Genomic DNA, 57,671 nt, shown 5'->3' with positions numbered 1-57,671 from the left:
CGTAATCCCAACTCAATACGCGCAAGCCGATTACACCAAACTATACATGCGTTTGAATCTACCACTACAGTGGCATCGGGTAAGGCTTCCGAACCTTCACGAAATCGTTTTACCATGCGGGTAAGTTCTTTACGCTTACGTCTATTCCGACGTTGTATGTAATAAACTCCCTCATATACATGTTCCCAAAAGCCTGGCACTTTTGGCGGGGTCATTTTTTTACTATGCCAAATCCACCGATTAAATCGGTACATGTGCCATGAGTAAAACCCTAATAACCAAGTGGAACCAAATGCAACAGCGATAGCCAATGCATCAAAGTACACTCCGATTAAAATCACGATTACGTAAAACCCACCGATTCTAAGTAAATTTTTCAACCATGAAAATGGATAGTACATGTATCAATGGATCCTTTGTTGAACGTTTTATTCAACCGATTCGCTGTATAACGATTATACTTTTGCAGAAAAGCGATAACCAGCACCGCGAACGGTTTGAATCATGTCATCATGGGAAAATTTAGAAATTGCTTTACGCAATCTGCGTATGTGAACATCAACCGTTCGATCTTCCACATAAACATTAGTTCCCCAAACATTATCTAACAACTGTTCTCGGCTATAGACTCTCTCAACGTGTGTCATGAAAAAATGTAGCAGCTTAAATTCAGTAGGCCCCATATCCAAAGGTTCCTCTTCTGCCGTTACCCGATGAGAAACAGGATCCAAAACCAGACCGTTTATTGCGATAGGCTCTTCTGCGGAAGTTGGTGTTACCCTGCGCATCACAGCTTTGATTCGCGCAACCAGTTCTTTGGGTGAAAAGGGTTTGGTGATGTAATCATCAGCGCCAGAATCTAAACCGCGCACTTTATCTTCTTCTTCACCACGAGCGGTCAACATAATAATAGGAATATCGCGAGTAAACTCGTGTTGTTTTAGTTTTTTCGCCAACTGTACCCCGCTGCCACCTGGCAACATCCAATCAAGTAAAATTAAATCAGGATAAGGTTCTTTGACTAAATCCAATGCAACTTGATAGTCTTCCGCTTGTTGGGTTTCAAAACCGGACTGTTCTAACACAAAATCAAGCATTTCTCTGATAGGTGCTTCGTCCTCTACCAGCAAAATTTTTCTGGCCATTACTTTTTTCCTGCTCATGATAAAGGCGCCATTATTAGTTTAGGTTGTGACACTTTTATTAAACTTATCATATAAATGTCAAATTTCGGTCATGTTAGGGAAAAGAAAGCTCTGAAAACCATGGTTTAGGGTTAATTATATTTGAATTTTATCTTTCTGTTACAGGTAAACATTTGACCCAGTTAAGAAAGTGTTATTTTTTATGGGAAATCCACATTAACGAAAAACTATTATTCACAGCTTCTTGTTAATTAGACGTTTTACGCATATTCTTTACCTTCTTAAATGGTATAATTACTAGATTCTTAAAGGTTCGTGAATGGCTAGAGTCAAAACGGGTTTGTCTAAAAAGTTGTTGACACGCGTGCTGTCCGTTTACTTCGTACTGACGCTAGTCGTCACTGTGGGGCAAATTCTTACAGAATATTTAAATGCCAAGAATCATATTCAAAGCGAACTGCAAACACTCAAAAATACCTTTAGCGTAAGTTTAACGCGGGCAATTTGGGAGCTCAATTATATCCAAGCTGACGACTTAGCTAACGGCTTGATGGCCCTTCCCATTGTAGAAGGGGTGCAAATTCGAGATGAAAATGGCGCATTTATTGCCAACACAGGGCGTACTTCTAAGTTGCCCGCAGAAATGATCACTTCAGGCATCATGCTCGACCATCCAGGAGGCACCTTCGGTTATTCTTTCCCGCTTATTTTCGAGTTCTCTGGACGAAGATCACACGTCGGTGATGTTACCTTGTACTCAAGCGCTAGTATTATATTTGGTCGCATCGAAGTTGGCGTATTTTTCTTAATTGGAAATGCCATCATTAAAACTGCGTTTTTAGTTTTTCTATTTTTAAATGCCTTCCGTCAAATGCTTACGGATCCCCTGGAAGAATTAACCCAGCAAATTAGTGAATTCGATGTTAATCGCCCAGAATCATCTAAATTGCACCTTCATATCGAAGATGACAATGAATTGAAACTGTTGCAGGTATCATATAACGAATTAATTGATGACTTAATTGACTACAAACAAAAGCTTAGAGCCACTCGAAACGACCTCACAGAAGCTAACCGTAGACTCGATGATCAAAACATTATGCTGGAACAAGAAGTAGCTAAGAAAACCGCTTCCTTAAGTAAAATAATGTTGGATCTAGAACAGCAGAAAGATGAATTAATTGTTAATCAACGAGAGTTACGACAAGAAAACGAAAATCGTCAATATATTGAAGATGAATTGCGAAAACGTAATACAGAATTGGCAGATTCAATGGAAACGGTGAAAATCGCCAAAGACCAGTTAATCGAATCTGAGCGCATGGCGTCACTCGGTGGCTTGGTCGCTGGCATTGCTCATGATGTCAATACCCCCATCGGCGTAGGGGTTACCGCTGCCAGCTTTTTACAAGAGCGGATCAAGAATCTACAAACAGCATATGAAGAAAAAACCTTAACCGGTAAAACAATGAGCACATTTTTATCAGAAGCAAACCAAACTACTGAATTATTAATGGGTAACTTGAATCGCGCTTCTGACCTGATCTCTAGTTTCAAGCAAGTCGCCGTTGATCAAACCAGTGAAGCCATTCGTGATGTTGATCTTAAACTTTATATTCATGAAGTCATTCAATCATTGGCACCAAATTTCAAAAAGACATCCCACTCAATTAGCGTTAATTGCCCCGAGAAGTTAGTCGTAAAATGCGCTCCAGGAGCCATTGCTCAAATTTTTACCAATATGATTATGAATTCCTTAATCCATGGCTTAGATGAAAAAGAAAACGGTAAAATAACCATTGACGTTTGCCAACAAAATGACGAAGTGGTGATTAAATATGCCGACGACGGTAAAGGCTTATCTGAAGAAAACTTAGATCGCCATTTTGATGCATTTTACACAACTAAGCGTGGGAAAGGTGGAAGTGGTTTAGGCACTCACATAATGTATAACTTAGTGACGCAAGCGTTAGATGGCAGAATTACCGCTCAAAGTGCCGAAGGTGAAGGCTTGAGCTATGAAATTAGATTTCCTTTGCAATCTTAATATGTTTCGTACACTTCACAGCTACCGCTGGTGAAGGTTTCAAAAGAAACCTCTAATCACGCTAGTTAGTAGCCAAATACACTCACAGATAATCGATTATTGTGCAAGACGCATTGCCCATAAACATGTTAGTCTTCGCGCCTTTCCTTGTATTTTTCTAAAACTAAATAATCCATGTGGTTTTAGAGTTAAATACCAAATAAAAACTGACTAAAGTAGAGAATATGTGGTTTAAAAATCTAAAACTCTTTGCCATTACGCAAACACTAGACTGGCAAGAAGATGACGTTGAGCAAAAGCTAGCAGAATTTAAATTTCGCCCTTGCAATAGCCAAGAGTTATCCACTATGGGTTTCTCATCTCCTTTTGAATCTGGCAGTACTTTACTGCACAGTGCCCAAGGCCGAATTTGGATTACCCTTAAAAAACAAGAGCGTATCCTACCCGCTGTAGTCGTGAATGCGGAACTTGCGGAAAAAGTGGCTCAAATTGAAACGGAAACCGGTTCAGCGGTTGGTAAAAAAGCCAAGCAAGACTTAAAAGAAGAAATTATTCGTCGATTATTACCCCAAGCCTTTACCAAAAATAGTTTTACCCATGGCTTCATTTCCATTAAAGATAATTTGGTTGTGGTAGATGCATCCGCTGACGGTAAAGCCGAAGTGTTTCTAGCGATGATCCGTAAGGCCATGACATCACTGCCGGTAGTGCCCTTGTCTCGTACAAGCATCCAAGGCGAGTTAACAAACTGGATAAAAGATTCTGCAGCACCAAGTGATGTGGTGTTGTTGGAAGAAGCTGAACTTCGAGGTCAAGGGGAAGAAGACAGCATTGTTCGGGTTAAAAACCAGCCGCTTTTAGAAGATGAAATTCTCAATCACATTGAAGCGGGTAAATTTGTCCATAAACTAGCCATAGAGTGGGATGAAAGTCTCACAGCAATGTTAGAAGAAGATTTATCGGTTAAACGTCTTAAATTTACCGATGTGGTTAAAGAGCAAAACGATGATATCCCTAAAGAAGATAAGCTAGCACGTGTCGATGCTGACTTTACGTTGATGTCTGGCGAAATCGTGCGCTTTTCCCAATGGTTAATAAAAACCTTCGATTTAGATCAAGATTAATCCGCGATTGAATTTTTTAGCCCTCAAATAAAAATGCTGTATTAGGGATATTCTCTAATACAGCATTGTTTTAATAGTGACTAAAATGTTGGGTTATTATGCGAAGACAGATTTTGCACTGGCTCTAGCATCAATAAATTCAGGACTGTCTAATATGCTTAAATCTTCAATTATTTTCTTCTCTAAACATATTTTCAACACTGCATCTTTTTGACTATCAAATACCCCACTGAGTGCAGCACCGAGCCTTACAAAATCAATTAAACTAATATCTTGTTCTTGATAACTCATATCTCGCCACTTTTCAGCAATGTTGACAAATTGCTCGTCAAAATCCCACTGGCGCATAATTTTGCCACCAATATGGCCTGATAATTTGATAATAGAAGTATTTAAAAATGTGGGATTAGCAAACACTTCTTCATGACGCTCTGCTTCCGTTAAAATAGGTAATACACCTATATTATAAACCAAACACGCAAGGGTTAATGTATCTAAACTCAAATAGCGCTTTTTACTTTTCTCGGTAAACTGCAGTGCCGCAACCGAATAAGAAAGACTTTCAATGGTTTGTGCCCACATTTTAGCAATGTAATTTTTGACCAATTCGTTTTTCGAAACAAAAAGCTGCTCCATTGCCAAAGCCGTTGAAATATTTTTGATTTGGCTAAGACCAATTCGGGTTACAGCTTGTGATACCGATGTTACCTTGACTGCTCTGCCTAGATAAGCACTATTTGAAATTTTAATGATGCGAGCACTTAACGAGGGATCTTGTGCAATGATATCGCCCATTGAGTTTAGATTTATGTTCGGATCATCTGCAGTGCGTCTGACTTTCAGCGCTATTGCGGGAAGTGTTGGTAAAACAATCGTATCATTCTTAATTTTCTCAACCAGAATGGTTAACAACGCGTTTTCTGTGGACATGTTTCTTCCTATTTAATTGAGCGATGACCTACTCGACATTGAAAATGAAGGCAGCCGTATCAATATTTAGTTTGATGAGTATATTCATCTCCATGGAATTGATAAACTTAAGGTAATTTAAGGTCTAGTTCTTAATATAGCAGTTAATTCGTTACCTAAATTAATAAGATAATTTAAACTGCACTTTTCAATATATAGACTATAAACTACGCATAGCACTTTAAATTTGCAATTCAATTATTTATGCATTCAATAAAAAAAACAAATTAGGATGAGCAATGATTAGAAAAAATCTCCTCGCGTTAACCCTTTCTGCGCTGTTTTTAACCGCCTGTTCAGATTCTTCGAAGCAGACACAAGTAACAAGTCCGCAAGCTCCCGCTAAAGTAGAAAAAATAGAGTTGGTTGCTGATGCAGAAGAACGCCTAGACATATATTTTCCAGTGACTTTAACAGCAGATTTATCTGCTTATAGTGAAAACCAGAAAAACATGCTGTCCCTTCTCATTGATGCATCGAAGATTATGGACGATCTGTTTTGGATGCAGGCATTTAGTCAACCTAAACAAGCATTTTTAGACGCATTGGACGATCCAAAAGTACGTCAATTTGCAGAAATTAATTATGGACCTTGGGATAGATTGAACGGTGATAAGCCTTTCTTAACCCAAACCCAAGCAAAACCCTTAGGAGCCCAATTTTACCCCGAAGACATGAGTAAGGAGGAATATTTAGCCAGTGACATAAAACGCAAAGATAATCTTTACTCTATGGTTTCCCGTGATGAGAAGGGAAAATTAATAGCGGTGCCCTACTCGGAATATTTTGCGGATGAATTGCAGGCAGCTGCTGATTTACTCCTAGAAGCTTCAAAATTAGCGGAGAATCCAGCATTTGGAAATTATTTAACAATGCGAGCTGAGGCTTTAATAACGGATAATTATCAACCTTCTGATTTCGCTTGGATGCAAATGAAGGATAACCCCATTGAATTGGTGATAGGACCCATTGAAACTTATGAGGACCAATTGTTTGGATACCGTGCAGCTTTTGAAGCTTATGTTTTACTAAAAGATCTCAGTTGGAGCGAACGTTTAGCTAAATACGCGGCTTATTTGCCTGAACTGCAACATGGTCTGCCTGTAGCTGATGAATATAAAGCAGAAATGCCAGGCAGCAACGCTGATCTTAATGCTTATGACGTTATCTACTATGCAGGCCATTCAAACGCCGGAAGTAAAACTATAGCCATTAATTTACCCAATGATGAAGAAGTGCAACTCAAAAATGGGACGCGCAGACTACAGCTCAAAAACGCAATGCAGGCAAAGTTTGAGCACATTTTGGTTCCTATATCTGACTTGTTAATCACCCCAGAGCAGCGCAAACATATCACCTTTAACGCTTTTTTTGCGAATACCATGTTTCATGAGGTAGCCCACGGCTTAGGGATTAAAAATACCCTTGATGGAGAAGGAACTGTCAGAGGTGCATTAAAAGAGCATGCCTCAGCCTTAGAAGAGGGCAAAGCTGATATTCTAGGTTTATATATGGTTGAACAACTTCTCAAAAAAGGCGCTATCAGCGAAGGACAACTGGAAGACTACTATGTGACGTTTATGGCCGGTATTTTCCGTTCTGTGCGCTTTGGTGCATCCAGTGCTCATGGTAAAGCCAATATGATTCGATTTAATTTTTTCCAGGAAATGGGCGCTTTTAGTCGAGATGAGAATGGTCTCTACCAAGTCAATATGGAAAAGATGGGCGAGGCAATAGCAGCATTATCTGAAGTCATTCTAACCTTGCAAGGAGATGGTGATTATCAAGGTGTTAGTCAATTAGTAGCCGACAAAGGCATTATCAAAGACGTGCTTGCTGAAGATTTACAAAAACTCACGGATGCCAATATTCCCGTAGATATTACGTTTAAACAAGGCAAAGAAGTGCTTAGACTTTAGTCTAAAAAAATAGATCAACGCTTTGTAAGTGTTCACAACACCTACAAAGCGTGATTAAATAAGTTCAAGTCGCAAGGCTAGTATTGAATTAGTAAAGTAGTAAAGTAGTGAGAACAATCGATTAGCTAGAATGATTCGCCACATCATGGGCCTTTAGGCCTTTTAAGAATATGAGGCACTCCAATTAAACCGAACTTAGCACTTCAGGAAAAACATCGACAGGATGCTGCCGATATTTTGTACTCTAATGGCTAAGTCTTGTTGCCTCCTCTCTTCTTGTGTTCGGTTTTAGCAATTCAGAAATTGATACCTTTAAAACCTATTGGTGGATATCAATGATGGTGCTACTACTAGTGCGAATGGCGGATAGCTATTTTTGGCTCAGAAAAAACAAGTCTACTAAGAGCAATGGCAAACAATCTATTTTACGGTTCTCAGTCGGTACCATAGCAACGGCAAGCATGTGGTGTATTTATTGTCTTGTCCTGTTTCCCTACATAGATACTATTGAGCTGGCGTTTAACATCATTATAGTTTCAGCCATGGCCGGGGGTGCGAGCACTGTCTTGGCCGGTAATAAAATTACCGCAATGTTGTATTGTGGAATTTTATTAATTCCATTTTCAATCGCATTATTGTTAGCCCCAGAGTTCCACGAATATATATTAGGGTTACTGGGGATGTCGTTTGGTTGCGTTATGTTAATTACAGCAAACAAATCTGCTAACTTTACAGCTTTAGCAATACGTTTGAAGAATGAAAATGCAGTTTTAGTTGAAGATATGGAAGCGGAAGTTACGGCTAGAACAAGGCAAATATACGAACTTTCCAATATTGACCCCCTTACAGGCCTGTTTAATCGAAATGCCTTTCTAACTCATCTGCGCAACAATATTGAAGACAGCCAAAATGCAAACGAAGCCTTGGCTTTACTGTTTATTGATTTAGATGGCTTTAAAAAAATCAACGATACCATTGGTCATGAAACAGGCGATATGGTTTTGAAACAGACCGCAGATAGATTAAAAGAAATTTACCAAAACCATCAACTTATATGTCGTTGGGGGGGAGATGAATTTTTAGTCGCGGTAGAAAACGCGAGTCAAGATAAAGCAATTATACTTGCGGACAGCTTAATAAAGCGTATTTCTGAACCTTATATCTTCTCTCACAATCGTTTATCAATTAGTGCCACTATTGGTATTGCTATGTTTCCTGAACATGCCACGCAAGAAAATGTCCTTATCCAACTTGCCGATACTGCAATGTACTATCAAAAAAAAGCATTTCCCTCTACGGCAGGGGTTTTTTCCGCCCATCTTGGTAAACAACTCGCTCGAGAACAACGCTTAAAAGACGGATTAAGCGAAGCCATTGAAAATCAGCAACTTAGACTGGTTTTTCAACCTATAGTGGATAGTGAAACCTTTCAGCCAGTTGCTTTTGAAGCTTTATTAAGGTGGCAACTTGTTAACGAAAATATTCCTCCTTACGAGTTTATTTCTATCGCCGAACAATATGGCCAAATTCGAAAGATTGGCGCCTGGGTGCTCAATCAAGCATGCATAGCCGCAAAATCGTGGCAATCTCAAATGCCCTTGTCCGTCGCTGTGAATGTCAGCGTTATTCAATTGCAAGATGATGACTTCATTGACATTGTAGAGCAAGCCTTAGTCGACTCGGGCCTAGCTGCACAGTATCTGCATATCGAAATTACAGAATCGGTGTTTGCCGCAGACAAAGAAACCTTATTGGATAAGATATCTTGCCTTCAACAGCGGGGAATTAAAGTTTCTATTGATGATTTCGGCACAGAATATTCTTCATTATCAGTGATCCAAGAATTATCTGCTAACAAAGTTAAAATTGATAAAGCTTTTGTGGACAGTTTAGATAGTAGTGGTATGCCAATTGTTAATGCGGTACTGCATATTGCTAAAGCCTTTGGTTACGATGTAGTCGCCGAAGGCGTTGAAACTTTACAGCAAGCAGAAACCTTAAGAAAAGCAGGTATTAATCACCTCCAAGGGTTTTATTTTGCTAAACCCTTGGAGTCATCCCTTCTAAAACAATACTTGAAGGGGCGAGCTTTACCACTAATAGATTAAGGAAGTGGCTGTTTGAGGGTGTCTTGATACGGTGGCCATCCCATTGGTTTGCCGGCTAAAACATGTAAATGAATATGATAAACAGTTTGCCCGCCATCCATATTACAATTCATCACAGCGCGATAGCCATTTTCTGCAAAGCCTTGTTCTTTGGCTATTTGAGCCGCAGCAATGTAAAGTTGCCCAACGATTTCCGCATCTTCTGCTTGAATATCATTAATAGTCGCAATGGCTTTTTTAGGAATCACAAGAAAGTGCACAGGAGCTTGGGGGTTAATATCCTTGAATGCTAATACCTGATCATTTTCGAAAATGATCTCAGCGGGGATCTCCCGATTGATTATTTTTGTAAAGATAGTTTCAGACACAATGACACTCCAACATAATTAGCTTTAAACAATCAGTTTTAAAAATAGAAAACCACGATTTACCAAAAAACGAAACCAAGTAAAACAGCACCTAGCACTAACCGATATATGACAAATGGCAGCATGCCAATTTTGGATATCCAAGAAAGAAACAAAAAGATACAAGCATAAGCGCTGATGAATGACAGGCCGATACCATAGAAAAGTGCTTCCCACTCAACGGCGGTGTCAGCTTGCAACAGATCTAAAGTGGCTAACAATCCAGCCCCTAATATAACAGGTATGGACAATAAGAAAGAAAACCGTGCGGCACTCTCTCGATTCATACCCAACATTAATCCAGCGGTCATAGTAATACCTGAGCGGGATGTGCCAGGTATGAGTGCAATTGCTTGGGCTAGGCCAATAAAAAGCGCATTTTTCCATGTTAACTGATAAATATTTTTAGTTAGCTTGCCGGTAACATCGGCATACCATAGTAACAAGCCAAAGACGATGGTCGTAAAGGCGATGACTAACGCTGAGCGAGCGTACTCTTCTATCAAGTCTTTGGCGACAAAACCAATTACTACGGCTGGAATAGTGGCTAAAATAACCCACCAGGCTAACTTACTGTCATCGCTTTGCTGTTTACTGAAGCCAGACTGCAACCAAGCTACCATCATGCGGACAATATCAGCGCGAAAATAGATCATAACAGCAAGCAAGCTGCCAACATGAACCGCTACATCAAAGGCTAATCCCTGATTTTGCCAACCCAGTAATTCAGAAGGAAGTATTAAATGGGCTGAGCTTGATATAGGCAAAAATTCAGTTATGCCTTGAATAATGGCTAACACAATAATTTCGAACAAAGTCATAATGTCGCAGGTCTCCAGTTAAATTCAATCGTCCATAATTTCTGTTGGCTTTGATCGTAATCTTCCAACATTGCGGCAATACTTCTTTGGTGAACGGGATGTATTACATTTCCAGCAATTTCACTCAGAGGCAGTAAAACAAAGGCATTATAATCAATTTCATGGCGAGGTAGTACAACTCCATCTTCGGTTACAACATCATCAAACAAGAGTAAATCGAGATCCAATGTTCTAGGAGCGAATTTTTTTTCGCCTCTTATCCGACCATTTTGGTTTTCTATGGATTTGAGGATCTCACACACTTGTTGCACAGATTTTGTGGTTTTAGCCCCCACAACCAAATTGTAAAAATGTGAGCCGCTAAATCCAACAGCCTCGCTTTCATACACATTCGATAAGGTTAATTCGCCAAACTCGGCAAATAATCCATCCAGCCCAGCGCGAGTATATTTGTCTCGTTCAACGTTACTACCAATACTAATATAAATTTGATGCAACATTAGTTAAGGATTTTCCCGAAAAAGTTCAACTGTCACTGCGTTGGCATTGGGCAATATGTTGGGTTTAGACAGCGATATTTTAGCGCTTTTAACGCCGCTATAACTCAAAAGATGTTGAATGATATGATTGGCTAATGCTTCTAATAGTTGAAATTTACTATTAAACGCAATTTCTTCCACGGCAAAGGCTAAAGCAGCATAGTCGATAGTATCTTTGACATCATCTGAGGTTCCAGCGGTGCGCAAATCCAACGATAATTCAATATCAATTAATAGTGGTTGTTTTGCCTCTCTTTCCCAATCGTAAACCCCAATTAGTGATTTGACTTGTAAGCCTTGTATAATAATTTTGTCCATGACAGATCCGCGCTGTTATAATATCTATATGCGGTAAAGTGACGACTTATGTGAGAAGCTAACACAAGATCACATTTACCCGGTTACTGGTTCGAGAGTTTAACGTGTTAGGAAGACCAAGTATATGACAGCACTAACAATATTGATGATCGCTTCTGCCTATTTGGCCGGTTCTATATCCAGTGCAATGCTTGTCAGTAATTTATTTTATTTACCTAACCCCCGTCTACATGGTTCTAGAAATCCGGGTGCTACCAATATATTGCGATTGGGTGGCAGGTTACCTGCCGTATTAGTACTCTTGTTCGATGTGTTAAAAGGTACCATACCTGTTTGGTTTAGTTATTACCTAGGGTTTTCACCTCTGTTGCTTGGATTTGTCGCAATAGCAGCATGTTTAGGGCATATATTTCCGTTATTTTTTAGTTTTAAGGGGGGAAAGGCGGTAGCCACCGCATTTGGTGCCATGTTACCCATAGGCGTGGAATTGGCAGGGGCATTAATTGCTTGTTGGGGGTTAGTCGTATTCGCCACTGGTTATTCTTCATTAGCAGCCATATCCGCAGTCGCTTTATCTCCAGTTATTACTTACTTCGTTAAACCCGAGTATACCTTGCCCGTAAGCATGTTAGCTGTGCTGATAATCTTGCGCCACAAAGCGAACCTTTTGCGGTTAGTGCGTGGTCAGGAAAGTAAGATATGGGAAAAAGGTAAAGGCCGAGGATTTAAAAAGCCATCTAAATAAAGATGGCTATTTACGAGCTTAAATCAGATTAATTAACGATATTATTTTTTTCGACAAACTCTAATCAACCCTATCCCCACCAAAATGAGCATTATTGTAGGCACATTGGGCACACCAATGGGTTCATCGGATGTGGCTAAAAAGGCAAAGGCATTCAATGCAAAAATACCATTATCATTTAAAGGGTCAAATTGCGCCTGAGTAGTGAACATATCTATATCCGCTACCACAATAAGCGAACCTGAGCCTGCTGCATATTGTCCAGCTCCCCAGGCAGCAGCGATAACTTGGTTTTCAGTATTCATTCCAATAATACTGCCATTGGCATTGAGTACATCCGCAGTTGACAAGAAACCTTCTTCTCCACCACCTTGGGTTACATTGTTAGCAACACCAAAGGGTCCATCAAATAAGGGCTCAATGCCATTTACTGGGGTGATAGCCGTCTGCCCTACCGTAGGAATGCCCAACAAAGCACCAATACCGTCGCGCCCAGAGCTATCCTGCATCAACCAGAGATCTCCACCGTTCAAAAAGAAATCGACCACATCAGCATGATAAGCGCTTGATTCTGATACATTCCACCACGGAGCGATAAAACCATCCACCCCAGCTAGCCCTGCAGCATCAGGTATGATATCCATTGTAGTAATAGATTCATTAACCACTCCTCCAGCACCAAAAAATAAAGGATTCTCTAAAGCATTTCGAAAATCGGTTATAAAACTGCCACCGTCCCAAGAGTACCCAGAGTTTGATGTTTGTAATGATGAATTTGGTCCCCCTACCAAATAGGCTTGGGCTGAAAACATTGGTAGCAACGTGCAAAAACAAATTAGAATATTTTTTAAAGTAAATTTACGCATAAACTTTTCCTTGTTTAAAAAAAGCCTCAATTCTAAGCAATTTCACCAGAATCAAGGTGTTCATTTTTTATACAGCATGAAGCGTGCCAGCGTAATAAAATCAAGTAGTTAAAAAACTGCTGTTTATAAATTGTAAATTTACTTGACACTTAATGTAAAAAGAGCCATCAAATTCAAAGCGTTTTTGAACATCGCGCTTTTAAAATATTTCTGTTTTAAGGGGATCTTGGATTATATGGCAGGCAAAGTATCAAGGGACCATCGCGGTTTGGCTTTACTATTTAAAGACTCAACCTGCCCCGCTTTAAGTCGTTGCAAACCAGCATAGGCAATCATGGCACCATTGTCAGTGCAAAATTCTAAGCGTGGGTAATACACCTTTCCATTTATTTTTTTCATCATTGTCTCTAACTGAGTTCTTAGCATTGAATTGGCACTAACACCGCCAGCGATGACCAAGCGTTTCAATCCAGTTTGTTTCAGTGCGCGTCGACATTTGATGGCCAATGTATCGACTACCGCCTCTTGGAATGCATAAGCAATATCGGCTTTTGTTTGCTCATTTAAGGTTTCGCTGCGAATTGTATTGGCGGCGGCGGTTTTTAACCCGCTAAAGCTAAAATCCAACCCGGGTTTTGAGGTCATGGGCCGTGGGAATTCAAATCGGCCAGGTGTGCCAGCCTCAGCTAGTTTGGCTAACAAAGGGCCACCAGGGTAATCAAGACCCATCATTTTTGCGGTTTTATCAAAGGCTTCCCCTGCGGCATCATCCACTGACTCACCCAGTACTTGGTACTGACCAATACCTTCTACCTTCACCATCATTGTATGCCCGCCGGACACTAATAAAGCAATAAAAGGAAATTCAGGTTTAGGATCGTCAAGCATAGGCGCTAACAAATGACCTTCCATATGATGAACGCCTACAGCAGGCACCCCCCAAGCAAAAGCTAAACTTCTGCCAACCGACGCCCCAACTAATAAAGCCCCGATCAGACCAGGGCCTTGAGTATAAGCTATACCATCAATCTGATTAGCGTGGGTATTGGCATCAGACATGGCTTTTTTGATCAATGGAACAATTTTCCGTACATGATCTCTTGAGGCTAATTCAGGTACTACCCCACCGTAATCAGCATGTAATTTAACTTGGCTATATAATTCGTGGGAAAGCAGTCCGTGCTGATCATCTAAAATCGCCACGCCAGTTTCGTCACAGGAAGTTTCGATTCCTAAAATTCGCATATTCAATTATACTCTGCTTGAAAATTCCTCGAAGTTTACCTTTGCACCTTCAAAGACGCTAGGGTTCTGCTAATTTAAACCACAAAAAGCAAAAAACTTGGGGCAAAACTAAAATAATCTTCAATCTTCCCTTTACAAGCGCCCTGCGAATGATTAAAATTCCGCACCATTTTTGACCGCACCGGCTATTTTTTGGGCTGGTAACCAGATTTAATATTTTGAGGTGAGATTTTAATGCCAATCGTTAAAGTAAGAGAGAACGAACCATTTGACGTAGCACTGCGTCGTTTCAAGCGTTCATGTGAAAAAGCAGGTGTTCTTTCAGAAGTTCGTCGTCGCGAATTCTTTGAAAAGCCGACTTGGGAACGTAAGCGTAAGAAAGCAGCTGCTAAAAAGCGTCATTTGAAAAAGTTAGCTCGCGAAAACGCTCGTCGCATCAAGTTATACTAATATCTCGCTTCTGTTGCTTGGTTTTGGATGTTTATTATTTTAATAACAGCCAATCCCAAGCCCCAAGCTGTCTAAATAGTTTTACGTTTTAGAGTTTTCAGATGACCCTTCTTGAACAACTAAATCAAGCAATGAAAGATGCTATGCGTGCCAAAGATAAACTTCGTCTTGGTACTATTCGTATGGCACTTGCAGCAGTAAAGCAGCGTGAAGTAGACGAGAGAATTGAGTTAACTGATACTGATGTAATTGTACTGCTAACAAAGATGGTCAAGCAGCGTAAAGATGCCGCTAGCCAATTTGAAGATGCTGGACGCCAAGATTTGGCTGACACTGAAAAAGCAGAAATCGATGTTATCCAATCATTTTTACCTCAGCCTTTAACCGCTGACGAGTTAGATGATTTGATCCAACAAGCGATGCAAGATACTCAGGCTGCGGGGATGCAGGATATGGGCAAGGTAATGGGCTGGTTAAAACCGAAAGTTCAAGGCCGTGCTGATATGGGCAAATTAAGTGGTCAAATTAAAGCTAAGCTTGCCTGATTACCTTAAGCCACTCGCGAAACTATTCCCAAGCCGCAATTGCAAAATTGCGGCTTGTTTGTTTCTGTTCCTTACTGATAAAGTAATGTTTGTTGAACCCCTTTTACAAGTTTGAATCCTATTCATGGCTGGACGAATTCCAAAAGATTTTATCGATGACTTGATTGCTCGCACTGATATTGTTGAGCTAATCGATAGTCGAGTTAAATTAAAAAAAGCTGGCAAAAACTATCAAGCATGTTGCCCTTTCCATAGTGAAAAAAGTCCATCATTTACGGTCAGCCAAGAGAAACAGTTTTATCATTGTTTTGGTTGTGGCGCCCATGGTAATGCCATTTCCTTTGTCATTGAATATGACCGTCTTGAGTTCCCCGAAGCCGTAGAGGAATTAGCCAGATTTCACAGTTTAGAAGTGCCACGGGAACAGGGTGGCAAACCGGGCCCTACTCCTCAGCAAAAGGCCCAAATTGCTGACGATTATCAATTAATGGAACAAGCCGCCCGTTTTTTTGAAAAAAAATTAAAACAGCACGAACAAAAAAACAAACCCATAGACTATTTAAAACAGCGTGGTCTTAGTGGGGAAATTGTTAAAGCCTTTGGTATAGGATATGCGCCGCCTGAATGGGACAGTATTTTCAAGCAATTTGGCAGCACACCAGAAAAGCAACAACAACTACTCGACTTAAAACTGATTACTGAAAATGATAACCGTCGTCGTTATGACTTTTTCAGAGATAGGATCATGTTCCCGATCCGTGATAAACGAGGCAGAGTGATTGGCTTTGGTGGCCGTGTACTTGAAGAAGGCGGCCCAAAATACCTAAACTCACCTGAAACCCGAATTTTCCACAAAGGTCATGAATTATATGGCTTTTATCAAGCGAAGCAGGCCAACCGAAAACTTGAACGTTTGATGATTGTAGAAGGTTACATGGACGTAGTCGCTTTAGCGCAATTTGGTATCGACTATGCTGTAGCGTCATTGGGTACCTCCACCACCCCTGAACACATACAAATGTTATTTCGCGCGGCACCAGAAATAATCTGCTGTTACGACGGTGATCGAGCGGGTCGTGATGCGGCGTGGCGAGCCCTTGAAAATGCGCTCCCACAGCTCAAAGATGGGGTGGAAATGAAGTTTTTGTTCCTGCCCGATGGTGAAGATCCAGATACTCTCGTAAGACAAACAGGAAAAGAACAATTCGAAACCCTATTGCGGGAAAAGTCTGTCCCCTTGTCCCAATTCTTTTTCGAAAATCTAATCCAACAATTCAATGTGGGTAGCAGTGAAGGCAAGGCGGCGTTAACCAAAGCTGCCAATGAATATATTGAGCAAATTAATGCTGAAAATCTTGTTGTTCTGCTAAAAGAAGAATTGCGTAAAAAGATCAAAGGCGATAGCTATAAAGCTGATATTTTAGAGGATATCAAACAAGCTAATCGAGTTGGAAAAGCCCAAAAACTTGACTACCAGCTACCAAATAAAAATAACATGTCACCGGTTAGGAAATTACTACGCCTCTTATTGCTGCACCCTAATTTAGCAAAGCAACACCCAGATATTCAACCTGCAGCGTTGAATCCTGACTTCATCAAAGGCCTACATGTTCTGATTAAAATGCAACAGTTTTGTGCGTCGCAATCAAATATCAATACAGGTCATGTGCTAGAGCATTTCAGGGGAGATCCCGAAGCAAAGTTCTTGCATCAATTATTACAAATTGATCATGATGCCGATGACAATCGACCGGATAAATTGTACATCGACAGTTTTAATCGCTTAATTGAACAGCAGCTTAAAGCAAGATATCAACAGCTTATGGCCAAAGGTTCAGCAATGACTAGAGAAGAGATGCAAGAAGTGAAATTGCTCACTCAAACTAAAGCGACTTATAGTGCCGAATAGCCTTAACATCCTATCTTGTGAGGTAAAAATTCCCCCCTTTGTTTATTCCAGTGTTTTAATTATTTTGCACTTGAATAAAAACTATTCACCCATACATATAAAAAACTGTCAGGTTTAACGATAAAATAACCGAAAATGGCTTAATTAACTGGCCTGACTACAGGGTTTTCTGCTATACTGGCTAATTCGCAAACGCCTCGGTGCGCGCAGATTTTATCTGGATTTTTGACAATTTAGATTGGTCAGTTCCAGGTACACTTTCAACTGATTTTGAGAAACGTAGGTTATATGGCGCAAAGCAAGCAGTCTCAGATAAAACTCCTTATTGTAAAAGGAAAAGAGCAAGGTTATTTAACTTTTGCTGAAGTAAACGATCACCTTCCCCAGGATATTATCGATTCAGATCAAATCGAAGACATTATTCGAATGATCAATGATATGGGAATTCAGGTATTCGAATCAGCTCCCGATTCTGACGAATTGTTGATGCAAGAAACGACAGCCGATGAAGAAGTCGCTGAAGCCGCCGCCCAAGCGTTAGCAACGGTTGAGAGTGAAATTGGTCGTACAACTGACCCAGTTCGTATGTACATGCGTGAAATGGGAACCGTTGAGCTACTGACTCGTGAAGGCGAAATTGAAATTGCTAAACGAATTGAAGATGGTATTAACCAAGTTCAATGCTCAGTCGCAGAATACCCAGAAGCAATTACCTATTTGCTTGACCAGTGGGACCAATTCGAAGCTGAAGAAATTCGTCTAAGTGACATCATTATTGGATTTGTTGACCCTAACGAAACGGATGTAGCTCCAACTGCGACACACGTAGGTTCTGAGTTATCTGAAGAAGAGTTAGAAGACGAAGATGATGATGAAGATGATGAGGACGAAGAGGAAGAAGATACCGGTCCTGATCCTGAACTAGCAAGAGAAAAGTTCGATGAATTGCGCAAGCAGTACATCAAAGCCCGCGACGTAATCGCAGACAAAGGACGTTCTCATAAAGACGCTAGAAAACAAATTAATGAATTAAGTGAAGTCTTTAAAGAGTTCAGATTAGTTCCAAAACAGTTCGATCGTATGGTTAAAAACATGCGTAGCATGATGAACCGCGTACGTGTTCAAGAACGAATTGTTATGAAGCACTGTGTAGTGAACGCTAAAATGCCGAAGAAAGATTTTATCAAGGCATTTGCGGGTAACGAAACCACCACTGATTGGTTGGTAGCAGTACTTGAGAGTGGCGCAAGCTATGTGCCTGCGCTACTTGAAGTGAAAGAGGAATTAGAACGCGCTATCAGCAAGATGAACCAAGTTGAAGAAGAGACTGGGTTGATTATCGCTGATATAAAAGACATTAACCGTCGCATGTCGATTGGTGAAGCGAAAGCTCGTCGCGCGAAAAAGGAAATGGTAGAAGCGAACTTACGTTTGGTTATCTCCATAGCTAAAAAATATACAAACCGCGGGCTGCAATTCTTGGATCTTATTCAAGAAGGTAACATTGGTTTGATGAAAGCCGTTGATAAATTTGAATACCGCCGTGGTTATAAGTTTTCAACTTATGCAACTTGGTGGATTCGACAAGCGATTACTCGCTCAATTGCTGACCAAGCTAGAACTATTCGTATTCCAGTGCACATGATCGAAACGATTAATAAACTCAATCGTATTTCTCGTCAGATGCTACAGGAAATGGGTAGAGAGCCAACACCTGAAGAGTTGTCAGAACGCATGATAATGCCTGAAGACAAGATCCGTAAGGTACTTAAAATTGCCAAAGAACCAATCTCCATGGAAACCCCTATTGGAGATGATGAAGATTCGCACTTAGGTGACTTTATTGAAGACAGTACGATTGTACAGCCTCTCGACTCTGCTACTGGCGGCAGTCTAAAAGACGCCACTCAAGAAGTACTAGCTGGGCTAACCGCTAGAGAAGCAAAAGTATTGCGTATGCGTTTTGGTATTGATATGAACACTGACCATACTTTGGAAGAAGTTGGTAAGCAGTTTGACGTTACCCGTGAGCGTATTCGTCAGATTGAAGCTAAGGCCTTACGTAAATTACGTCACCCTAGCCGTTCTGAGCAATTACGCAGTTTCTTAGACGAGTAATTGGGTCTGATAGAAAAGATACATACCTTTAAAAGCCGCTTAACAGCGGCTTTTTTATTTGCATATCATTAAACACCTGTAGGCGGGTGCTTTAGCCCCGCAGGTATGCCGTATGCCGTAGGTATGCACAACCCTTCATGGCCTAAAGACCATGCTACAATATCGGCTCAATATGCATATCGCCTTGGGAGAATAAAACCTGTAGGCGGGTGCTTTAGCCCCGCAGGTATGCCGTAGGTATGCACAACCCTTCATGGCCTAAAGACCATGCTACAACATCGGCGCAATATGCAATATCGCTTTGGGACAATAAAACCTGTAGGCGGGTGCTTTAGCCCCGCGGGTATGCCGTAGGTATGCACAACCTTTCATGGCCTAAAGACCATGCTACAACATCGCGCAATATACATATCGCCTTGGGACAATAAAACCTGTAGGCGGGTGCTTTAGCCCCGCAGGTATGCCGTATGCCGCCGGTATGCACAACCTTTCATGGCCTAAAGACCATGCTACAACATCGACACAATATACATATCGCGTTGGGACAATAAAACCTGTAGGCGGGTGCTTTAGCCCCGCGGGTATGCCGTATGCCGCCGGTATGTACTACCTTTCATGGCCTAAAGACCATGCTACAACATAGGCGCAATATGCAATATCGCCATGGGATTAGATTAAACCTGTAGGCGGGTGCTTTAGCCCCGCAGGTATGCCGTATGCCGTAGGTATGCACAACCTTTCATGGCCTAAAGACCATGCTACAACATAGGTGCAATATCCACTCAGGATCAAGACAACACCTATTGAATGGTTAAACCAGACTGAATGTCACTGATCTTATCTACAATAACTCGACTGACTTTGCGACTGCTGGGTAGAAATGTATGTACTACTGGCACTTTAATAACCTCTGAAATATCTTGATGTGCGCATTCACTCACAGATACTACACCGTCATTTTCGTCTTCTAAAAAGTACTTTTTCGTTAGGGGAAAGCTTCGTGTTCCAACTATTGCTGTTTTAGGGATGCTGGGCATAGGAATTTTCGAAAGTCTAGCTGCACTAGCTAATAGTTGTCCACAATCGCCTGAGACTAATTGAAACCCCAGTTCATGCTGACTCTTTTGAGCCAACCTTGCTGGGGAGACCGGGGAGCCTAACAGAAATAGATGCTTTGGCGATCTGATGTCTTTAGGCATATTTTGTAATGCAGCTCTTAACATTAGGCCACCTAGGGAGTGCCCAATTAAGACGTATTCCCCTTTCTCTGCCACTTCCTGAATTTTCAGGCTAACCCTATTGGCTATTTCTGCAAATGTTTCAGTGCCAGTAAAATAGCCCACCACATCAACCGAGTGACCGTGTCTACGCAGTCGCCATAACATGGGGGTGGCCGATATTGGCGTCCGGCCCATGCCGTGGACAAACAAAATCAACATAGTTACCAAGTACCTTTGGTTTGCATTAGTTCAATGCTAGTAATATGTTCTTTGCAAACCTCCGAATCCAGTTCCGAGATCACTGTAAAAACAGTATCGGAATGTTGTGATGCCTTTAGCGCTTGTGAATACAGAATATGGTTAAATGCAATACTGCATTTTATGAAAGGATCTTCAATTTTGCGTAGTAAATTTATAGATTTATCAAAAAAGTCGGGCCGTCCAATGATATCGAATGCTTCCACTATATTACCTTCAGATTCACTCGTTTGAGCCAATTTAATAGTGTTTTTAGCGCGCATTAATAATGCAATATTCTGTTCATTATTCTCAGTTAATTCATATAGATATTGTTTTAAAAGCCCCTGACCTTTGCCACACATATTTGCAGGACTATCTTCATTAATATCTTCCAACTGTTGAATTAACTCATCAATTTCAGGATTCCAGTCTTGCCATCGTTTATTGTCACTTACCTCTGGAAATAGAAATAATATTTCTCTAGCTTTTCTAGCAGAATAAACGCCTGCACAATGAAAACGGGTTCCAGTTAGATAGGTTTGATTATGCCAATAGTATGATTTTTCTATATCCTGGCGAATTCCATAACCGCCGGAAAAATAGTTGAAAGCAAGAATATTCATACGGCCAGCATGTGCTTGATTAGCGCACAAATGCCAATATTTATAACCTAAACGAGGTGCTTCTAATAAAAATCGTGCAATATGACCGGATTCAAAAAGCATATCACCCAAATCCGAAATGTTAGGGTAGTGTTCAATTAATTTATCCACTTTTTCCAAACCATTTTCTAATTGCGCAATGTGGACAGTTTGATCTAATTCAATTCTTGCGAAGTTTAATATTGTGAGGGCTTTTATTAAAACTTGGTGAAGTACAACGGCGCGTTCCAGTGGAAGATCATGAGACTCAATTGTCCTATTGAGTACATCGGCCGCATGGTCTAATGCCACTAAATCGAGCTCCTCATAAGGGTGCTTCTGAACATCGTCACCATATACATAAGCAATTGCTGCTTGAGCATCATCTAACAAGTTTTGTTCGGCTATAGCTGCCGAACAAAACCCACATAACGCTAGTATATATAACCGTAAAATCATTTAATTTAGTCAACATTATCAACAATGTTGATTAGTCTAACCTCAAAATACAGACTAGACTAGTTTCCATCTAAACCGCATCGCCTTTCTGATAAGGTATTTTTTCATCAAGCTCTTCTAATTCGTGTGCAATCTCTTCTGGTGAACCTGTATGTCTGGCTAACCAATAATAGGCAATAGGCACCACGTAAAGCGTCATTAATGCAGATAATAAAACACCGTAAAAAATAACGATACCAATGACTGCCCGACTCTCTGAGCCAGGTCCGGTAGCAATAACCAGAGGGAGTGAACTAAAGACGGTGGTAAACCCCGTCATGACAATTGGTCTTAGTCGTTGCGTGGCAGCGCGTTTTAATGCAGCTTCAAATTCCATTCCAGCATCTCGCAGCTGATTGGCAAACTCGACAATTAGAATCCCATTCTTAGCCGCCAAACCTATTAGCATTACCAATCCTATCTGGCTATAAATATTCAGACTTGCGCCCGATACATATAGTCCAATAAATGCCCCTAATAAAGCCAATGGAACAGTCAACATAATCACTAAAGGGTGTATCCAACTCTCGAACTGGGCAGCTAATACTAGGTATGTGATGGCTAGAGCGAGAAGGAATACAAAAATAATCGAACTACCCGTTTCTTTATAAAGTTGGGACTCTCCCTTGTAATCTATTGAGACCCCTGCTGGTAATTCGGTTTCAACAATGTTTTCCAAATACTCCAAGGCTTCACCAACCGTATAATCATCTGCTAAGTTTGCACTGATTGTCACGCTTCGCATGCGGTTGTATCGATTTAATCTTGCTGAAGTTGCTTGCTCTTCGAACTTCAGCAAATTGTCCATTGGGATCAATTGATTGGTAGTGGATGACCTAACATACAAGTTTTCAATACTTTGAGGACTGCGATAATCTTCTTCCTTACCTTCAAGAATCACGTCATATTCCTGTCCACGGTCCAGATACGTAGATACCCTTCTTTGCCCAAGCATGGTTTCTAAAGTACTGCCAATATCCGAGATGGAAACGCCAAGATCCGCTGCACGTTGCCTATCAATATTAATCAATATTTGCGGTAGGGTTTCTTTATAATCCGAGTCTAAGCGCAATAGTTTCGGATTCTCTGAGGCTTTCTGTAGTAGTGTATTTCGCCACTTAACTAAGTCATCATAGGTATCACCTTGCAATACAAATTGCACAGGTCGTCCTAAACCTCGCCCACCAATGCCGGGACGCATAATAGCAAAAGCGCGAACATCAGGAATCTGAGATAACTTAGCACTTAACTCGTCCATTAACTCAAAGGTCGAGCGCTCCCGTTCATCAAATGGCACCATTCCAATGACTGCCCGACCTGCAGACCCCCCACCACCGGGTGTGCGCACAATAATTCTTTCAATTTCACCTTCGCCCAGATATGGCAGAAGTAAGGCTTCTACTTTATCAAGGTTAGCCGAGTTACTTTCGAAACTTGCTCCTTCAGCCCCCTGCAAAGAAAGGAAGAAATTGCCTCTGTCTTCTTTAGGAATGAATTCGCTTGGTATTTTTTGACTCATTTGCACTAGCGCTACAACACTCGCTATTAGCATGATTACAATCAGAACAGGCTGATGGAGAGTACGACTTAAACTATTGAAATAAGCGCCTTCTACCTTCTTAAAAGCATTGTCCATCCACATCCCAAAGCCTGAACTACGAGATCTCTTTTTCAATAATTTAGATGACAACATGGGCGAAAGAGTTAAAGCAGTAAAACTCGAAAAAGCCACTGCAGCAGCGATAGCCAAAGCAAACTCCGTAAATAAACGGCCTATGTTCCCCTCTAAGAAAACCAATGGCACAAATACAGATATCAACACAAGGGTTGTCGCAATTACCGCAAAACCAACCTCTTTTGCACCGCGAAAAGCAGCTAATAAGGGTGGCTCTCCCATTTCTAGGCGACGATAGATATTCTCAATTACCACTATCGCATCATCTACCACTAGACCAATTGCCAACACCATAGCTAACAACGTCAGTAAGTTTATGGAGAAGCCAAGTGCATACATAACAATAAATGCAGCCACCAGTGAAACAGGCACAGTGACCGCAGGAATGAGAGTGGCTCTTATACTTCCTAAAAATATATAAATCACAATCACCACCAGAGCCATTGCAACCCCTAAGGTATTGTAGACTTCACTAATGGACTCATCGATAAATACTGAGGAATCGTAACTGGGTACGATAAATATATTATCAGGTAGGCTTTCAGATATTTCTTCAATTGCTTTTCGCGCTTCTCTGGCCACCTCTAATGTATTGGCTTTGGATTGTTTTATAATCCCCATACCAATCATGTTGACGCCATCACCACGAAATGCAGATTCATCATCTTCAGCGGCCAACTCCACCAGCGCTATTTCTTTTAACTTAACTAAATAGCCACCGGCTCCTACTTTTATGGTCAGATCAGCAAAGTCATCTGGTGTGAGGAAACTTCTTGCAACACGTACTTCAAAATCCCTATCATTTGACTGAATTTCACCAGCAGGTAATTCAACGTTTTCAGAGCGAATAACTCGTTCAACATCAGCAACGGTAATTTCACGAGCAGCCATGGCATTGCGATCTAACCATACTTTCATAGCATAGGTTCGACCGCCACCTAATTGCACCCGGGCAATACCATTTACAACAGATAAACGATCCACCAAGAAACGGTCTGCATAATCGGTAAGCTCCATTACAGACATATTGTCGCTACGTAAGTTGTACCAAACAACAACATCTTCATCGGAATCCGATTTAGATACTTCTGGCGGATCGGCTTGGTCAGGCAAATTATTTAACGCACGACTAACGCGCTCTCGTACGTCATTTGAAGCCGCATCAATATCTCTTGATAAGTCGAATTCAATGCTAATATCAGAACGACCGTTTCGACTGGTTGAAGTAATATTTTTAATCCCTTCGATGCCAGAGATACGGTCTTCGAGCAACTGTGTTATACGAGTTTCAACAATTGACGCTGATGCTCCAATATAGTTGGTATTAATCGATACAATGGGTGGGTCTATATCCGGGTATTCTCGTAACGATAATAAACTAATGGCAACGATACCAAATATAATTAGGAGCAAATTAACAACTGAAGCAAAGACTGGACGTTTGACTGAAATATCAGATAAAAGCATGTTAATTCCCTACAAAGTCACTTGTTCTAAAAGCGAAACAGAGGATCCATTCACTAATCTCAATGCACCTTCAGTTACAACTTTCTGACCTTCTTCTAGCCCAGATAGTATTTGCACTAAGCCTGGACGTCGCAAGCCGACTTTAACTTCTTTCAATACTGCTTTTTCGTCTTCGATAATAAACACAAACTGTTTATCTTCGTTCGGAATAACTGCTTTTTCAGGAATAACTAACGAGCTTAAAACTTGTTTTTCTAAATTTATTTGCATCAACATGCCTGGTCGCAATTTCAACTCAGGATTATCAATTAGTGCTCTAACTTGAATTGAGCGTGTATTTGCGTCTACGCGCGAGTTCACACTCCTAATTTCACCTATAAATAAGTCATCTGGATAAGCAATCGATAGTGCTTTTACCTGCTGACCTTCTGAAAGTGAAGGCAAGTGACTTTCTGAAATATTAAAATCTACTTTCACTTTACGTAAGTCATCTAAAGTCGTTATCACATCATCAGGCGTTACATAAGCCCCAACACTCACCATGCGAATGCCTAACTTTCCTGAGAATGGGGCTTTTAATGTCAGTTCAGATAACTGTGCATTTGCCACTTCAATTTGTGCTTTGAGAGTTTTTACTTTAGCTTGCTGCTCATCTAGAAGCTGTTGGGAAGCCACACTACTTTTGGCCAAGTTAACGATGCGTTTCAGCTGTCGTTGTGCTTCTTGTAAATTAATATTCAGTTCATTCAATCTAGCCCGTTCTTCCCTATCATTCATGCGCATTAATAACTGATCTTTTTTAACTACATCGCCATCATCAAAATACAATTCTTGGATAACATCTGACTGCAAAGGAGTCAGAGAAACGGCTTCATTTGCTCGCGCCGTGCCCAGAGCTTCTACAATGACAGGAAAGTCAGTTCTTAACACCTCAAAAAATGCCACGGGGGTTGCAGGTCTCCCTTTGCTTGCAGCGTTTTCTTGCTCACTGAAACCAGGGTAGTTTAAGAAAACAAGCAGGCCAGCAAGGGCAAGCGTGGCTATCAATACTGGTGATAGCATTGTTTTTATTGTCATGAATAGTTCCTGAATAATGTAGTGTGTTTAATCTAAGCAGTTATTATTTGGCGTAATAAGTAGTAAACTGCTGGCAGAAAAATTATTTAATTATTGTACCCTCTATTGTGAAGAATAAATTAGTCATCTACCTAGCAATATCGTCATTCTGTCTTACTTCTTGCAGTGAGACAAAGCCCAGCGATCCAGTTTGCCGAGTAGACCAATCAGAATCCCCCCAGCAAACAGCGAATGCGGCTTGTCTGATACGATTGGGTGATAAATTAGTCACCATCACCCAAAGACTCAGCGGTAAATTAGATTTACCTGGAGGCACATCAGACACCCTAGAATCGGCCAAATGCACCGCCCATCGAGAAACATGGGAAGAAACAGGCTTTAATGTTGAAGTACAGCAGTGGTTGGGAACCAGTAACAATGGAATGCGTTTTTACGAATGTCATTTAGCCGCCAATTTTGATGGTAGCTTTACAGAGTTTCCAGTACCAGACTGGGCTAATATAGAAGTGGCGTCCATTCAATTAGTTGATCCCTTTACCACCGAATTCAATCAGTGGCGCTATCCACAAGAATTAACTCAGATTCGTCAAATGTTCAATAAAGTCAAAGACTCCTCAATCCAAACACGGCCAGCAAATAAATAATAAACTATTACTATAGGTAATTTAAAGTTTAGGGGCTGAGGCTGTATAATGCCCTCCCATCAACTGGTCTGAACAGTTTACTTAACCTATAGGGTGGAAATTTATGCCGCAATACACAGCTCCGTTAACAGATATGCAATTTCTTTTGCACGACTGGTTAAAATTAGAGGATCACTATTCATCCTTGGGTCTTCAAGACTTCGACAAGGACTTAGTTAATGAAATACTGAGTCAAGGTGCTAAATTTGCTGAGCAAGCTATCGCTCCTTTAAATCGGGAAGGCGATGAACAAAGCTGTAAACTCGAAAATGGGAAAGTGACTACGCCTGACGGTTTCGCTGAAGCTTACCATGAATATATTGCTAATGGCTGGAATGCCATGCTCGGAAATCCAGAATACGACGGCCAAGATCTTCCCCACACCATGGCTGTGCCTGTTCAGGAAATGCTGTGTTCAGCGAATGTAAGCTGGCGTTTAATTAGCATGTTGACTGAGAGTGCGGTTTTAGCCATCAACAAACACGGTGACCAGGCCCTAAAAGATACCTATCTCAGAAAGCTTATTTCCGGCGAGTGGACAGGCACTATGTGTTTAACTGAGCCCCAAGCTGGTACTGATTTGAGTTTATTGTCTACCAAGGCGGAACCCCAGGAAGACGGCAGTTATAAAATTACCGGTAATAAAATTTTTATCTCCGGCGGCGATCAAGAGTGGACTGACAATATCATTCATCTGGTTTTGGCCAGATTACCTGATGCGCCTGCGGGAGTAAAAGGCATAAGCCTGTTTGCTGTGCCTAAAAAAATGGTCTTAGAAAATGGAGAGCTAGGCGCAGAAAACTCATTGTCAGTGGGCAGTTTAGAAAAGAAAATGGGAATCAAAGCCTGTCCTACCTGCGTAATGAACTTTGATCAAGCGACAGGTTTCATAGTAGGCGCGCCCCACAAAGGACTGGCCTGCATGTTTACGATGATGAACGACGCGCGTTTTCAGGTTGGATTGCAAGGTCTTGGCATTGCTGAAGGTTCTTTCCAAGGTGCTCTTGCCTATGCCCGTGATCGTCTACAATCAAGGGCACCTCAAGGGGTTCAAAATCCACAAGGTAAAGCAGACCCTATCATGGCGCATCCCGATGTACGCAAAATGCTTCTTACCCAAAAATCACTCACCGAAGGCTGTCGAGCATTATCTTTTTTATACGCTAGTCAAATGGATATTGAAAAATCTGCTGATGATGAAGCCAGTAAGCAGGCTGCAGCTAACGTCGTTGCGTTTTTGACCCCAATTGCCAAAGGTTTTATGACAGATGTTGGCCAGGAAGTGAGTAGTTTAGGGGTACAAGTATTCGGTGGACATGGCTTTATCCGTGAATGGGGTATGGAGCAATACATGCGTGATAGCCGTATTACGCAACTTTATGAAGGAACCAATGGTATTCAAGCTGCCGACTTAATAGGTCGGAAACTTTCCAGAGATAACGGTGACATGTTAAACGACACCTATCAGGTCTTTGACAAAATGGTCGCTGATATTGCTGACTCCAAGGGTTTAGAGAAAGCAAAATCCATACTGGAAGAATGGTATCAAACGTCATCACAGGTTAAACAGCAATCGGCGGTAAACGTTGCGGGTGCTGCTTATGATTATATGAATTTCAGTGCCTATAGTTTATTAGGTGTATTGTGGTTAAGTATGGCTGATAAAGCTTCGCAAAACGAAAACCCGTCGATACAACTGGGCAAAAAAGCGACTTGTGAATTTTACATCAAGCGCATGTTGCCTCGTAAAGATGCGTTTAAAGTGAATCTATTGGAAGATGCGAACGATTTAATTGATGTTGCAGATAATTTATTTGATTATCAATAGCACAGCTTTGAAAGCTTGGTGATTGTAAAGCACTCCTAGGCAATATCAGATAGACATAAAAAAACCGGTAAAACTTAGTTTTACCGGTTTTTATTTACCTAAGATTTAATTAACGAGTTGAACAAGCACGACGTGTACATAAGCTGCGTAATGCAGATACGTCACGGCTATCAAGCAAACCGTCATTGTTATAATCATGCTCGGCAACGGTCGCTTCACCGCGTTGGATTAGCAACATTAACGCACGCATATCATAAGAATCTACGTCCGTATCACCGTCTAAGTCACCAGCAACTGATGGAGACTCAAGCTCAAAGCTTATCATCACAGGATCATGATCTGACACTCTAAACATATCAGCAGAATAGAAATCAGTCACTTGAGCGTCTGATTTATACTCTACGTTGTAATCCAGTGCAAAAGGCTCATCTGCGTTAATATGCCATTCAATGGTATCAACAGCTTGGGCTAATAGACTTTCGCTGGCTAAGGCATGGTCTAAGTAACCAAACTCTCCACTGAAGGTATACGAATAAGCTTCAGCACCTTGGAAGGCTTCAACCAAGTTCACAAAACCTTGCTCTTCAAGAGCGGCAATTGGGTCTTCTTTAGCGTAAGAATTCAAATCACCAATGATTAACACATTCTCTTTAGTCGATAAGCTTTCTTCACTGGCTAACCAGGTTGCTAGCGCTAAAGATTGTTGCGTACGTTTCGCATTATAGCAGCCTTGGCCATCACCTTGGTCTGTATCATCTCCGGTAGCACTGCCACATCCTTTAGATTTAAAGTGATTTACCACAACAGTAATATCAGCGCCATTTGCAGCAGTGAATGACTGTGCAACTGGAGGACGATTAAAAATACTATCGAAGTTAATTTTCACTTCACCATCTAAAGTAACTTTGGCAGGTTTATATAACAACGCTACCGCGATAGCATCAGTGCCAATTGGACCAGAGTAACTAACAAAATCATAGGTTCCTTCACCCATTTCAGCGTTCAAACGGTCAGTTAGTTCTGCAATCATGCTGTACTCATCAAAGCCGTCATTTTCGATTTCCATAAGACCGACAATGTCAGCATCCATAGTAGAAATTGCAGCTACGGTTTTAACAATCTGACGCTCATATTCGAACAATGAATCTGCACCACGCTCGGTTGGGAAACCTTCGCCTTGTCCATCACCATTAAACAAGTTCAACACGTTTAAGCTAGCAACCGTTAAGTTACCACGGGTAATCGCTGGTTCAGATTCACGCTCATTTGAGTGCACAATCGTAGGTGTTTCAATTGGGTGAATACGGAAATGACTGAAGCTGTAATCCAATGCACCTTTAATATTGACCACGGTATCACCAGTGCGCAAGGTATTTAATGCGGAAAGGTTGCCCGTTGGATAGATAACCGTTTCTGGATTTTGTACGTCTAAGTTATCGTCCATTACAATAAAATTAAGTGCATTTTCAGCAGCTAAATCAATCGCCTCTGGCGAAAGCGGCGCATATACATTAGTTGGGTTGAACAGTCTACCAAACGACAAACCTACTTCACCGAAGCGAGCCAAAGTATAAGTATCGGTTACGGTCAGAGGAGATTCATTCTCCACCAACATATTCTCTAATGATTCCGCATCAAGAGAACTGCTAAACGGCATAGTAAAGACCGTTGAAGTCACGCTACCCGTACCACAGGCTAAGAATGCAGAAGATACATCTAACTGAGTACGACCAAAGTTTTCAGTCACTGTACCTAGTACACGTACCAAATTGCCTTCTTCAGGTAATACTTCTGACCCTGAATAATTCACGAATATACCTTCAGAAGTAGCAGGATCCGCGTCAGCGTCAGCATCTTCTTCTTGTAAATAAAAACCATTGAAATCAGCAACTACTGACGTCACCACAGCTTCAACTATGTGCTCTTCACCTTCTAAAAGCGATACAAAATCGTTACCTTGAATCGTGCTGATTAAGGTTGCTGGATCAGTACACATACCAATTTCAGGTGTTTCGTCAACGGGGTCGTCTTCACCACCGCCACTTGTGCCACCGTCGGGGCCGGAACCTGGCGTTCCATAGTCTCCGTCACCATAAGTTTCTGTAGATTCAGCTACCCAGTTTTCGCCGACATTGTTATCCAGGCTGGCTGAAATCAACGTCATAGACGCGCCATTAGGATCTGGGAAATCTGGACCACCGTCGTATTCAACAATATCTTCAATATCACCATTGGGGCGCACTAATACAACTTCATCGCCACCATTTGCTGCGGTAAATCCACTATATTGATATAAAACATCCATGCCACCATTGGTATCAGAGTCACTGTTGATAGCTAAAACCGCATAAGTTCCAGCGGCAACAAATACATCACCAGCAATGGTATGAGAATCAGAATCGTTGTCACGCAATACCCAACCATTTAAGTTAGCGGCAATAACACCAGTATTGAGTATTTCAACATACTCGCCATTAGAATCTGATACTGCACTTGGATTTTGCATAATTTCAGTGATAACTAAGTTAAAGCTAGCATCACCTGTACCTGGTGTACCCGAGTTATTAGTATCGTAGAAGTTAGTTGTGTCTTCAGCCCATTTAGTACCTATGTTGTTATCACCATATAGGTCAACCAAATACATAGACGCGCCATTAGGATCAGGGAATGTGTCGCCATTATCGTAAGCAATTTCATCAACAATATTACCTTCTGGGTCAACCAACACTAGCTCATCGTCACCGTTTGCCAATGCCATAGAACCACCATAGGCATAAGCCAAAGTAATTCCACCATTTACTGATGTATCTGCATTCTTACCTAGTACGGCATATTCGCCCACACCAATAAACACATCCTGGTCTACAACAAATGAATCTGTATCATTGTCACGAATTGTCCAACCATTGAGGTTAACCACTTGAGTACTGGTATTGAGCACTTCAAACCATTCACCATCATTATCACTAACAGTGTTAGGGTTTTGCATAATTTCAGTAATTAGCAATGCATTGGCTTCTACAGTACCTGTATCACCGCTATCTTCGCCGTCATCACCGCCATCGTCACCACCATCATCTTCATCTCCACAGACTTCAGCAGTGTATAAGGTTGCAACCCATTCAGGATGATCAATAAACGGATTACGGTTACCTTGGTATTCGTAAATGGTTTCGTTACGTTGCTGCTCCAATGAGTCAACGGGGTCATCATTGTGCCACTCAATCAAGCGGCAAAGTCTGCCAAGTTGTGCTTCGCCTGAACTGGTCAAACCGTTACTTAACACCAAGTCAGGTGTAAGATCACCTAAGCCTTCATAACGGGTGTCCATATAAAACATCATACGGGCAACGTCACCCTTCACTTCATCTCTAGGTTCAAAAGAATCACTATCAATACTGTTACTAGGAGCTTCAGCTAGAGGAGAATCGCTGTTATCGAAATCAAGATTTCCGCGAGAGCCGTTAACTGATATGTCAGAAGGACGTAAGTGATGGATATCTGTGTAAGCTTCAAAATCACGATCAGGGAATCCATGGCTGTTGGGCCATACATGTTCACGATTCCAATTGTCTGGGTCAGAGCTTTGTTCTGCACTACCGTTAGATAACTTAGGCAGTGAAATGCCTTTATAAATTAATAGCACGTTATCAGAATTACTTGGATCTTCATCTGACTCAGTTAAGGCTGTCCAGACTTGATCATAAGTCAGCACTCTATGCTCAGTAGTTATCGCGTCGGTTAAGGCTGACTTAATAATGGTACTACTAGAGCCACTGTCTACTTCGGTGATAACTGCAGCGTAGTAGCTAGCATCATCAAAGGTTGCCGCGTCGGCAATTTTGTCTAAATCAGGACAGTTGTAACAGACGCCTTCAAGACTGCCAGTATCATCGCCGTCATCGCCACCATCATCGCCGCTACCAAAAGTTTGGCCAGTATTAACAGCACCAAAAGTATTGGCCGCAGCACTTTGCCAGGCGAAGTCTGCGTATACGGTGCCAGAACCAGATAACTGCAACGAGTTACCAACAGCCGTACTGCCACTTTCAGAAACCCCAATATTGATAGATGTCATACCATCAGCAGGGCCACCTGATGCGGTAAACGAACCTTCATAGCTAATAAATTGGATAACGTTATTACTACTATCGACTAGTGCAATGGCATCGGGACCATTTTGTATACCATTTGAAGGATACAAAGCAGCGATTGTACCAAAACCATCTTGCAGGTCGGGTATACTGCCGCTTAATGAGGTTGTACTGTAGACTTCACTATTACTACCGTTATATAAAACTAAACTCCACCCACTTAAGTCAGTTCCTGCCGTGCCAGCAACTTCAATTGCTTCGCCGGAGTCCGTACTGACATTATCGTAATGAAATTCGTTGATGAATACGTCTGCATGTGCAAAAGGTGCACACACAAGCGCCAGCAACGCTGGATACTTAATTTTCATAGCCTCTCCTAACCTGAGTACTTCGAATGCCATTTAATGGCTTATAATTAATTATTTTTATTGGGCCTAGCCCTTTTATAGTGGTGCTCGGATGGTATTGTCTATGTGTGACATTTACATGACAAGCTGGACCTTTTTCCGCCAATGATATTGTCAGAAACAGGTTAGTAATTCAACGAATTAAAAAGGTCCGAAAACCTTTGGAGGGGGAATTTATTTCACCTAGAAGTTATTGAAATAATTGTTTCATATTGATTTTAAAGGGTTATTCAATTAATAAACCTGAACAAATGGTCAGAAAAAAACCGCCAAATGGCGGCATTTTTTTTCATTTTTTGGCGATTAAATCTGGAAATTCATCCTTAAACCAATCTTTAATCATTTTTTTTTCGTACCGCAAAGAATCACTTTTTGATAAAAAATTAGCATTGTCCATAAACATCATGTCTTTTAATTTCACTTCATCTGCAGAATGCAGAACCGTTCCGCTTGCATCTGTCAAAGCATAAGAAAATTTCATTCTAGGGATGTCGAGTTGTTTTACCACTCTTACTTCACCTCCGCCCGTGCCCATTCCGACAAAAGAGGAAGGCCAAACTTCACCGGCTAAATCGAGATCCGAAACGGTCATGGTCAACTTTTGGCCATCGGGTAAATCTTCCGCTAGCTTATTGATATATTCTTCAAGATCTTCAAATGTTTGCTCTCTAAATTTAGTGCGTGATTGAAGCGTCGGTTTCACATCTCGAAACTCTTTCGGGTTTTCCCATGTAATCTCTACATCGGCTTTAGCATAACTGAAACAAGAAGCCGTTGTTGCGACCATTGCAAACAATGCTAATGATAAATTTTTCATTATTAATCCCCTTTGTTTAAGTTAAATAACCTTATTCATTACAGTTTAAGCTCATTGTCTGAACGTTAACTGAATAACCTTAATCATCAAACAATAATATATCTATTTTGAGAGCTTTATTGATTCTATTAGAGTAGACAGGCAAATTAACTAAAATGTTCCCTTCGCCAAACATGTAAAACAAAAAAAGAGCCGCCGTAATGAATGACGGCTCTACAGGCCTAACGCCCTAAAACGCTAAGGCGTTAAATGGACAGCCTTAAAAAGGTCCTATGGCAGCACTCGGGTTATCCCACAATGCCTGCCAAACTTGATTTCCACGGAAGTAATACACGTAATCACCTTGGATCACGCTGCGATCATCACCAGAGTAGCTATATTCATTACTAGCATCATCCCCTTTGACATTGCCTAACCATTGCAACTCTGGCGATTCACTTTTCGATTCAACTTCAAATAACATCAAACTATTGCCCGGAACATCAACCACGTTTTCCAGGATGCTAATATCGCTGTCACTGTTGAGTTTTTCCACTGGAAAGGCAAACCGATAATGCCCGCCCACTTCCAATACACTCAACGCTTTATAATTAAACTCAACTGGCGTGAATGCATCAGCTGCAATCCATGATGAGAGTTCAATGGGGTGACTACTATCTCGAATATCAAATAAGCTGATTTTCATGCCTACGGGTTCAGCAGGCGGTGGCGACAACATTGTTTCAGCACTGCTTTTTAGGTCCGATGGATTGTTTTCAACTAGGTTGGAATCGGTGCTGTTAGCTAGATCTTCAATCTCGACTTGCTGTCCAACTCCTAACAATAAACCATTCTTAAGGGGGTGCAAATAACTGGAAAAACCTGGTATCTCTAAACTACCGGCGATAAATGGTGTTGTATTGTCACTCAAATCAATTACATATAAGGGATCAATTCGTTCAAATGTTACTATGTAAGCTTTGTCATCAATAAATCTCACTGCGTAAATATCTTCACCGGGTTTACCTATGGTTTCAGTGTGATTTTCATTTGGCAGGCTGGCAACAATCGCTAATTCATTGCCATTTTGGCTCAATACCCTAAGTTGATGAGTTGCTGGAGAAACAGAATAATCCGTAGTGACTACCCGCAAATAGCCTTCACTTTCATCAATTTTAAATAGAGGATCGCTGCGCCAGCTCAAAATACCATCTACCTCCCCAGAAGCCTGGTACGCCATAGTTTCCAAACTCACTTTATGAAAAGCAGTTTGTTGTCCTTCAATACTGCTGGCTAAGTACATGGATTGTTCCGACATATAGAGCAAATAAGCTTGTAAACTCATACAAATGGACTGGTGATCATTGGGATCTTCTATATTGACTCTCGTCACCGTCAATATCTGCGCGTAACCATCATTTTCCTCCGCAGATTCTGCAACATAACATTCTGACATATCATTCATTGCGCTGGATTGACCATCAATGTTCAAATGCGGCATCAACTCATCAGCATCTAATTGCGCGACTTTTTGATAGTTGGCCAATTTCTCTTCATCTGTACTCGCCTGCGGCTGGAGCCCTTCAATATAGGGCACATAGCTACTAACTAAGTAAAGCTGCTCCTCTATCCTTCTAGTCGAAAGCAATGCACCATCAAAGGTAAGTAGATTTGCCTCAGTGGCATTTTCGGGATCACTTACATTAAAAATTTGAATATCAAATTGCTGCTCTACGGGTTCCCAAGGCGCAATTGTAATCCCATGAATAGGATAAATAGGCGACTCAGAACTTATTGCAACTAAGCGGTTTTGGTGTAAGTAAATTCCCATAATATTGTCATCTTCACGAGCCAATTGAAGACTCTCCAAACGACTTAAGCTATTGTTGTCGCTGCGCTGAATAATACCTATATCCGCGGGGCTTTGGTTTTCATATGACCAAACAGGGTAATTTGCCAAATAGAAAGTTTGCCCATCATATTTAACTCTGTCAGCTTCATCGACGCCACTTTCAATGGTGTTCGTTGCAGAAAATTGGGGAGTTGCCAGGCTCGGACTTGCCACGTCCCCTTCGACAATAGAATCTGCAGCAAATAATGAAGCGGCATAAATCCCATTTTTAATATACTCTTCGGCTTTTCCAGCATCTTGAGCTAAAGGTCCGATAAACCCAGTTGGTTGATTGACTTGAGGAGGCGATTCAATCACTTTGGTGTTGGTTTCACTTTTCCCTCCACTTCCGCCGCATCCAGCCAATAGTAAGGCAGAATAAAACACGGTTGTTGCAACTTTATATCCGTACATGGCAAACACCTAAACCTAAATTTTGCGAAATTTATTGGACTAATCCTAGTCAATGAATTTGTCATTTTCTATTATCAATTGACAATAATTGTGAAAATTTGTAACCCTGAGATGTCCCATTGTAAAAGGTCTGTTAACCTTGAATATTGAGGGACGTTTTGCATATTAGAATTGCACTAATAAAAGGTTGAGGACTGGGGTGTTAAAACACTATCTTAAATACGTTATCTTTTTCATTGCAACGAGTTATGCAATACCAACTTTGAGCTGTGAAGCATCTAAATACTGCATTCATGAAGGAGAATGGGATATTGGTGTGGCGTTTGGATTAGGCTTACGTACAAATCCATTAGTAGACGGCGACAACTTCCCGAACCTTATATTGATTGATGTTGCCTGGTATGGCGAACAGTTTTATTTTGATAATGCTGAACTAGGCTACCAATGGTTACAAACTCAAGAGTTCGGCGTTGAAAGCTATTTAACCCTAGATCGTGAGAAAACATTCTTTGAGCTTTGGCACCCTGGCAACGTCACTGTCCCTGCCGTTCTCCCCTCTTCTCCTTCAGTAGACACGCCTGATAAAGGCTCAGAAGATGAGCCGAATTCTGATAACCTAAGATTGTCTGTTGATGAAATTAGTGACCGCAATTGGGCAATGAATTTCGGTACTCGATTTCACTTCTATAGCGGAAATCATGAAGTCAGTTTCTCCATCGAAACCGATGCAAGCAAAGTGCATAACGGTCAAAAGGCCAATTTATCCTATCAGTATTTTTGGTCAGGTGATGACTGGCAATTTGTCGTTCGTCCAAGTTTAATTTGGAAGAGCGCTAAACTAGCAAATTATTACTATGGGATTAACGAAAAAGATACTATCGACTCCAGCTTTCACTACTCGGTCTCATCTGGAATACAGCCGGGGTTATCCTTTTTATACACCCAAAAGCTGAATGAAGATTGGCACTGGGTAGCTAACCTAGCATATCGTAAACTCCATGCTTCAATGGTTAATAGCCCCATTGTTGAAGAAAACAATGTCAGCAATGTATTTTTTGGCGTGGGGCGTCGGTTTTGATGATTCACCGCAAACCAAAAACCTTTTTGGGCTCCCTATCAATGATTAGTTTGTTAGCACTTGCATACTTGCCGAACTCCTGGAGTCAAACACCGAGCTGGCGTGTACAACCAAAGGTATGCATCGTTGAAAACTTAGGGGATACCTGTGAAATGGTTTTAACCCTCAAATTTGAGAATTTAGCACCAGGAACATACTGCTATTATCAAGGGCAAACTCGATTAAACTGCTGGACAGGTGCTGCGGTTAACAAAACCCTTATTATTCGTTTCATTGAAGAAACCACGTTATATCTCAAATCTGATAATGGTAAGGTCATTTTATCCCATCAACTGGATATCAAAGCCAGAGCAAGTAAAAAGCGAGTTAGGCGGGTAAGGCAACCTTGGAGTCTATTTTGAGCAAGCGTATTCTACTAATTGAAGATGACAAACGATTGAGTCAATTAATGGCTAATTTTCTGAATCAGCAAGATTTTGAAGTTCAGTGTTTATATGATTCTGTTAATTTGTCCAACACCATGAGCAAATTTGAACCAGACATTATTATTTTGGATATCATGCTGCCAGGGGAAGATGGTTTCGAATTGTGTAAAAAATTGCGTAAAACCTTTACTGGCCCCCTACTATTCGTCACAGCTAAAAGCTCCGATTTTGATCAGGTGTTGGGGTTGGAACTCGGCGCAGATGATTATGTGATAAAACCCGTTGAACCTCGCGTATTGTTAGCGCGAATAAATGCCTTGTTAAGGCGTAGCGAAACCCTAACCAATGACACTCAATCCCAAAGCGCTCAATTACATTTTGGGCAATTGCGTATAAATCGCAATTCTCGACAAGTATTTTTAGCAAATGAGACCATACAATTGACCAGTCATGAATTCGATATGTTGTGGAAATTAGCCAGCAATCCATCCAAATTGGTTGAACGAGAGACCCTTTACAGTGAATTAATTGGCAGAGAGTATGATGGTTTAGACAGATCAGCTGATGTCCGCATTTCTCGTTTACGCAAAAAGCTCAGAGATAATCCGCAAAACCCTTATAAAATCAAAACAATTTGGGGCAAAGGGTTCTTCTTCGTTCCTGATGCTTGGGAGTAACCCCATTTTGAAAAAATCCCCAGCAACAACATGACTCGGTTATTTCTAAGCCTATATATTTTTATCGCCTTATCCTTAGTTGCGTTAAGTGCTTTGCTCAACCATGTCTTTTTTAACGATGACAGCATTAATCAAAGTGATGCCTTACTCATTAATTCACTCACTGCTTTGCACCAACGAGGTGGGATAACGGCTGGTGATCTAGATACCAAGCTGTTTTCAGTGAGAACATTGAATAAAGGTGATATGGCATGGAACGCTGAAGAATTAACAACATTAGAAAACCAATTACCTGTTGTGTTATTTGATAATCACAAGGGTACTCAAATCTATTTTCAATCACCCAGCGAAAAATTGCTTGAGATTACCTTATTGCCCAATCAAACAAGCAACAGCAAATACATACTTTACAGTGGTTTATTTTTCTTTCTATTAGCAGGTGTAATTGCGCTGTGGTTATGGCCTTTGTGGAAAGATCTCCTACAGCTAAAACAAACGGCAACGCGTATTGGCCCAAGCGGAGATTTCCCACCTATCGAAATCGACCGAACTTCAGTTGTGTACCCAATTGCTATTGCCTTGAACGACTTGGGTAATCGGGTACGAGAATTATTAAATACACAGAGAGAGCTAACGGGGGCGGTTGCCCACGAATTCAGAACTCCCCTGTCTCGCTTAAAATTCGCCATTGCGGCTCATGATTATGCTCAAGGGGGCCCTTGGAGCGAGATGAATAAAGATATTGATGAATTAGAAAAGTTAGTACAGGAAATGTTGAGCTACACCAGTATGGAAGTGCAAGAGCCAGAGTTAAACATCACAGAGATCCCCCTTCTCACCTTATGTAAGCAACGGGTTAGCTATATACAGAAAAGTATTCCATCCCAATTAAAAATTGATATTGTCGGCTCAGATTATACTATCTTAGGTGACGAACACTTCATCGAAAGGGTAATAGACAACCTATTTAATAATGCCAGTCGATATGCGCAATCAACAATTTCAATTCAGGTTTCCCGTGACTCAAAAGGAATATTAGTGCGCATGGAAGACGACGGCTTAGGGGTACCTGAAATTTATCAAAAACGTATTTTCGAGCCTTTCTTCCGTCCAGACAATAGTCGTGATAGAAAACGTGGTGGCGCAGGATTAGGACTGGCGATTATCAAACGCATAATGCACTGGCATGAAGGTGAGTGCTGGGTTGAAAACGCCGAATTAGGTGGCGCAAGCTTTTGTCTTTTATTTAAAACTGCACCTATGATTAAGTCGCGTAACAATTGAGCTCATATCCAGATACAAAGGTTATGTTGCAACTCCCCTAGCCAGACTCGCTAACTTGTAACAAGGTAGAATGACTAATTGTGTGACAAACCAGCTCTAAGTTTGAGCCATTTACGTAAGGATTGATTTCGCGCTCAATACAATATTTAGCGTGGAAATTCACTAGGTTTTCAGAACTATCGGTAATTTGTAATATATAATCTCGCTGAAAATCACGCATTTGTTCAGTGTAAGGAGCCAAAGAATAACGCACATCTTTAAGTTGCGTTTTTTCCATTTTCATGGATATATCAGTCATGAATTGGGTTAAGCTATTTTGAATATCCGCTAGCAAATACTGAGCAAATGGCGAGCGCAGCGCCATGACTAAGATCACTATTTCCGCTAAAATAATTAAATACCTAAACATAGTTTCACATCTAAACAGGACAAAAAATGCCCAGAGCCAAAACGGAAGTCTAACTTAGACTAACTAGTCTAGCTTTTAAAGACTCAGGTATTATCCATGCTTATACAAGAGTCTGTTAATCAATACCCATATAAACAAATACTTAGCTCAATTTAATAACCAGATAATTGTTTTATAAAAGCTGTAGGCGAAAAAGCCTCTATGCTGACAGTAAAATTCAATCACGCAAATGGTGATATCCCCGTTGGAAATAAACTAAAGCGCCAGCTTGTTCTCTTTGCTTCACTGCGACGACCTCACAAAAGATAACATCGTGAGTAGCAACACTTTGAATATGCGTGATTTTACAATCAAAGGCGACAGCAGCGTCTGCTAGCACTGGCGACCCGGTTTTCAATCTTTCCCACTTCCCTATTGCAAAACGATCTGCCATTGCAGCTTTACCACCAAATACATTCGACAATGGTTCATGGCCTTCGGTAAGTGTATTTATCGCTAAATAAGGACTGTCAACGAACGCACTGTGTACCGAAGCACTTCTATTTAAACAGACCAATAAGGTCGCCGGATTATCACTTACACTGCATACCGCAGTTGCAGTAAACCCCACATCACCAGTATCACCAGAGGTAGTGACGATATTAACGGCACCGGCTAAACTTGCCATGCTATCTCGAAAACACTCTGGTGTTATGCAAGGCATCCCATTAGATTGTGAGGATGATTTTTTTATATCTGGTTCCACTGGACCACTCCTAATTACATTCGCCTTTAACAGCAGAGTAAAGCCAAAGGGCTATACAATTTCACAGGCTTCATCAAAGGCCAAACGAGGAAGTCGCTTATGCACTTTGATGCCATCACCGTAACCTAAGTTAATCAAAAAATTAACTTTCCACGTGCTGTTTTCAAAGAAGGTTTGATTAAGCAACTCGGGATTAAACCCTGACATTGCGCCAGTGTCTAGCCCTAGAGCTCTGGCAGCGCTAATTAAATAAGCGCCTTGTAGAGAGCTATTACGCATGGCAGTTTCGTAGGCTGCATCCGGACTGGAAGTAAACCAACTGCGGGCATCCGCGTAGGGAAACAGAGTCGGTAATTGCTCATAAAATTCACTATCGTATGCAACAATCACGGTACAAGGCGCACTCATAGTTTGCTCTATATTGCCATTAGATAAAGCTGGTTTTAGCTTCTCCCTGCCCTCATCTGAACTGATAAAAACAAAACGAGCCGGACAGCAATTAGCGGATGTTGGCCCCAATTTAACCAAGTCATACAACTGCAATAGCAATTCTTTGGGTATGCTTCGATCCTGCCAGCTAGTGTGAGTATGAGCTTGAGTGAATAATTGCGCTAATGCCGCATTATCTAATTGTGTTGTCATAATTTATAAATTCCAAACCGAGTTATGTCAGAGTCACCTGAAATTAGGCGTTGATTCAATGACCCTTTAAAAAGTGATTAAGATGTTCAAGTAAAAGCTGATTAAATTCATCAGTTATGGTTACTGTACACGCATGCCCGCCATATTCAAAAATGTGTAGTTTTGAATTGCCAATCCCATTTGCCAAGATAGCAGAACGTTGCCATGGTACTAAGGCATCGTCTTTATTGGCAATTATTAGGGTATTGGTAGTGATTGCATTGAGTTGCCCATCGATATCAAACTGGCTCAATGCGGAGATTCGGGCCAGCAAATTTTGTTTATCGGGAAAGCTTTTCAACATATGTTGTTCTTCGAGGTTGAGTAATTCGACATTTTCCGCAATCCAATCCGGCGGATAGAGCATAAGTGCCTGCATCTGCAAGTACACTTCGGCTGAACAATTATGTAATAGTGCCTTGCGAATATTAAAACAACGAAGGGTGTGTGGGTTTGGGCTACTCCAGGCGTTAATGAGTACCAAAGATTGAAGGATCTCTGGACGTTGCAGGGCAATTTCTAACCCCACCAAACCGCCCAATGCATGGCCAACGAAATGACATTGTTGTATTTGGATATCGTTTAATAATGCGAGTAATTCTTTGCTCATCGATTTTATCGAATAGTCGTTAGGTAAACTCGCTGGACTTCTTCCTGTTCCATTATGATCATAAACAATTATCCGCCATGTGGATTCTAAAACTGGTATTAGTGTTTCCCAAAAACGCCCAGAGCCACCCAATCCCGAACTTAAAACCACGGTGGGCGCAGTACTATCTTGCAAACCAACTACTTCGTAAAACATGTTGCTCACTTATTCATTTAAGTTGGTTAAAATGCATGCACTCAAATGAAAAGCATTGCTTAGAACAACACCATGCAATTAAATGCATATATTTATTATCCTTGGTCTATGTGCGCAACACTGGCAATCTCAACCAGTGCGTCTGGTTTCACTAAACCACATTGAATACAATACCGAGCGGGTTTTTCGCCAGCAAAATACTCTGCATAAACTTGGTTGATAGCAGCATAGTCTTCCCAATCACGAAGTAGAATAGTATTGAAGGTGATATCGTCCATAGTTCCACCAGCAGCCTCAACGACACCTTTGATACTCTCCAATACATGACGAGTTTGCGCTTCGGCATCACCAACGTGTACCACATTGTTGTCTTTATCAAAGGCCAAAGTACCTGAAACATACAAAATATTATCAGCCATTGAGCCAGGCACATAAGGTGCTAATGGCTTGCCTGTTCCTGCTGGTATAATTGATTTTTTAGTCATACTTAATTACCTATGTTTTAGGGTTTAGGAAAGTTGAGTTAGCGTGTTTTGCCATCATTAGGCAACGACTTTGCAAAAATCTTCGACTGTTGACACCCAACCAAAAAATGTAGAAATGTTGTATAGGGCTGACTCTTGAATCATATCGGGGCCGGCTTGATGGGTTGCATCCGCTAACACCACTCCAAAATACTCCAAGAAAAAACCATCCCTTAAGGTAGATTCCACACATACATTGGTTGCTATGCCGGTGAAGACTAAATTACGAATACCGCGACTGCGCAGCATGCTGTCTAAATTTGTATTGAAAAAGCCACTGTAGCGGGTTTTAGGAATAACTATGTCACCTGGTTTTGGACTGAGCTCATCAATCAACTGATAGTCCCATGATCCTTTTGCCAACAAAGTGCCTTTTAGTTCAGGTTGCTTGCGCATTGTTTTAAGCGCATTAGACTTGTACCAATTGGGTGAACCTGGTCCGCCCGCTTCAGCATATTCTGCATCCCATCCATTTTGGAAAAACACCACGGTTATGCCTGCTTTTCTCGCTGCGGCTATGGCTTTAGTGATATTAGCAATCACTGGACCGGTACTCGATATATCAAAACCCGCTTTATCTAAATAGCCGTCTTTGCTGGCATAAGCGTTTTGCATATCGACCACGATAAGCGCTGTTTGTTTAATATCCATTGCCAGAGGCTCTGGTTGCGCCGACAAAATGACTTCATTACTTTTATCTGCGTTGCGAAGCCCAGCAATATTCAATTCACCGTTATTCAGCATCAGGCTTCCTTAGCTTGAGGTTGGGCAGTAAGAATATGTTGGCGAGATTTCATTAATGGTTGTATTTTTTGACCAAAATCATCCATTCCTTGAATAAAATCATCGAAGGTGAGGAGCACGCCTTCGCAACCGGGGACGGTGTCAATTTCATCCAACATTGCGGCCACCGAAGCAAATGAACCAACCAAGGTGCCCATATTCAAATTAACCGCAGAAGTGGGATCTGTCATATCACGAATGTTAGTGTCTTTACCTGACTTTTTGTCCGCAGCGCCTTGAGTCGTCATCCAGTCCAACGCACTTTGGTCTTTGCCATCTTTATATAATTGCCACTTTGCCATGGCGTTTTCATCGGTATCTGCGGCGATCACCATGATTAAGACCACCGAGCCTACATTCCGACCCACTTTTTGGGCCGCATCCTGCAATCTTTCAGCAGTAGACGCAAAGGCAGTTGGCGTGTTTAAACCTTTTCCGAAACAGAAGTTGTAATCGGCATGTTGCGCAGAAAACGCCATTCCTGCGGCACTTTGACCAGCACAAATAATTGGGATGTTTTTTTCAGGTTTTGGCAGCATCCTGCAATCATCCATTTGAAAATGTTCGCCTTTGAAATCACTCTTACCGGTTTCCCATAGTTCTTTACAGACTTTGATGTATTCCGCAAGATACTCATAACGATTAGAGAAAAACTGATCCCCAGGCCACATTCCCATTTGCGAATATTCAGGTCTTTGCCAACCGGTTATTAAGTTGATCCCAAAACGACCGTGTGAAATAGAATCTATGGTTGTAGCCATTCTTGCAACAATGGCAGGCGGCATAACCAAGGTAGCGGCGGTCGCGTATAATTTGATTTTTTCTGTCACCGCGGCCAAGCCCGCCATTAGCGTAAAGGATTCGAGGTTGTAATCCCAAAACTCGGTTTTGCCGCCAAATCCTCGCAATTTGATCATCGAAAGCGCAAAGTCCAAACCATAATGTTCAGCTTTAACAACAACATCTTTATTCAGATCAAAACTAGGCTTGTACTGGGGTGACGTACTTGAAATTAACCAACCATTATTCCCAATTGGGATAAATACACCTACTTCCATTGTTGCCTCACTTATTGTTCATTAGATAACGAGCAGCCACCCCCTTAGACATTTTGTTTAGTCAACAGCATTTAGCAACAGCGGGGGTTTGAGATACCGAAGTTTATTGATAGCACTAACTGAAAAGCACAAAGTGCGCCAACCAAATATAAAGCATAAATAACAAATAGTTACTGCAAACCCATCAAAAAATATGGACCACTTGGTCTACATTGAGGCACTAGGTTTGTGCAATTTGCGCACAAATGATGCAGCACCTTGTTGGGTTATTTATTTAAGTTTAAAATCAGTTAGGTTTGCTTAATAACAAAATCTTGGTTAAAACATAGTGGACAGGGAAACATTAAAATAGGATATCCATAGTCAGATGAGTTCTACTCCAGCAAAAAAATCATTAAAAAAATCGACACGCGAATCAAGCTCTAAAACGCAAAGTAAACGTATTGAAGCAAAACGTAATAAGCGTAAAATTATTATGCAAGCGGCGCTAGATTTATTTTCTAGCAACGGGGTTCACGGCACCAGTGTTGAACAAATCGCTGATTTAGCCAAGGTATCAAAAACCAACTTACTGTATTATTTTGCCAGTAAAGAGCTGCTTTACGTTGAAGTGATACAGCAGTTATTGGATGTATGGTTAGTGCCACTTAAAGGATTTAATTCAGAGCAAGATCCCATAGAGGCCATTGCAAATTATATAGAAGTAAAATTAGCGTTATCCCGTGACAACCCTAAAGAGTCCCGTTTATTTTGTATGGAAGTAGTGCAAGGTGCGCCACTTTTGTTTAATCAATTGGAATCACCATTACGAGCAATTGTCGAAGCAAAAGTTCAAGTCATTTCAGATTGGATTAAAGCCGGAAAGTTAGCGCCTATTGATCCCTACCATTTAATTTTTAGCATTTGGGCCACAACCCAACATTATGCAGATTTTCGTGTCCAAGTGGAGGCCGTTACTGGACAAAGTTTAGACGATCCTGAATTTTTTGCCGCGACATTACATAGCATTCAGACAATTATTCTTAACGGTGTTAGGCCCCAACATAGCTGAAACGCTAAAAAAACCAGTTAATTCATTGATCCAGATTAACAATAAGCGAACAGTCTGTGCGATAATAGGGAGATAATTTGTTAACTTATAAAAATTTCGATTTAATTGTAATTTTTAGCAGTCCCGTAAAGGATAAATGAATGAGTGAACGCATTCCAATCAAAGATGTCACCGCCGTAAAAGTTCACCAACCAGAAGCCAGTAAGCATGAAAATGCTTATACACCACGAAGTCGAATTTATGTCCGCGCAGTTGAGGGGACGTTAGAGACTTTTCGACGCTTCTTCGGCTTAATTTTTCTAGGTATTTTTGCAGTCATCCCTTGGATTCAATACAATTCAAATCAAGCGGTTCTATTTGATATTGGAGCCCAGCGCTTCAATATATTTGGCCTCACCCTTTGGCCACAGGATTTAACCCTACTCGCCTGGATTCTGATTATTAGCGCCTTCGCGCTGTTCTTTGTCACCACCTTTGCTGGCCGAGTTTGGTGCGGATTTATGTGCCCGCAAACCACTTGGACATTTATTTATATTTGGTTTGAAGAAAAAATAGAAGGAGCTAGAAACAAGCGCATTAGACTTGACCAACGAAAAATGGATTTCGACAAGTTTTGGCGCAAATCGTTAAAACACTTTGCTTGGATAACAGTGGCGTTGCTGACAGCTCTTAGTTTTGTAGGTTATTTCACCCCAATAAACCAATTGTTTATGGACTTTTTCACCTTCAATGTCAGTTTTTGGGCGGGGTTTTCAGTTATCTTTTTTACGGTTTGTACCTATGGGAATGCTGGCTGGATGCGAGAAATCATGTGTACTCACATTTGTCCTTATGCCAGATTTCAATCTGCCATGTTTGATAAAGATACTTTTACCGTTGCTTATAACCCTAGCCGGGGAGAAAAACGCGGACCCCGTTCACGGAAAACCAGTTACGAAGAAATCAAACAAAAAGGCATTGGTGACTGCATCGATTGTAACTTGTGTGTTCAGGTATGCCCCACAGGCATCGATATTCGCAATGGTCTTCAATATGAATGCATTAACTGTGGTGCCTGTGTTGATGCATGTAATGGGGTAATGGAGAAAATGAATTATCCCAAGGGGTTAATTAGTTTTACATCGGAACATGAATTGGCCGGCGGTAAAACTAAGATATTCCGTCCCAAATTGATTGGATACGCCGTCGTACTATTAATTATGACGTCTCTTTTAGCCTACGAGATTATCGCTCGAGTACCATTGGAAGTCGACATTATTCGAGATCGCAATTCGTTGTTTAGAGAGACCAATGAGGGATTAATCGAAAATGTCTACACCTTAAAAGTATTAAACAAATCTCAAACTCAACACACTTATAAAATTGATGTAGTCGGTTTAGAAGGTAATAAATATATAGGTCCAGAACAAGTAACAGTTGCAGGCGGTGAAGTATTAAACTTACCAATTAGCATTGCCATTGACCCTTATGCATTAGATGAAACAGTCATTGAGTTTAAATTTAAAGTCACGTCTATCGATGGCCATGACACCCCCATTGAAATGAGTGAAACCAGTAAGTTTATCTATCGATGAGTGACTCAATTGATACAACATTTGATTTCGCGCAACTGGGCCCTGATACAATTTTGGATGCTATTGAGTCCAAAGGCTATTTAGTAGACTCAGGATTACTGGCGTTAAACAGTTATGAAAATAGGGTTTATCAATTTGTTTGCGACGATAAACAACGCTATGTAGCCAAGTTTTATCGCCCTCAGCGTTGGAGTCGCGAACAGATTCAAGAAGAACACGACTTTGCCCAAGAACTAAATGACCATGAAATCCCGGTGGTAGCACCCTTGCGCACAGACGACTCATCCTTGCACAGTTATCAGGGGTTTCATTTTGCCATTTTCCCATCTGTGGGTGGTCGACAATTCGAAGTGGATAATCTTGACCAACTGGAATGGATGGGACGCTTTATCGGTCGCATTCATCAAGTATCAAAAGGTCATTCATTTGCATATCGTCCGACCTTCAGTGTGCAGGAGCATTTGCTTGATGCGGTAGCAACCTTGCATAAAACGGAACTCATTCCGAGCAGTTTACACACCGCATTTTTCACCATTTTAGAACAAGTAAGCGGGTTAGCAGCAAGCTTATATAAACCTAACACTAGCATACGTCTTCACGGTGACTGTCATCCGGGCAATATTTTATGGCGAGATGGTCCAACCTTCGTAGATTTGGATGATTGCAGAATGGGTCCAGCTATTCAGGACTTATGGATGATGTTATCTGGTGACACTTACCAGCAACGAATACAAATGGACACACTAGTTGAAGCCTATGAAGAATTTTCCCAATTCGACAGCGCACAACTTAGCTTAATTGAACCTTTGCGGGCAATGCGTATGGTTCACTACATGGCGTGGTTATCCCGTCGTTGGCAAGATCCCGCATTTCCTCAAGCGTTCCCATGGTTTGCCGACGCTAAATATTGGGAACAACAAATATTGGCCTTAAAAGAACAATATTCCGCCCTTCAAGAGCCCAGTTTGACGTTATTTTAATAACAGAAAAAATAAAGACCTATTTTTTTAAGAACAGATGGATATAATGCACACCTCTTAGGTGCCACCATAGGTGGTTAAACGGGAAGACAGTGCAATCAGATCTTTATCTGATTTATGCTGACGCTGCCCCCGCAACGGTAAACAAGTGATACCCAAAGGTATAGTTGATTAATAAGTCACCACTGTTTGAAAGAATGGGAAGGTATTAATCAAGTCTTTATTAGGCACTTGTGAGCCCGGATACCGGCCTGAGAAGCATAGGTTCGTGATTAAAACCACGAACTGTCACTCATATGATCTAGTACTCGGGCGGAGTACTTAACAAGGCTTAACAAAATGCAAAATAAAACGACTCTTATAGGGTTAAGCGTTAGCTTGGCACTAGCATCTTCCAATCTCTATGCTCAATCAAACTCGCAAGAACAACAAGACATTGAAAAGATGACCGTTGTTTCTAGCCGAATTCAATTACCAACTAATCGACTCGCTACCAGTGTTTCTGTGTTAGATGAAAATGACATTGAAATGCAAACCGCAATCAATGTCACTGAAATTTTGCGTCAAACCCCAAGTGTTGGCGTGTCAAATTCAGGCGGTTTAGGTAAAAGTACCGCTGTCAGAATTCGTGGTGAAGAAGCATTCAGAACCAAATTATATATTGATGATGTTGAACTAAGTGATACCTCATCGCCACAAGTCGCGCCGATTTTTGATGATGTATTAATTAATCAGTTATCTCGAATTGAAATTTTAAGAGGCACCCAAGGCTTGTCTTATGGCGCTGATGCTGGCGGTATTATAAGTCTATACAGCAAGCAGCCGGTAAAAGGTTTTGAGGCCAGTGGCACCCTAGCGGCAGGCTCATTTGATACCCAAATATTTAATGCGGATATTGCCGCAGGAAACAACTCAGGGTCATTCTTTTTGTCCGCATCAAAGGTGGAAAGTGACGGTTTTAATGCTAAAACCTCTGATGATAGCGGCGAAAAAGATGCTTATGACAACCAAACAGTGCATTTTAAAGGACAATTAGCATTAACTGAAAATATCGCTGCTTCTGTAGTGTTTCGTAATGTCGATGCCGAAAATCAATACGACGGTTGCTACGATAATGCCACTTTCGCACTCATCAATTCTTGTACCACTGAAGCCGAACAGCAAACCGTTCGTGGCGCGTTAAGTTATCAGGGAAGTCACAGCCAACATCAACTTGCCTATAACAAAACGGATGTTGACAGGGATTTTTTCAATAATGGCGAGTACGGGTTTAGCAATTCAGGTAGCATCGACAAGTTTGAATATCTAGGTAGCCTGAACTGGCAACAGCATGATTTGGTATTTGGCCTTGAAAAAGAAACTCAAGAAATCGAAAACAGTGATTTAAGTCGAGATCAAAAATCCCTATTCGTTGAATGGTTAGGCCAGTTCGACAATCAACTCGCCTTTAACCTTGGTTATCGATTCGACGATAATGACACCTTTGGAAAACACAATAGTGTGCGCTTAGGTGCAGTCAAAGTCCTGCCCTTTGATTTTGCTGACGTAAAGTTTAAAACGACCTATGGAACGGGTTTCCGCGCGCCAAGTATTTATGAGCAAAGTTATAACGACGGCCCTTATGCATACGGTGAGGCTGCCGGTTTACAATTGGCCGAAGAAAATAGTGAAGGCCTCGACCTAGGCGTTGTTATCGATACAAAAAATGGATTGAACGCGGAAATGGTCTTTTTCAAACAGTACATAGAAAATGAAATCGTTTTCGATTTGGCATCTTACCAGGGCTACTTGCAATCCAGTGGAAAAAGTAAATCTAAGGGAATTGAAACCCGTGTTGAGCAAGTATTTGCTAACGGCTTAAGATTATGGGCTAATTACACCTATAACGATGCGGAAGATAGTTCTGGTGAAGCCCGTTTGAGAAGACCTAGAAACAAGTTCAACTTAGGTATTAGACACGGCTGGTTAGACGATAAAGTGTCAGCAGAGCTTACCTATAGAAGTGTTCGAAACGCTGTAGACATAGCGGGTGCTGAGATTGAAGACTACCAAGTAACAAACTTAAGTGCCCGTTGGCAAATCGTTGAATCAGTTAGTATTAAAGCCGGTGTAAATAATCTTTTTGATGAAGATTATCAGGAGGTAAATGGCTTTAATACTGCCGGACAAAACTTTTTTGTATCCACCACCATTACCTTGTAGAAAAGCCTAGATTTATAAAAACCGCTTCTTAAAGCGGTTTTTTTATGCATTTCATCTGCAGATTGTATTCATCTGACTGATTAACTATACCTAATCTTTTACTAGCTATGATAACCTTTAGCAAATTTTTGAAGGAATTGATTGATATGAAAAAGCTATCAACTGTATTAGCGCTATTTTTACTTTTATCACTACAAGCATGCTCTAAGGAGAGCTCATCAGAACAATCGGCACCGCCTTCTAAATGGAAAGAAGGTACCCACTATCAAATCATTAGCGACACGGCATCAGAACAACCCGAAGTACTAGAATTCTTTTCTTTTTGGTGTCCACACTGTTATAACTTCGAACCCATTGTTGAACAGATAAAACTTAAAATAGATAAAGATGTCACATTCAAAAAAGTGCATGTGAATTTTATGCGTTTTACCAGTCCACAAGTTCAAGATGCGGCGACTAAAGCCCTTCTGATTGGCAGAACGATGGATAAGGAAGAAGAAATGAATAGCGCTATCTTTAGTTATATTCATTTACAACGTCAACTGATCACTGGTATTCCAGAATTAAGAAACATTTTCCTAGCCAAAGGGATCGACAGTGATGAGTTTGATAAAATGGAGTCGAGCTTTCAAATTAATAACCTACTCAAACAAAATAATCAAACTATTGAAACCTATCGTGAACATTTAAGTGGTGTCCCTAACTTTATTGTTAATGGGAAATATCAAGCCCAAGTCGCTGAAGGTATGACCAGAGACGATATTGCAGAATTGGTTGTTTGGTTATCTAAACAAGATTAATAACATTACTTTTTACAGGATTTTATTTTTATGATTTTCAAATTGACGCGCAATCTTTTAATAGCGTTTGTATGCGCAGTTCCAGCTCTTGCTATGGCACAATCCAAATGGGAAGAAGGTGAACACTACACAGTGTTGAAAGAGGTACCAAGCCAAACTAAACAGGTTCGCGAAGTGTTTTCATTTTGGTGTCCACACTGTTTTACGTTTGAAAGCATTGCAAAAGAGCTTAAAGGTAAATTACCCAGTGATGTGACATTTACCAAAGCCCATGTGAACTTTATGGGAGGCGCAACTCAAGAGACTCAGGTTGCAGCGACCAAAGCGATGTTAGCTGCACGACAACTGGGGCAAGCAGATAAATTTAACACAGCACTATTTACCGCGATTCATAAAGAGCGCAAAAGCATTGCGTCCATGGATGATATTTTGCAGGTTTATACACAAGCAGGTGGTGATAGTGCTAAGTTGAAGAAGTTAGCCAATAGCTATGGCATACGCGGCGCTGTGCGCAAAAACGATAAGTTAACCCAAGGCGTACGCAGTGTTCCAACCTTTATCGTGAACGACAAGTATAAGGCAATCTTTGGCGCAAAAATGACGCCAGATGAGTTTGTTGAATTAGTTATTTGGTTAACGACGCAAAAATAGTTTGTCTGTTAAGGGGGCGATTAGCCCCGCAAGGGACATTTGCCCCCCATGGTCTAAAGACCATGCTACAGGTGATGACAAAATTTTACCTGTAGGCGGGCGCTTTAGCCCCGCGATATGGCCTAAAGACCCTGCTACAAACTTCCCCCTGTAGGCGGGTGCGTTAGCCCCGCGATATGGCCTAAAGACCCTGCTACAAATTTCCACCCTGTAGGAGGGTGCTTTAGCCCCGCGACAATGTCACAGGTGCGGTTTCAACCTTCCACGGCTAAATAAACTGAATCTGTCGTCATAAAAAAGGCCGATATTAATTACCGGCCTTCTGATAGGATACTGCTTTAGGGAAATCCCCTATTAATTTTTTAACCTAATTTGTCGGATGCGATGCGATAACGTGGGTCTTCATTCACGTTCATTTCCACGTAATCTTGTGCCTTGGTTAGCAAATTACTGCATTCGGGGCTAATGTGACGAATATGCAATTTTTTACCCTGGACTTTGTACTTATCTGCCAAACCATCAATGGCATCCAAACCTGAAGAATCCCAGATTCGTGAATCACGGAAATCAATTACTACATCCTGCGGATCATTCTGAGGGTCAAATAAATCTCTAAAATGTAAAACCGAACCAAAGAACAACGGCCCTTCAAGATCGTAAACCTTCCAACCATCTTCATCTGTATGAGTTTTCGCGCTAATATGAGTTGCGTGTTTCCAGGCAAAAACCAACGCTGAAACAATTACACCAACAACGACCGCAATGGCTAAGTCGGCAGCAACGGTAATACCCGTAACCAAAAACAACACAAATGCGTCTTCTTTGTTTACCCCACGCACGATGCGGAATGAAGCCCACTCAAAGGTGCCAATTACAACAATAAACATAACACCCACTAATGCGGCTAAGGGGATCATTTCGATTAACGGTGCGGCAAAAAGAATAAAACCAAGTAACACTAAAGCAGCGGTAATACCTGATAAGCGTCCACGACCACCTGAGTTAATGTTAATCATGCTTTGACCTATCATCGCACAGCCCCCCATACCACCGAAGAAGCCATTAACAGTATTGGCAACGCCTTGACCAACACATTCTTTGTTACCACGGCCTCGGGTATCTGTCATTTCATCTATTAACGACAAAGTAAGGAGTGATTCTATCAGCCCCACCAAACATAAAATGACGGAGGTAGGTAAAATGATATACAGGGTTTCCATGTTCAACGGCACCATAGGCACAGTGAAGCTGGGTAATTCACCTGCTAAGGTAGCCGTCGCTTTTTGATCTTCAGGTAACATGCCTCTCACAAAATCAATGACAGTGCGCGCTTCTAAATCTAAACCATGAACTAACAAGGTAACAGTCACAATGGCGACAAGTGAAGCCGGAACAGCAGTGGTTAGCTTAGGTAAAAAGTAAATAATAGCCATAGTTAATGCCACTAAACCCAACATCCAATACAGCATGCTGCCTTGCATCCACTCCTGAACGCCAAGCTCATTAACTACTTTGAATTGGCCTAATTGGGCAAGAAATATTACGATTGCTAAGCCATTTACAAAGCCCAGCATGACTGGGTAAGGCACCAAACGTATAAATTTCCCTAACCTGAAAACACCTGCGAGAATTTGCAAAATCCCGGCCAGAATGACTGCGGCAAATAAGTATTGAATATCATGCTCAGCAACTAACGCGACCATGACCACGGCCATTGCGCCCGTAGCACCAGAAATCATTCCAGGTCTACCACCAATTGCAGATGTTATTAAGCCCATCATAAAAGCGGCATAGAGACCCACCATAGGCTCAACGCCGGCGACAAAGGCAAAGGCAACCGCTTCAGGAACCAATGCCAAGGCAACAGTTATTCCTGATAGCACGTCATTTTTGACGTTACTGTCACGGTTGGTTATCAGGTCAATCATTTACTACCCCAAGTTTGTTATTTTATTAATTTAGTTGTTTGATCGTACATTTTAGCAGCTAAGTGTGTTTAGGTCTTTTAACGGTTTGTTAAAAAACACAAAAAAAGGCCGGATAAATCCGACCTTTTCAATGGATATTTGCTATTACTAAGCAACGATATCTAATAGTTCCACATCAAATACTAACGTACTGAAAGGACCAATTGCACCACCTGCACCTTGCTCACCATAAGCTAAGTCGTGTGGTACGTGTAGACGCCATTTAGAACCAACAGGCATCATTTGTAATGCTTCTGTCCATCCTTTGATAACTCCGTTTACTGGGAACTCAGCAGGTTCTCCACGCTCGTATGAACTATCAAATACATTACCGTTAATTAAAGTACCGTGGTAATGTGTACGTACTTTAGAAGTCGCAGCAGGTTTTTCACCTTCACCGGCAGTCAATACTTCATATTGTAAGCCTGAAGGAGTGACCGTAATTTCTGCACGCTTAGCATTTTCAGCTAAGTATGCGGCACCTTCTTCGATAGCACCTTTATGCTGTTCAGCTTTAGCAGCTTGCATGCGTTGGTGAATTTCGTTGAATGCAGCACCCAAGGTCTGATTGTCAACTTGGGGTGCTTGTTTAGCAAAAGCGTCTTCTAAGCCAGTTTTAACTGCTTCGATGTCAAGACCTTCAAATGGATTAGAAGCCAATTGTTCGCCCATTTGGTAACCAATACCATAACTTGCTTGAAGCTCAACACTGTTATATTTTTCTGTCACGTTATATCCTGTTTTGATTGGGAAAAGATAAAACGGCGATGATAACATAATTAAGGTGTTGCCTTGTACCCCAAAAACTAATTGGTTAGATACAAAAAGAGTAAAATAATAAAAGTCGTAAAATAAGCATCAAAATAACCATAAAAACTTATTCAAACGGCCTAAATATATAAGAAAGTTTTAACTTTGTACCCGAACTAAAACATATTTAATAAATAATAAATTCTAATTTGTATATTCAGTTTGGAGGATATGTGAAAGAGCAACTAGCAGTTCAATTAAAGGAATCAGTACGATTTCTAGGTTCGACTCTCGGAGACACAATTAAAGCTCAGCTTGGTGAAGAGTGGCTTGAACGAATAGAGTCAGTGCGTATCGGAGGACGTAAGTCTCACTTAGGCGATACCGATTCAACTCAGCAGTTAAAAGATCTATTTGCTGAACTTAACAATGAGGATCTTCTGACAGTAGGAAGAGCATTTTCACAATTCCTAAATTTAGCCAATATTGCCGAACAGGAATTCAATAGCATTTCCATAACAGATGACCCTGTGGAAAAGTTGTTTGAACATTTAGATGACGCTAAAATCGATCAGAAAGATTTTGCGGATGCTTTCGAGCAGCTTAAAATTGACTTAGTACTTACCGCTCACCCAACAGAAGTGACCCGTCGTACCTTAATTCATAAACACGGTGAACTGGCTCGTTGCTTACGTGAAATGCATCAAAGCATGCTTTCAGACGACGAACGTGGCGAAATAGAAACCCGCATTGCCGACTTAATTAGTCAAGCTTGGCATACTGAAGAAATACGTTCTGTGCGCCCGACTCCAGTGGATGAAGCTCGCTGGGGGTTCTCGGTCATCGAAAACTCATTATGGGATGCCGTTCCTGCATTTATCCGTACTTTAGATAAAAAGGTAAATAACAAATTCGGTATTTCTTTACCTATTGATGCATCACCGGTGCAATTTAGTTCATGGATGGGGGGGGATCGCGATGGTAACCCTAACGTTACATCAAAAATTACCCAAGAAGTTTTATTATTAGCCAGAAAACGAGCGGCTAAACTCTTTGCTAAAGATATTGACGGTCTGCAAGTAGAACTGTCTATGGGTGATTGTAATCAAGCCTTAAAAGATATTGTCGGTGAAGATAAGCTAGAACCCTATCGAGCCTTACTACGCCCTCTTTATCATAGGCTTGCTAAAACTCAAGAAGGTATCGAAGACTTCTTAGCTGGTCACCAAGTAGATGACAGTAATTGGGTTACCTCCCAAGATGAGTTACTTTCACCTTTGTTAGTTTGCTACGAATCCTTGCATGCATGTGGTATGCAAGTAATCGCTGATGGTAAATTACTCGACACCATTCGACGAGTACATTGTTTTGGTGTGCACTTACTCAAGCTTGATATTCGTCAAGATTCAGAGCGTCACGCTCAAGTATTCGGTGAATTAACACGTTACTTCGGCATGGGTGACTACATGCATTGGAGTGAAGAAGATAAGCAAGCGTTCTTATTAAAGGAATTAGGCTCAAAACGGCCATTAATCCCAGAAAATTGGGAACCATCAGCAGAAGTCCAGGAAGTATTAGATACCTGTCGTATTATCGCTAAAAACAATCGACAAGGCTTTGGCATTTATATTATTTCAATGGCAAGTTTACCCTCTGACGTACTTGCCGTGCAGCTTTTACTTAAAGATACGGGTGTGGATTGGCCTATGCCTGTTGCCCCGTTATTTGAAACATTGGATGACTTAAATAACGCCGCATCGGTCATGACCCAATTACTCAGTATTGATTGGTATCGCGGCTACATTCAAGGCACTCAGTATGTCATGATAGGTTATTCAGATTCGGCGAAAGATGCAGGGGCTTTAGCCGCTGGTTGGGCACAATATGAGTCTCAAGAAGCCTTAGTGAAACTCGCAGATGAATTTGATACCAAGTTAACCTTGTTCCATGGTCGTGGTGGTACAATTGGCCGAGGCGGGTTACCTGCTCATGCTGCCATCCACTCACAACCTCCTGGTTCACTTACTGGTGGTTTCAGGGTGACTGAACAGGGTGAAACAATACGCTATAAATTTGGTATGCCAGAGCTTGCTAAAGGAAGCTTAGGTTTATATGCAAGCGCGATTCTAGAAGCAATTTTGTTTCCGCCCCCTAAACCTAAACAAGAGTGGCGAGAAGCCATCACGTCCATGGCCAACGAAGGCCGTGATAACTATCGCAAGATAGTTCGTCATGATGAAAACTTTGTCCCTTATTTCAGAGTGGCAACCCCAGAGCAAGAACTTGGAAAATTGCCCCTAGGAAGTCGCCCCGCGAAACGCAAACCCACTGGCGGTATTGAAAGCCTTAGAGCCATCCCATGGATCTTTGCCTGGGCGCAAACTCGCTTAGTATTGCCGTCTTGGTTAGGGTCTATGAAAGCTGTGACTGATTACTATCAATCAGGTCAACAACAAACCATAGATGACATGTTGGAAAACTGGCCCTTCTTCCACTCCCGCTTATCGATGCTCGATATGGTGTTTAACAAAGCAGATACCCGAATCAGCAAAGAATATGACGACCGTCTAGTACCGAGTGAATTACAGTACTTTGGTCAAGCTCTAAGAACCGAGTTAGATGAAAGTATTGAATCTTTACTTAAATTATTAGGTCAAGAAAGCGTCATGGAAACCGATCCTCGCGGTAAAGAATCTATGAGTATTAGAGCAGGTTACTTGCAACCTTTACATTTCCTACAAATTGAACTGTTATCTAGAATAAGAAAACTGGATGACAGTCAACACGATGCCTTGTTGGAAAGGGCAATGATGGTGACCATAGCCGGTATTGCCGTGGGCATGCGAAACACAGGTTAAACAAGGCCTAAATGCCAAAAAAAAAGCCCCTTGTAGTAATGAAGTGACCCCGTAAAGTTGGACTCATTTCTAAGCGGCAACCAAGGCCTGATTTCGATATTGTGTCGGACTCAGGCCTTTTAGTTTTAGCTTAATGCGTTCGTTGTTGTAATAGTCGATGTAT

48 protein-coding genes and 1 riboswitch (1 of these 49 running past the window's edge) are annotated in these 57,671 nt (G+C 41.2%); of the genes, 22 read left to right on the top strand and 26 right to left on the bottom strand.

Annotated features, from left to right (window positions below; all coding sequences use genetic code 11):
- Together phoR and phoB are read right to left on the bottom strand one after the other, a co-directional pair.
- Positions 1-401, bottom strand: partial view of a phosphate regulon sensor histidine kinase PhoR gene (gene phoR / locus ACYVIL_RS13140; protein WP_303472698.1) — the 5' end (the start) only. Its footprint begins 931 nt before the window's first position; only the first 401 of its 1,332 coding nucleotides appear in the window; it begins with the start codon at positions 399-401; the stop codon falls past the left edge of the window.
- Between the two features lie 54 nt (positions 402-455).
- Positions 456-1,145, bottom strand: a complete 690-nt coding sequence (gene phoB / locus ACYVIL_RS13135) for a phosphate regulon transcriptional regulator PhoB (RefSeq protein ID WP_303472700.1) — start codon at positions 1,143-1,145, stop codon at positions 456-458.
- A gap of 319 nt (positions 1,146-1,464) precedes the next feature.
- Between phoB and ACYVIL_RS13130 the strand changes: the two genes are divergently transcribed.
- Complete coding sequence (locus ACYVIL_RS13130; RefSeq protein ID WP_303472702.1) at positions 1,465-3,192, top strand: sensor histidine kinase; 1,728 nt, start codon at positions 1,465-1,467, stop codon at positions 3,190-3,192.
- Between the two features lie 224 nt (positions 3,193-3,416).
- Positions 3,417-4,316, top strand: a complete 900-nt coding sequence (rdgC, locus tag ACYVIL_RS13125) for a recombination-associated protein RdgC (RefSeq protein ID WP_303472704.1) — start codon at positions 3,417-3,419, stop codon at positions 4,314-4,316.
- 96 nt (positions 4,317-4,412) lie between these two features.
- On the opposite strand, the gene ACYVIL_RS13120 is transcribed toward rdgC, so the two are convergent.
- On the bottom strand, positions 4,413-5,246 hold the full coding sequence (locus tag ACYVIL_RS13120; protein ID WP_303472706.1) for an HDOD domain-containing protein: 834 nt from the start codon (positions 5,244-5,246) through the stop codon (positions 4,413-4,415).
- 278 nt (positions 5,247-5,524) lie between these two features.
- Here ACYVIL_RS13120 and ACYVIL_RS13115 point away from each other — a divergent pair, with 278 nt between their 5' ends.
- Positions 5,525-7,204, top strand: a complete 1,680-nt coding sequence (locus ACYVIL_RS13115; RefSeq protein WP_460312740.1) for a dipeptidyl-peptidase 3 family protein — start codon at positions 5,525-5,527, stop codon at positions 7,202-7,204.
- 335 nt (positions 7,205-7,539) lie between these two features.
- The gene (locus ACYVIL_RS13110; protein ID WP_460312739.1) at positions 7,540-9,312 is read left to right on the top strand and encodes a putative bifunctional diguanylate cyclase/phosphodiesterase; all 1,773 of its coding nucleotides are present in this window, start codon (positions 7,540-7,542) and stop codon (positions 9,310-9,312) included.
- Here ACYVIL_RS13110 and ACYVIL_RS13105 read toward each other — a convergent pair.
- Genes ACYVIL_RS13105 through folB form a run of 4 tightly spaced genes read right to left on the bottom strand, consistent with a single transcriptional unit; the run spans position 9,309 to position 11,397 of the window.
- Positions 9,309-9,680 (bottom strand): histidine triad nucleotide-binding protein, encoded by a 372-nt coding sequence (locus tag ACYVIL_RS13105; protein ID WP_303472711.1) that lies wholly within the window; start codon positions 9,678-9,680, stop codon positions 9,309-9,311. The two genes, ACYVIL_RS13110 and ACYVIL_RS13105, sit on opposite strands and share 4 nt — an antisense overlap.
- Before the next feature lie 59 nt (positions 9,681-9,739).
- Complete coding sequence (locus tag ACYVIL_RS13100; RefSeq protein WP_460312738.1) at positions 9,740-10,540, bottom strand: undecaprenyl-diphosphate phosphatase; 801 nt, start codon at positions 10,538-10,540, stop codon at positions 9,740-9,742.
- On the bottom strand, positions 10,537-11,040 hold the full coding sequence (folK, locus tag ACYVIL_RS13095) for a 2-amino-4-hydroxy-6-hydroxymethyldihydropteridine diphosphokinase (RefSeq protein WP_460312737.1): 504 nt from the start codon (positions 11,038-11,040) through the stop codon (positions 10,537-10,539). The genes ACYVIL_RS13100 and folK overlap by 4 nt, the downstream gene beginning before the upstream one ends.
- 3 nt (positions 11,041-11,043) lie before the next feature.
- The gene (gene folB / locus ACYVIL_RS13090) at positions 11,044-11,397 is read right to left on the bottom strand and encodes a dihydroneopterin aldolase (RefSeq protein WP_303472716.1); all 354 of its coding nucleotides are present in this window, start codon (positions 11,395-11,397) and stop codon (positions 11,044-11,046) included.
- Between the two features lie 124 nt (positions 11,398-11,521).
- Between folB and plsY the strand changes: the two genes are divergently transcribed.
- Positions 11,522-12,142 carry a glycerol-3-phosphate 1-O-acyltransferase PlsY gene (gene plsY / locus ACYVIL_RS13085; protein ID WP_460312736.1) on the top strand — a complete coding sequence of 207 codons (621 nt, stop codon included), beginning with the start codon at positions 11,522-11,524 and terminating at the stop codon, positions 12,140-12,142.
- A gap of 41 nt (positions 12,143-12,183) precedes the next feature.
- Here plsY and ACYVIL_RS13080 read toward each other — a convergent pair whose 3' ends face one another.
- Positions 12,184-13,008 carry a hypothetical protein gene (locus ACYVIL_RS13080; protein ID WP_460312735.1) on the bottom strand — a complete coding sequence of 275 codons (825 nt, stop codon included), beginning with the start codon at positions 13,006-13,008 and terminating at the stop codon, positions 12,184-12,186.
- A 231-nt stretch (positions 13,009-13,239) separates the two neighbouring features.
- Positions 13,240-14,253: a tRNA (adenosine(37)-N6)-threonylcarbamoyltransferase complex transferase subunit TsaD gene (gene tsaD / locus ACYVIL_RS13075; RefSeq protein ID WP_303472850.1), complete on the bottom strand. Its 1,014-nt coding sequence runs from the start codon at positions 14,251-14,253 to the stop codon at positions 13,240-13,242.
- Positions 14,254-14,487: 234 nt separating this feature from the next.
- Between tsaD and rpsU the strand changes: the two genes are divergently transcribed.
- The 4 genes from rpsU to rpoD all read left to right on the top strand — a co-directional run bounded on the left by rpsU (position 14,488) and on the right by rpoD (position 19,275).
- Entirely contained in the window at positions 14,488-14,703 is a 216-nt protein-coding gene (gene rpsU, locus ACYVIL_RS13070) for a 30S ribosomal protein S21 (protein WP_008845199.1), read from the top strand.
- Positions 14,704-14,804: 101 nt separating this feature from the next.
- Positions 14,805-15,248, top strand: a complete 444-nt coding sequence (locus ACYVIL_RS13065; protein ID WP_460312734.1) for a GatB/YqeY domain-containing protein — start codon at positions 14,805-14,807, stop codon at positions 15,246-15,248.
- A gap of 124 nt (positions 15,249-15,372) precedes the next feature.
- Positions 15,373-17,157, top strand: coding sequence for a DNA primase (dnaG, locus tag ACYVIL_RS13060; protein WP_460312733.1), 1,785 nt, complete (start codon positions 15,373-15,375; stop codon positions 17,155-17,157).
- A gap of 288 nt (positions 17,158-17,445) precedes the next feature.
- Entirely contained in the window at positions 17,446-19,275 is a 1,830-nt protein-coding gene (gene rpoD / locus ACYVIL_RS13055) for an RNA polymerase sigma factor RpoD (RefSeq protein WP_303472731.1), read from the top strand.
- Between the two features lie 800 nt (positions 19,276-20,075).
- Here rpoD and ACYVIL_RS13050 read toward each other — a convergent pair.
- The 4 genes from ACYVIL_RS13050 to ACYVIL_RS13035 all read right to left on the bottom strand — a co-directional run bounded on the left by ACYVIL_RS13050 (position 20,076) and on the right by ACYVIL_RS13035 (position 26,093).
- Positions 20,076-20,714, bottom strand: a complete 639-nt coding sequence (locus ACYVIL_RS13050; RefSeq protein ID WP_460312732.1) for an esterase/lipase family protein — start codon at positions 20,712-20,714, stop codon at positions 20,076-20,078.
- A 2-nt stretch (positions 20,715-20,716) separates the two neighbouring features.
- Positions 20,717-21,835, bottom strand: coding sequence for a hypothetical protein (locus ACYVIL_RS13045; protein WP_460312731.1), 1,119 nt, complete (start codon positions 21,833-21,835; stop codon positions 20,717-20,719).
- Between the two features lie 70 nt (positions 21,836-21,905).
- Entirely contained in the window at positions 21,906-25,016 is a 3,111-nt protein-coding gene (locus tag ACYVIL_RS13040; RefSeq protein ID WP_460312730.1) for an efflux RND transporter permease subunit, read from the bottom strand.
- Between the two features lie 9 nt (positions 25,017-25,025).
- A complete protein-coding gene (locus ACYVIL_RS13035) occupies positions 25,026-26,093 on the bottom strand; it encodes an efflux RND transporter periplasmic adaptor subunit (protein ID WP_460312729.1) in 1,068 nt (355 codons plus the stop codon).
- Between the two features lie 107 nt (positions 26,094-26,200).
- Between ACYVIL_RS13035 and ACYVIL_RS13030 the strand changes: the two genes are divergently transcribed.
- A complete protein-coding gene (locus ACYVIL_RS13030) occupies positions 26,201-26,737 on the top strand; it encodes an NUDIX hydrolase (RefSeq protein ID WP_303472742.1) in 537 nt (178 codons plus the stop codon).
- Positions 26,738-26,840: 103 nt separating this feature from the next.
- Complete coding sequence (locus ACYVIL_RS13025) at positions 26,841-28,604, top strand: acyl-CoA dehydrogenase family protein (protein WP_460312728.1); 1,764 nt, start codon at positions 26,841-26,843, stop codon at positions 28,602-28,604.
- Positions 28,605-28,713: 109 nt separating this feature from the next.
- Here ACYVIL_RS13025 and ACYVIL_RS13020 read toward each other — a convergent pair whose 3' ends face one another.
- The 3 genes from ACYVIL_RS13020 to ACYVIL_RS13010 all read right to left on the bottom strand — a co-directional run bounded on the left by ACYVIL_RS13020 (position 28,714) and on the right by ACYVIL_RS13010 (position 36,206).
- Positions 28,714-33,066 carry an ExeM/NucH family extracellular endonuclease gene (locus tag ACYVIL_RS13020; RefSeq protein ID WP_460312727.1) on the bottom strand — a complete coding sequence of 1,451 codons (4,353 nt, stop codon included), beginning with the start codon at positions 33,064-33,066 and terminating at the stop codon, positions 28,714-28,716.
- Positions 33,067-33,394: 328 nt separating this feature from the next.
- Positions 33,395-33,922 (bottom strand): DUF3016 domain-containing protein, encoded by a 528-nt coding sequence (locus ACYVIL_RS13015; RefSeq protein WP_460312726.1) that lies wholly within the window; start codon positions 33,920-33,922, stop codon positions 33,395-33,397.
- 259 nt (positions 33,923-34,181) lie between these two features.
- Complete coding sequence (locus ACYVIL_RS13010; protein WP_460312725.1) at positions 34,182-36,206, bottom strand: beta-propeller domain-containing protein; 2,025 nt, start codon at positions 36,204-36,206, stop codon at positions 34,182-34,184.
- A gap of 199 nt (positions 36,207-36,405) precedes the next feature.
- On the opposite strand from ACYVIL_RS13010, the gene ACYVIL_RS13005 reads away from it, so the two are divergent.
- Genes ACYVIL_RS13005 through ACYVIL_RS12990 form a run of 4 tightly spaced genes read left to right on the top strand, consistent with a single transcriptional unit; the run spans position 36,406 to position 39,670 of the window.
- Positions 36,406-37,284, top strand: coding sequence for a MipA/OmpV family protein (locus ACYVIL_RS13005; RefSeq protein ID WP_460312724.1), 879 nt, complete (start codon positions 36,406-36,408; stop codon positions 37,282-37,284).
- A 41-nt stretch (positions 37,285-37,325) separates the two neighbouring features.
- Complete coding sequence (locus tag ACYVIL_RS13000) at positions 37,326-37,685, top strand: DUF3019 domain-containing protein (RefSeq protein WP_460312723.1); 360 nt, start codon at positions 37,326-37,328, stop codon at positions 37,683-37,685.
- The gene (locus ACYVIL_RS12995; protein ID WP_460312722.1) at positions 37,682-38,386 is read left to right on the top strand and encodes a response regulator; all 705 of its coding nucleotides are present in this window, start codon (positions 37,682-37,684) and stop codon (positions 38,384-38,386) included. Before ACYVIL_RS13000 ends, ACYVIL_RS12995 begins: the two co-directional genes overlap by 4 nt.
- Positions 38,387-38,416: 30 nt before the next feature.
- The gene (locus tag ACYVIL_RS12990; RefSeq protein WP_460312721.1) at positions 38,417-39,670 is read left to right on the top strand and encodes an ATP-binding protein; all 1,254 of its coding nucleotides are present in this window, start codon (positions 38,417-38,419) and stop codon (positions 39,668-39,670) included.
- Positions 39,671-39,707: 37 nt separating this feature from the next.
- Here ACYVIL_RS12990 and ACYVIL_RS12985 read toward each other — a convergent pair whose 3' ends face one another.
- From ACYVIL_RS12985 to rutA, 7 genes are all read right to left on the bottom strand, one after another.
- The gene (locus tag ACYVIL_RS12985; RefSeq protein ID WP_460312720.1) at positions 39,708-40,079 is read right to left on the bottom strand and encodes a hypothetical protein; all 372 of its coding nucleotides are present in this window, start codon (positions 40,077-40,079) and stop codon (positions 39,708-39,710) included.
- Between the two features lie 217 nt (positions 40,080-40,296).
- Positions 40,297-40,824: a flavin reductase gene (locus ACYVIL_RS12980; RefSeq protein ID WP_460312719.1), complete on the bottom strand. Its 528-nt coding sequence runs from the start codon at positions 40,822-40,824 to the stop codon at positions 40,297-40,299.
- 51 nt (positions 40,825-40,875) lie between these two features.
- Positions 40,876-41,466, bottom strand: coding sequence for a malonic semialdehyde reductase (locus tag ACYVIL_RS12975; RefSeq protein WP_460312718.1), 591 nt, complete (start codon positions 41,464-41,466; stop codon positions 40,876-40,878).
- A gap of 55 nt (positions 41,467-41,521) precedes the next feature.
- A complete protein-coding gene (gene rutD / locus ACYVIL_RS12970) occupies positions 41,522-42,310 on the bottom strand; it encodes a pyrimidine utilization protein D (RefSeq protein ID WP_460312717.1) in 789 nt (262 codons plus the stop codon).
- Between the two features lie 95 nt (positions 42,311-42,405).
- Complete coding sequence (gene rutC, locus ACYVIL_RS12965) at positions 42,406-42,795, bottom strand: pyrimidine utilization protein C (protein WP_460312716.1); 390 nt, start codon at positions 42,793-42,795, stop codon at positions 42,406-42,408.
- A gap of 57 nt (positions 42,796-42,852) precedes the next feature.
- Positions 42,853-43,578, bottom strand: a complete 726-nt coding sequence (gene rutB / locus ACYVIL_RS12960) for a pyrimidine utilization protein B (protein ID WP_460312715.1) — start codon at positions 43,576-43,578, stop codon at positions 42,853-42,855.
- Positions 43,578-44,675: a pyrimidine utilization protein A gene (gene rutA / locus ACYVIL_RS12955; protein ID WP_303472771.1), complete on the bottom strand. Its 1,098-nt coding sequence runs from the start codon at positions 44,673-44,675 to the stop codon at positions 43,578-43,580. Before rutA ends, rutB begins: the two co-directional genes overlap by 1 nt.
- Before the next feature lie 367 nt (positions 44,676-45,042).
- Between rutA and rutR the strand changes: the two genes are divergently transcribed.
- The 6 genes from rutR (at position 45,043) to ACYVIL_RS12925 (ending at position 51,933) form a co-directional block, all read left to right on the top strand.
- Positions 45,043-45,726, top strand: a complete 684-nt coding sequence (gene rutR, locus ACYVIL_RS12950) for an HTH-type transcriptional regulator RutR (RefSeq protein WP_460312714.1) — start codon at positions 45,043-45,045, stop codon at positions 45,724-45,726.
- A 140-nt stretch (positions 45,727-45,866) separates the two neighbouring features.
- On the top strand, positions 45,867-47,300 hold the full coding sequence (ccoG, locus tag ACYVIL_RS12945; protein WP_460312713.1) for a cytochrome c oxidase accessory protein CcoG: 1,434 nt from the start codon (positions 45,867-45,869) through the stop codon (positions 47,298-47,300).
- Entirely contained in the window at positions 47,297-48,280 is a 984-nt protein-coding gene (locus tag ACYVIL_RS12940) for a serine/threonine protein kinase (protein ID WP_460312712.1), read from the top strand. Before ccoG ends, ACYVIL_RS12940 begins: the two co-directional genes overlap by 4 nt.
- 42 nt (positions 48,281-48,322) lie before the next feature.
- Positions 48,323-48,549: riboswitch (cobalamin riboswitch) on the top strand.
- Positions 48,550-48,619: 70 nt separating this feature from the next.
- Positions 48,620-50,482, top strand: coding sequence for a TonB-dependent receptor plug domain-containing protein (locus tag ACYVIL_RS12935; RefSeq protein WP_460312711.1), 1,863 nt, complete (start codon positions 48,620-48,622; stop codon positions 50,480-50,482).
- A gap of 146 nt (positions 50,483-50,628) precedes the next feature.
- Positions 50,629-51,282 carry a thiol:disulfide interchange protein DsbA/DsbL gene (locus ACYVIL_RS12930; RefSeq protein WP_460312710.1) on the top strand — a complete coding sequence of 218 codons (654 nt, stop codon included), beginning with the start codon at positions 50,629-50,631 and terminating at the stop codon, positions 51,280-51,282.
- A gap of 30 nt (positions 51,283-51,312) precedes the next feature.
- On the top strand, positions 51,313-51,933 hold the full coding sequence (locus ACYVIL_RS12925; protein WP_460312709.1) for a DsbA family protein: 621 nt from the start codon (positions 51,313-51,315) through the stop codon (positions 51,931-51,933).
- A gap of 362 nt (positions 51,934-52,295) precedes the next feature.
- On the opposite strand, the gene ACYVIL_RS12920 is transcribed toward ACYVIL_RS12925, so the two are convergent.
- A complete protein-coding gene (locus ACYVIL_RS12920; protein WP_303472785.1) occupies positions 52,296-53,861 on the bottom strand; it encodes a SulP family inorganic anion transporter in 1,566 nt (521 codons plus the stop codon).
- A 147-nt stretch (positions 53,862-54,008) separates the two neighbouring features.
- Positions 54,009-54,677: an FKBP-type peptidyl-prolyl cis-trans isomerase gene (locus ACYVIL_RS12915; protein ID WP_460312708.1), complete on the bottom strand. Its 669-nt coding sequence runs from the start codon at positions 54,675-54,677 to the stop codon at positions 54,009-54,011.
- A gap of 206 nt (positions 54,678-54,883) precedes the next feature.
- Between ACYVIL_RS12915 and ppc the strand changes: the two genes are divergently transcribed.
- On the top strand, positions 54,884-57,508 hold the full coding sequence (ppc, locus tag ACYVIL_RS12910; protein ID WP_460312707.1) for a phosphoenolpyruvate carboxylase: 2,625 nt from the start codon (positions 54,884-54,886) through the stop codon (positions 57,506-57,508).
- A gap of 69 nt (positions 57,509-57,577) precedes the next feature.
- Here the strand turns inward: ppc and ACYVIL_RS12905 are convergent.
- Positions 57,578-57,671: IS3 family transposase (locus ACYVIL_RS12905; RefSeq protein WP_460312743.1), on the bottom strand; the 94-nt coding region annotated here is incomplete at its 5' end.

The sequence above is a fragment of the Aliiglaciecola aliphaticivorans genome, from assembly GCF_054782055.1.
The sequence above is the reverse complement of the archived record's forward strand: the minus strand, read 5'-3'. Positions and strand labels throughout refer to the sequence as shown.

What these genes read in the sequence shown, in the direction of transcription:
- phoB (WP_303472700.1), bottom strand. Translation starts at nt 1,145, where the DNA reads ATGGCCAGAAAAATTTTGCTGGTAGAGGACGAAGCACCTATCAGAGAA.
- ACYVIL_RS13130 (WP_303472702.1), top strand. Translation starts at nt 1,465, where the DNA reads ATGGCTAGAGTCAAAACGGGTTTGTCTAAAAAGTTGTTGACACGCGTG.
- rdgC (WP_303472704.1), top strand. Translation starts at nt 3,417, where the DNA reads ATGTGGTTTAAAAATCTAAAACTCTTTGCCATTACGCAAACACTAGAC.
- ACYVIL_RS13120 (WP_303472706.1), bottom strand. Translation starts at nt 5,246, where the DNA reads ATGTCCACAGAAAACGCGTTGTTAACCATTCTGGTTGAGAAAATTAAG.
- ACYVIL_RS13115 (WP_460312740.1), top strand. Translation starts at nt 5,525, where the DNA reads ATGATTAGAAAAAATCTCCTCGCGTTAACCCTTTCTGCGCTGTTTTTA.
- ACYVIL_RS13110 (WP_460312739.1), top strand. Translation starts at nt 7,540, where the DNA reads ATGATGGTGCTACTACTAGTGCGAATGGCGGATAGCTATTTTTGGCTC.
- ACYVIL_RS13100 (WP_460312738.1), bottom strand. Translation starts at nt 10,540, where the DNA reads ATGACTTTGTTCGAAATTATTGTGTTAGCCATTATTCAAGGCATAACT.
- folK (WP_460312737.1), bottom strand. Translation starts at nt 11,040, where the DNA reads ATGTTGCATCAAATTTATATTAGTATTGGTAGTAACGTTGAACGAGAC.
- folB (WP_303472716.1), bottom strand. Translation starts at nt 11,397, where the DNA reads ATGGACAAAATTATTATACAAGGCTTACAAGTCAAATCACTAATTGGG.
- plsY (WP_460312736.1), top strand. Translation starts at nt 11,522, where the DNA reads ATGACAGCACTAACAATATTGATGATCGCTTCTGCCTATTTGGCCGGT.
- ACYVIL_RS13080 (WP_460312735.1), bottom strand. Translation starts at nt 13,008, where the DNA reads ATGCGTAAATTTACTTTAAAAAATATTCTAATTTGTTTTTGCACGTTG.
- tsaD (WP_303472850.1), bottom strand. Translation starts at nt 14,253, where the DNA reads ATGCGAATTTTAGGAATCGAAACTTCCTGTGACGAAACTGGCGTGGCG.
- rpsU (WP_008845199.1), top strand. Translation starts at nt 14,488, where the DNA reads ATGCCAATCGTTAAAGTAAGAGAGAACGAACCATTTGACGTAGCACTG.
- ACYVIL_RS13065 (WP_460312734.1), top strand. Translation starts at nt 14,805, where the DNA reads ATGACCCTTCTTGAACAACTAAATCAAGCAATGAAAGATGCTATGCGT.
- dnaG (WP_460312733.1), top strand. Translation starts at nt 15,373, where the DNA reads ATGGCTGGACGAATTCCAAAAGATTTTATCGATGACTTGATTGCTCGC.
- rpoD (WP_303472731.1), top strand. Translation starts at nt 17,446, where the DNA reads ATGGCGCAAAGCAAGCAGTCTCAGATAAAACTCCTTATTGTAAAAGGA.
- ACYVIL_RS13050 (WP_460312732.1), bottom strand. Translation starts at nt 20,714, where the DNA reads ATGTTGATTTTGTTTGTCCACGGCATGGGCCGGACGCCAATATCGGCC.
- ACYVIL_RS13045 (WP_460312731.1), bottom strand. Translation starts at nt 21,835, where the DNA reads ATGATTTTACGGTTATATATACTAGCGTTATGTGGGTTTTGTTCGGCA.
- ACYVIL_RS13040 (WP_460312730.1), bottom strand. Translation starts at nt 25,016, where the DNA reads ATGCTTTTATCTGATATTTCAGTCAAACGTCCAGTCTTTGCTTCAGTT.
- ACYVIL_RS13035 (WP_460312729.1), bottom strand. Translation starts at nt 26,093, where the DNA reads ATGACAATAAAAACAATGCTATCACCAGTATTGATAGCCACGCTTGCC.
- ACYVIL_RS13025 (WP_460312728.1), top strand. Translation starts at nt 26,841, where the DNA reads ATGCCGCAATACACAGCTCCGTTAACAGATATGCAATTTCTTTTGCAC.
- ACYVIL_RS13020 (WP_460312727.1), bottom strand. Translation starts at nt 33,066, where the DNA reads ATGAAAATTAAGTATCCAGCGTTGCTGGCGCTTGTGTGTGCACCTTTT.
- ACYVIL_RS13015 (WP_460312726.1), bottom strand. Translation starts at nt 33,922, where the DNA reads ATGAAAAATTTATCATTAGCATTGTTTGCAATGGTCGCAACAACGGCT.
- ACYVIL_RS13010 (WP_460312725.1), bottom strand. Translation starts at nt 36,206, where the DNA reads ATGTACGGATATAAAGTTGCAACAACCGTGTTTTATTCTGCCTTACTA.
- ACYVIL_RS13000 (WP_460312723.1), top strand. Translation starts at nt 37,326, where the DNA reads ATGATTAGTTTGTTAGCACTTGCATACTTGCCGAACTCCTGGAGTCAA.
- ACYVIL_RS12990 (WP_460312721.1), top strand. Translation starts at nt 38,417, where the DNA reads ATGACTCGGTTATTTCTAAGCCTATATATTTTTATCGCCTTATCCTTA.
- ACYVIL_RS12985 (WP_460312720.1), bottom strand. Translation starts at nt 40,079, where the DNA reads ATGTTTAGGTATTTAATTATTTTAGCGGAAATAGTGATCTTAGTCATG.
- ACYVIL_RS12975 (WP_460312718.1), bottom strand. Translation starts at nt 41,466, where the DNA reads ATGACAACACAATTAGATAATGCGGCATTAGCGCAATTATTCACTCAA.
- rutD (WP_460312717.1), bottom strand. Translation starts at nt 42,310, where the DNA reads ATGTTTTACGAAGTAGTTGGTTTGCAAGATAGTACTGCGCCCACCGTG.
- rutC (WP_460312716.1), bottom strand. Translation starts at nt 42,795, where the DNA reads ATGACTAAAAAATCAATTATACCAGCAGGAACAGGCAAGCCATTAGCA.
- rutB (WP_460312715.1), bottom strand. Translation starts at nt 43,578, where the DNA reads ATGCTGAATAACGGTGAATTGAATATTGCTGGGCTTCGCAACGCAGAT.
- rutA (WP_303472771.1), bottom strand. Translation starts at nt 44,675, where the DNA reads ATGGAAGTAGGTGTATTTATCCCAATTGGGAATAATGGTTGGTTAATT.
- rutR (WP_460312714.1), top strand. Translation starts at nt 45,043, where the DNA reads ATGAGTTCTACTCCAGCAAAAAAATCATTAAAAAAATCGACACGCGAA.
- ccoG (WP_460312713.1), top strand. Translation starts at nt 45,867, where the DNA reads ATGAGTGAACGCATTCCAATCAAAGATGTCACCGCCGTAAAAGTTCAC.
- ACYVIL_RS12940 (WP_460312712.1), top strand. Translation starts at nt 47,297, where the DNA reads ATGAGTGACTCAATTGATACAACATTTGATTTCGCGCAACTGGGCCCT.
- ACYVIL_RS12935 (WP_460312711.1), top strand. Translation starts at nt 48,620, where the DNA reads ATGCAAAATAAAACGACTCTTATAGGGTTAAGCGTTAGCTTGGCACTA.
- ACYVIL_RS12930 (WP_460312710.1), top strand. Translation starts at nt 50,629, where the DNA reads ATGAAAAAGCTATCAACTGTATTAGCGCTATTTTTACTTTTATCACTA.
- ACYVIL_RS12925 (WP_460312709.1), top strand. Translation starts at nt 51,313, where the DNA reads ATGATTTTCAAATTGACGCGCAATCTTTTAATAGCGTTTGTATGCGCA.
- ACYVIL_RS12920 (WP_303472785.1), bottom strand. Translation starts at nt 53,861, where the DNA reads ATGATTGACCTGATAACCAACCGTGACAGTAACGTCAAAAATGACGTG.
- ACYVIL_RS12915 (WP_460312708.1), bottom strand. Translation starts at nt 54,677, where the DNA reads ATGTTATCATCGCCGTTTTATCTTTTCCCAATCAAAACAGGATATAAC.